The organism is Mycobacterium sp. E3339, from assembly GCF_001666915.1.
Lineage (GTDB): Bacteria > Actinomycetota > Actinomycetes > Mycobacteriales > Mycobacteriaceae > Mycobacterium.
The window spans coordinates 1-56017 of record NZ_LZIZ01000120.1 but is presented as its reverse complement, the minus strand read 5'-3'; the positions used below and the strand labels follow the sequence as shown (position 1 = coordinate 56017).

General features: G+C 67.4%; 57 protein-coding genes (1 of these 57 cut by a window edge). 35 read left to right on the top strand and 22 right to left on the bottom strand.

The features are described from left to right. Positions 1 to 153 carry the 5' portion of a MaoC/PaaZ C-terminal domain-containing protein gene (locus A5702_RS11010; protein WP_055403219.1) on the bottom strand. 708 nt of this gene lie to the left of the window's left edge, so the window shows 153 of its 861 coding nt (coding positions 1–153); its start codon is at positions 151 to 153; its stop codon lies beyond the left edge, outside the window. Position 154: 1 nt separating this feature from the next. Beyond that, positions 155 to 1837 carry a 3-oxosteroid 1-dehydrogenase gene (kstD, locus tag A5702_RS11005; RefSeq protein WP_068220622.1) on the bottom strand — a complete coding sequence of 561 codons (1683 nt, stop codon included), beginning with the start codon at positions 1835 to 1837 and terminating at the stop codon, positions 155 to 157. Positions 1838 to 1909: 72 nt separating this feature from the next. Here kstD and A5702_RS11000 point away from each other — a divergent pair, with 72 nt between their 5' ends. The 7 genes from A5702_RS11000 (at position 1910) to A5702_RS10970 (ending at position 8209) form a co-directional block, all read left to right on the top strand. Then, a complete protein-coding gene (locus tag A5702_RS11000) occupies positions 1910 to 2695 on the top strand; it encodes a 2-keto-4-pentenoate hydratase (RefSeq protein ID WP_055403218.1) in 786 nt (261 codons plus the stop codon). 51 nt (positions 2696 to 2746) lie between these two features. Further along, positions 2747 to 3661 carry an acetaldehyde dehydrogenase (acetylating) gene (locus A5702_RS10995; protein WP_067822002.1) on the top strand — a complete coding sequence of 305 codons (915 nt, stop codon included), beginning with the start codon at positions 2747 to 2749 and terminating at the stop codon, positions 3659 to 3661. After that, positions 3658 to 4716, top strand: a complete 1059-nt coding sequence (gene dmpG / locus A5702_RS10990) for a 4-hydroxy-2-oxovalerate aldolase (RefSeq protein WP_055403216.1) — start codon at positions 3658 to 3660, stop codon at positions 4714 to 4716. Before A5702_RS10995 ends, dmpG begins: the two co-directional genes overlap by 4 nt. Before the next feature lie 50 nt (positions 4717 to 4766). Beyond that, complete coding sequence (locus A5702_RS10985; RefSeq protein ID WP_055403215.1) at positions 4767 to 5063, top strand: hypothetical protein; 297 nt, start codon at positions 4767 to 4769, stop codon at positions 5061 to 5063. An 88-nt stretch (positions 5064 to 5151) separates the two neighbouring features. Continuing rightward, positions 5152 to 6279 (top strand): hypothetical protein, encoded by a 1128-nt coding sequence (locus tag A5702_RS10980; protein ID WP_068220598.1) that lies wholly within the window; start codon positions 5152 to 5154, stop codon positions 6277 to 6279. A gap of 2 nt (positions 6280 to 6281) precedes the next feature. Then, a complete protein-coding gene (locus A5702_RS10975) occupies positions 6282 to 7064 on the top strand; it encodes an SDR family oxidoreductase (RefSeq protein WP_055403213.1) in 783 nt (260 codons plus the stop codon). Then, positions 7064 to 8209: a sulfotransferase gene (locus A5702_RS10970; RefSeq protein WP_068220595.1), complete on the top strand. Its 1146-nt coding sequence runs from the start codon at positions 7064 to 7066 to the stop codon at positions 8207 to 8209. The genes A5702_RS10975 and A5702_RS10970 overlap by 1 nt, the downstream gene beginning before the upstream one ends. Position 8210: 1 nt before the next feature. Here A5702_RS10970 and A5702_RS10965 read toward each other — a convergent pair whose 3' ends face one another. Both A5702_RS10965 and A5702_RS10960 read right to left on the bottom strand, forming a co-directional pair. Further along, positions 8211 to 8663 carry a hypothetical protein gene (locus tag A5702_RS10965; protein ID WP_067821993.1) on the bottom strand — a complete coding sequence of 151 codons (453 nt, stop codon included), beginning with the start codon at positions 8661 to 8663 and terminating at the stop codon, positions 8211 to 8213. A gap of 5 nt (positions 8664 to 8668) precedes the next feature. After that, complete coding sequence (locus A5702_RS10960) at positions 8669 to 9826, bottom strand: Rieske 2Fe-2S domain-containing protein (RefSeq protein ID WP_055403210.1); 1158 nt, start codon at positions 9824 to 9826, stop codon at positions 8669 to 8671. Positions 9827 to 9952: 126 nt separating this feature from the next. Here A5702_RS10960 and A5702_RS10955 point away from each other — a divergent pair, with 126 nt between their 5' ends. Continuing rightward, on the top strand, positions 9953 to 10477 hold the full coding sequence (locus A5702_RS10955) for a gamma carbonic anhydrase family protein (protein ID WP_067821991.1): 525 nt from the start codon (positions 9953 to 9955) through the stop codon (positions 10475 to 10477). Here the strand turns inward: A5702_RS10955 and A5702_RS10950 are convergent. From A5702_RS10950 to A5702_RS10935, 4 genes are read right to left on the bottom strand one after another with little or no spacing between them, the layout of a single operon-like run. Beyond that, positions 10474 to 10881, bottom strand: a complete 408-nt coding sequence (locus tag A5702_RS10950; RefSeq protein ID WP_067821987.1) for a nuclear transport factor 2 family protein — start codon at positions 10879 to 10881, stop codon at positions 10474 to 10476. The genes A5702_RS10955 and A5702_RS10950 overlap by 4 nt on opposite strands. Continuing rightward, complete coding sequence (locus A5702_RS10945) at positions 10874 to 12079, bottom strand: thiolase domain-containing protein (protein WP_055403207.1); 1206 nt, start codon at positions 12077 to 12079, stop codon at positions 10874 to 10876. Before A5702_RS10945 ends, A5702_RS10950 begins: the two co-directional genes overlap by 8 nt. Continuing rightward, entirely contained in the window at positions 12079 to 13143 is a 1065-nt protein-coding gene (locus A5702_RS10940; RefSeq protein WP_055403206.1) for a thiolase domain-containing protein, read from the bottom strand. Before A5702_RS10940 ends, A5702_RS10945 begins: the two co-directional genes overlap by 1 nt. Positions 13144 to 13158: 15 nt before the next feature. After that, entirely contained in the window at positions 13159 to 14154 is a 996-nt protein-coding gene (locus A5702_RS10935) for a Zn-ribbon domain-containing OB-fold protein (RefSeq protein ID WP_055403205.1), read from the bottom strand. Positions 14155 to 14219: 65 nt separating this feature from the next. On the opposite strand from A5702_RS10935, the gene A5702_RS10930 reads away from it, so the two are divergent. The 3 genes from A5702_RS10930 to A5702_RS10920 are packed head-to-tail and all read left to right on the top strand — an operon-like array spanning position 14220 to position 17201. After that, the gene (locus A5702_RS10930; protein WP_068220592.1) at positions 14220 to 15251 is read left to right on the top strand and encodes an LLM class F420-dependent oxidoreductase; all 1032 of its coding nucleotides are present in this window, start codon (positions 14220 to 14222) and stop codon (positions 15249 to 15251) included. A 43-nt stretch (positions 15252 to 15294) separates the two neighbouring features. Beyond that, a complete protein-coding gene (locus A5702_RS10925; protein WP_055403203.1) occupies positions 15295 to 16011 on the top strand; it encodes an acetoacetate decarboxylase family protein in 717 nt (238 codons plus the stop codon). Between the two features lie 2 nt (positions 16012 to 16013). After that, complete coding sequence (locus A5702_RS10920) at positions 16014 to 17201, top strand: cytochrome P450 (protein ID WP_156669567.1); 1188 nt, start codon at positions 16014 to 16016, stop codon at positions 17199 to 17201. 38 nt (positions 17202 to 17239) lie between these two features. Here the strand turns inward: A5702_RS10920 and A5702_RS10915 are convergent, their stop codons facing one another. Both A5702_RS10915 and A5702_RS10910 read right to left on the bottom strand, forming a co-directional pair. Beyond that, the gene (locus A5702_RS10915) at positions 17240 to 18103 is read right to left on the bottom strand and encodes a hypothetical protein (protein ID WP_068220584.1); all 864 of its coding nucleotides are present in this window, start codon (positions 18101 to 18103) and stop codon (positions 17240 to 17242) included. A 115-nt stretch (positions 18104 to 18218) separates the two neighbouring features. Continuing rightward, positions 18219 to 19031, bottom strand: a complete 813-nt coding sequence (locus A5702_RS10910) for a crotonase/enoyl-CoA hydratase family protein (RefSeq protein WP_068220580.1) — start codon at positions 19029 to 19031, stop codon at positions 18219 to 18221. 64 nt (positions 19032 to 19095) lie between these two features. Here A5702_RS10910 and A5702_RS10905 point away from each other — a divergent pair, with 64 nt between their 5' ends. From A5702_RS10905 to A5702_RS10890, 4 genes are read left to right on the top strand one after another with little or no spacing between them, the layout of a single operon-like run. Beyond that, the gene (locus A5702_RS10905) at positions 19096 to 20748 is read left to right on the top strand and encodes an acyl-CoA synthetase (RefSeq protein ID WP_068220621.1); all 1653 of its coding nucleotides are present in this window, start codon (positions 19096 to 19098) and stop codon (positions 20746 to 20748) included. Continuing rightward, positions 20745 to 21512: a fructosamine kinase family protein gene (locus A5702_RS10900; RefSeq protein WP_068220577.1), complete on the top strand. Its 768-nt coding sequence runs from the start codon at positions 20745 to 20747 to the stop codon at positions 21510 to 21512. The genes A5702_RS10905 and A5702_RS10900 overlap by 4 nt, the downstream gene beginning before the upstream one ends. Positions 21513 to 21535: 23 nt before the next feature. Then, positions 21536 to 22360: an amidohydrolase family protein gene (locus tag A5702_RS10895; RefSeq protein ID WP_068220573.1), complete on the top strand. Its 825-nt coding sequence runs from the start codon at positions 21536 to 21538 to the stop codon at positions 22358 to 22360. Next, positions 22357 to 23907, top strand: a complete 1551-nt coding sequence (locus tag A5702_RS10890) for an acetolactate synthase large subunit (protein WP_068220570.1) — start codon at positions 22357 to 22359, stop codon at positions 23905 to 23907. The genes A5702_RS10895 and A5702_RS10890 overlap by 4 nt, the downstream gene beginning before the upstream one ends. Here the strand turns inward: A5702_RS10890 and A5702_RS10885 are convergent. From A5702_RS10885 to A5702_RS10870, 4 genes are read right to left on the bottom strand one after another with little or no spacing between them, the layout of a single operon-like run. After that, on the bottom strand, positions 23893 to 24606 hold the full coding sequence (locus tag A5702_RS10885) for a serine hydrolase (RefSeq protein WP_068220567.1): 714 nt from the start codon (positions 24604 to 24606) through the stop codon (positions 23893 to 23895). The genes A5702_RS10890 and A5702_RS10885 overlap by 15 nt on opposite strands. 4 nt (positions 24607 to 24610) lie before the next feature. Beyond that, positions 24611 to 26119 carry a long-chain-fatty-acid--CoA ligase FadD17 gene (gene fadD17 / locus A5702_RS10880; RefSeq protein ID WP_068220619.1) on the bottom strand — a complete coding sequence of 503 codons (1509 nt, stop codon included), beginning with the start codon at positions 26117 to 26119 and terminating at the stop codon, positions 24611 to 24613. Positions 26120 to 26123: 4 nt separating this feature from the next. Continuing rightward, a complete protein-coding gene (locus tag A5702_RS10875) occupies positions 26124 to 27221 on the bottom strand; it encodes an acyl-CoA dehydrogenase family protein (RefSeq protein WP_068220564.1) in 1098 nt (365 codons plus the stop codon). Positions 27222 to 27249: 28 nt separating this feature from the next. Further along, the gene (locus A5702_RS10870) at positions 27250 to 28431 is read right to left on the bottom strand and encodes an acyl-CoA dehydrogenase (protein ID WP_055403194.1); all 1182 of its coding nucleotides are present in this window, start codon (positions 28429 to 28431) and stop codon (positions 27250 to 27252) included. 201 nt (positions 28432 to 28632) lie between these two features. Here A5702_RS10870 and A5702_RS10865 point away from each other — a divergent pair, with 201 nt between their 5' ends. The 12 genes from A5702_RS10865 (at position 28633) to A5702_RS10810 (ending at position 40474) form a co-directional block, all read left to right on the top strand. Further along, positions 28633 to 28824 carry a ferredoxin gene (locus tag A5702_RS10865; RefSeq protein ID WP_055403193.1) on the top strand — a complete coding sequence of 64 codons (192 nt, stop codon included), beginning with the start codon at positions 28633 to 28635 and terminating at the stop codon, positions 28822 to 28824. 44 nt (positions 28825 to 28868) lie between these two features. Next, positions 28869 to 29783: a 3-oxoacyl-ACP reductase gene (locus A5702_RS10860; protein WP_068220562.1), complete on the top strand. Its 915-nt coding sequence runs from the start codon at positions 28869 to 28871 to the stop codon at positions 29781 to 29783. A 237-nt stretch (positions 29784 to 30020) separates the two neighbouring features. Then, positions 30021 to 30785 (top strand): ABC transporter permease, encoded by a 765-nt coding sequence (locus tag A5702_RS10855; protein ID WP_055403191.1) that lies wholly within the window; start codon positions 30021 to 30023, stop codon positions 30783 to 30785. Between the two features lie 7 nt (positions 30786 to 30792). After that, the gene (locus A5702_RS10850) at positions 30793 to 31635 is read left to right on the top strand and encodes an ABC transporter permease (protein WP_055403190.1); all 843 of its coding nucleotides are present in this window, start codon (positions 30793 to 30795) and stop codon (positions 31633 to 31635) included. An 18-nt stretch (positions 31636 to 31653) separates the two neighbouring features. Further along, entirely contained in the window at positions 31654 to 32856 is a 1203-nt protein-coding gene (locus tag A5702_RS10845; protein WP_055403189.1) for an MCE family protein, read from the top strand. Continuing rightward, positions 32856 to 33908 (top strand): virulence factor Mce family protein, encoded by a 1053-nt coding sequence (locus A5702_RS10840; protein WP_068220559.1) that lies wholly within the window; start codon positions 32856 to 32858, stop codon positions 33906 to 33908. Before A5702_RS10845 ends, A5702_RS10840 begins: the two co-directional genes overlap by 1 nt. Beyond that, entirely contained in the window at positions 33898 to 34962 is a 1065-nt protein-coding gene (locus A5702_RS10835; protein ID WP_067821957.1) for a virulence factor Mce family protein, read from the top strand. The genes A5702_RS10840 and A5702_RS10835 overlap by 11 nt, the downstream gene beginning before the upstream one ends. After that, positions 34959 to 36398, top strand: coding sequence for a virulence factor Mce family protein (locus tag A5702_RS10830; RefSeq protein WP_055403294.1), 1440 nt, complete (start codon positions 34959 to 34961; stop codon positions 36396 to 36398). Before A5702_RS10835 ends, A5702_RS10830 begins: the two co-directional genes overlap by 4 nt. Beyond that, the gene (locus A5702_RS10825; protein ID WP_068220556.1) at positions 36399 to 37556 is read left to right on the top strand and encodes an MCE family protein; all 1158 of its coding nucleotides are present in this window, start codon (positions 36399 to 36401) and stop codon (positions 37554 to 37556) included. 13 nt (positions 37557 to 37569) lie between these two features. After that, a complete protein-coding gene (locus A5702_RS10820) occupies positions 37570 to 39294 on the top strand; it encodes a virulence factor Mce family protein (RefSeq protein WP_055403292.1) in 1725 nt (574 codons plus the stop codon). Beyond that, positions 39294 to 39983, top strand: coding sequence for a mammalian cell entry protein (locus A5702_RS10815; protein ID WP_156669566.1), 690 nt, complete (start codon positions 39294 to 39296; stop codon positions 39981 to 39983). Before A5702_RS10820 ends, A5702_RS10815 begins: the two co-directional genes overlap by 1 nt. Then, complete coding sequence (locus A5702_RS10810) at positions 39983 to 40474, top strand: mammalian cell entry protein (protein ID WP_067821955.1); 492 nt, start codon at positions 39983 to 39985, stop codon at positions 40472 to 40474. Before A5702_RS10815 ends, A5702_RS10810 begins: the two co-directional genes overlap by 1 nt. A 12-nt stretch (positions 40475 to 40486) precedes the next feature. Here the strand turns inward: A5702_RS10810 and A5702_RS10805 are convergent, their stop codons facing one another. The 3 genes from A5702_RS10805 to A5702_RS26285 form a co-directional block, all read right to left on the bottom strand. Next, complete coding sequence (locus A5702_RS10805; RefSeq protein ID WP_055403290.1) at positions 40487 to 41065, bottom strand: hypothetical protein; 579 nt, start codon at positions 41063 to 41065, stop codon at positions 40487 to 40489. A gap of 83 nt (positions 41066 to 41148) precedes the next feature. Then, positions 41149 to 42630 (bottom strand): trehalose-6-phosphate synthase, encoded by a 1482-nt coding sequence (locus tag A5702_RS10800; protein WP_055403289.1) that lies wholly within the window; start codon positions 42628 to 42630, stop codon positions 41149 to 41151. After that, on the bottom strand, positions 42631 to 42795 hold the full coding sequence (locus tag A5702_RS26285; protein ID WP_156349547.1) for a hypothetical protein: 165 nt from the start codon (positions 42793 to 42795) through the stop codon (positions 42631 to 42633). Between the two features lie 149 nt (positions 42796 to 42944). On the opposite strand from A5702_RS26285, the gene A5702_RS10795 reads away from it, so the two are divergent. After that, positions 42945 to 43868 carry an enoyl-CoA hydratase gene (locus A5702_RS10795; RefSeq protein ID WP_068220552.1) on the top strand — a complete coding sequence of 308 codons (924 nt, stop codon included), beginning with the start codon at positions 42945 to 42947 and terminating at the stop codon, positions 43866 to 43868. Between the two features lie 89 nt (positions 43869 to 43957). Continuing rightward, positions 43958 to 44788 (top strand): SDR family oxidoreductase, encoded by an 831-nt coding sequence (locus tag A5702_RS10790; protein WP_068220550.1) that lies wholly within the window; start codon positions 43958 to 43960, stop codon positions 44786 to 44788. On the opposite strand, the gene A5702_RS10785 is transcribed toward A5702_RS10790, so the two are convergent. Further along, entirely contained in the window at positions 44771 to 45664 is an 894-nt protein-coding gene (locus A5702_RS10785) for an NAD(P)-dependent oxidoreductase (protein WP_068220546.1), read from the bottom strand. The two genes, A5702_RS10790 and A5702_RS10785, sit on opposite strands and share 18 nt — an antisense overlap. Positions 45665 to 45721: 57 nt before the next feature. On the opposite strand from A5702_RS10785, the gene A5702_RS10780 reads away from it, so the two are divergent. After that, positions 45722 to 46513 carry an SDR family NAD(P)-dependent oxidoreductase gene (locus tag A5702_RS10780; RefSeq protein ID WP_068220543.1) on the top strand — a complete coding sequence of 264 codons (792 nt, stop codon included), beginning with the start codon at positions 45722 to 45724 and terminating at the stop codon, positions 46511 to 46513. 167 nt (positions 46514 to 46680) lie between these two features. On the opposite strand, the gene A5702_RS10775 is transcribed toward A5702_RS10780, so the two are convergent. Beyond that, the gene (locus A5702_RS10775; RefSeq protein WP_156669565.1) at positions 46681 to 48237 is read right to left on the bottom strand and encodes an LCP family protein; all 1557 of its coding nucleotides are present in this window, start codon (positions 48235 to 48237) and stop codon (positions 46681 to 46683) included. A gap of 279 nt (positions 48238 to 48516) precedes the next feature. Continuing rightward, complete coding sequence (locus A5702_RS10770) at positions 48517 to 48789, bottom strand: hypothetical protein (protein ID WP_068220538.1); 273 nt, start codon at positions 48787 to 48789, stop codon at positions 48517 to 48519. A 64-nt stretch (positions 48790 to 48853) separates the two neighbouring features. Between A5702_RS10770 and A5702_RS10765 the strand changes: the two genes are divergently transcribed. Then, complete coding sequence (locus tag A5702_RS10765) at positions 48854 to 50002, top strand: TDT family transporter (RefSeq protein WP_068220536.1); 1149 nt, start codon at positions 48854 to 48856, stop codon at positions 50000 to 50002. A gap of 11 nt (positions 50003 to 50013) precedes the next feature. On the opposite strand, the gene A5702_RS10760 is transcribed toward A5702_RS10765, so the two are convergent. Then, positions 50014 to 51504 carry an FAD-dependent oxidoreductase gene (locus tag A5702_RS10760; RefSeq protein WP_068220533.1) on the bottom strand — a complete coding sequence of 497 codons (1491 nt, stop codon included), beginning with the start codon at positions 51502 to 51504 and terminating at the stop codon, positions 50014 to 50016. A 234-nt stretch (positions 51505 to 51738) separates the two neighbouring features. On the opposite strand from A5702_RS10760, the gene A5702_RS26700 reads away from it, so the two are divergent. Continuing rightward, the gene (locus A5702_RS26700) at positions 51739 to 51909 is read left to right on the top strand and encodes a hypothetical protein (RefSeq protein WP_197506542.1); all 171 of its coding nucleotides are present in this window, start codon (positions 51739 to 51741) and stop codon (positions 51907 to 51909) included. 1 nt (position 51910) lies between these two features. On the opposite strand, the gene A5702_RS10755 is transcribed toward A5702_RS26700, so the two are convergent. Then, positions 51911 to 53395, bottom strand: coding sequence for an amidase (locus A5702_RS10755; protein WP_068220530.1), 1485 nt, complete (start codon positions 53393 to 53395; stop codon positions 51911 to 51913). 62 nt (positions 53396 to 53457) lie between these two features. Here A5702_RS10755 and A5702_RS10750 point away from each other — a divergent pair, with 62 nt between their 5' ends. From A5702_RS10750 to A5702_RS10740, 3 genes are all read left to right on the top strand, one after another. Then, positions 53458 to 54324: an alpha/beta fold hydrolase gene (locus tag A5702_RS10750; protein ID WP_197499812.1), complete on the top strand. Its 867-nt coding sequence runs from the start codon at positions 53458 to 53460 to the stop codon at positions 54322 to 54324. Between the two features lie 173 nt (positions 54325 to 54497). After that, positions 54498 to 55139 (top strand): S1 family peptidase, encoded by a 642-nt coding sequence (locus A5702_RS10745; RefSeq protein WP_369817889.1) that lies wholly within the window; start codon positions 54498 to 54500, stop codon positions 55137 to 55139. Positions 55140 to 55280: 141 nt separating this feature from the next. Beyond that, complete coding sequence (locus tag A5702_RS10740; protein ID WP_067821927.1) at positions 55281 to 55745, top strand: lipoprotein LpqH; 465 nt, start codon at positions 55281 to 55283, stop codon at positions 55743 to 55745. The last annotated feature ends 272 nt before the right edge of the window (positions 55746 to 56017 follow it).

Sequence of the window (56017 nt, the reverse complement as noted above, 5' to 3'; positions counted from 1 at the left end):
AGTGTCGTCGACGAGATACCGCAGTTCCCGCCGGTCCATCGGGTCCTTGCCGGCCCCCAGCGCCAGGTGATAAAGCTGGACATCGCTACTGGTCCAAGAGAATTCGATGGGCTCCAGCTCGGCGGCCAGCGCCACAGCTACGTCAATGGGCATCTCAGCGTTCCCCCGCAATGTGCAGCGCGGCCAGATAACCGAACGTCATCGCCGGGCCGATGGTGCCGCCAGGGCCCGGGTAGGTGTGGCCCATCACCGGTGCGCTGACATTGCCCGCGGCGTACAGGCCTTCGATGATCGTGCCGTCGTCGCGCAGCGCGCGGCCGTGGACGTCGGTGCGCACGCCGCCCTTGGTGCCCAGGTCCCCGGGCACCATCTTGGCCGCGTAGTACGGCGCGTGCCTGAGCTCGCCGAGGTTGGGGTTGGGTTTGTTGGTCGGGTCGCCGTAATAGCGGTCGTAAGCGCTCTCGCCGCGGTGAAAGTCCTCGTCGACGCCGGAGCGGGCGAAGCCGTTGAACCGCTGCACCGTGGCCAGCAGTTCGGCGGCCGGCAGGCCGGCCTTGACGGCCAGCTCCTCCAGCGTGTCGGCCTGGATGATGACCCCGGAATCCAGCCACTTGCGCGGAATCCGTTGGCCCGGCTGCAATCCGGCAAAGATGTAGCGGTCGCGGTACTGCTGGTCGAAGACCAGCCACGCCGGGATGTTCTCGCCCGGACCGGGCCCCTGGCCGAATTCCCCGCCGTACATGTGATGGCAGGCCTCGACGTACGGCATCGACTCGTTCATGAACCGCTTGCCCGACATGTTGACGATGATCGATCCCGGCGAATTGCGTTCCGACAACGCGAACCAGGGCGCGCCTACCAGCGGCACCGTCGGACCCCACCAGGCGTCTTCCATCAATTCCAGTGCGGCGCCTAGCTTTTCGGCGGCGACGATGCCGTCGCCGGTGTTGGCCTTGGCGCCGACGGTCCACTCGGTGGTGATGGGCGCACGCTGGTACTTCACCCGCATCTGCTCGTTGTGCTCGAAACCACCGGAGGCGAGGATCACGCCGCGCCGCGCCCGGATCAGCCGCGGCTCGGACGACTCCGAAGCCCCCGTGTCGCGGACGTAGACGCCGCGCACCACGCCGTCCTCGACGTACAGGTCGGTCAGCGCGGTGTTGAGCAACACCGGAACACCGGCCTGCTGCAACCCGATTCGCAGCGGGCCGATCAACGCCCGGCCCATGCCGACCAGGTTCTTTCCGGCCGCCTTCGCCCACATCGTGCGCGCGCCGACCTTCAGGCTGCGCAGCACGCCCCGCGGGTGTCGCTTCAGCTGGTTCAGCCGCACGTAGTCCTGTTGCATGACAACGACGTTCAACGGCACCTTGCCGTACGCGGGCTCCAGGCCGGCCATGTCCGGCCCGAGCTTGCGGGCGTCGAAGGGCTTCGGTTCGATCGAGCGGCCCTCGGCGCGGCCGCCCGGCGCCTCGGGGTAGTAGTCGGAGTAGCGCGGAACCCAGCACATCTTGAGCGGTGTGTGCTTGAGCACGAACGACAGCATCTCGGGTCCGTGTTCGAGGTAGGCGTCGATGCGCTCCGGCTCGACGATCTCGCCGATGATGCCGTGCAGGTAGGTGCGGGCGGCCTCGGGGTTGTCCCGGACGCCGTCACGCTTGAGCACCTCGTTGTTGGGAATCCAGACGCCCCCACCCGAGCGGGCGGTCGAGCCGCCGAAATGCGCAGCCTTCTCGATGACTACTGTGGAAAGGCCCCGGTGAGCGGCGGTAAGGGCAGCCACCATGCCGGCGCCGCCGCTGCCGACCACGACGACGTCGAGCTCCTGTGCTGTCATGTAGAACACGTTATAGAATTGCCCGGGCCGGGCGCTACTGGGCCGGTCACACGAACGAGGGGACTTCTGCAGATGCTCAGTGTTGCGACGCGAGACGAGCTAGCTGCCGACCTGGCGCAGGCCGAGCGGAGCCGCTCGCCGATTGCTCCGCTCACGGCCGTCCACCCGGACATCGACGTCGTCGACGCGTACGAGATCCAGCTGATCAACATCCGCCAGCGGGTCGCCGAGGGGGCCCGCGTGCTGGGCCACAAGGTGGGCCTGTCGTCGAAGGCGATCCAGCAGATGATGGGGGTCGACGAGCCGGACTACGGGCATTTGCTCGACGAGATGCAATTGTTCGAAGACACCCCCGTCAAGGCCAGCCGCTACCTGTGGCCCAGGGTCGAGGTCGAGGTCGGTTTCATCCTCAACAGCGACCTGCCGGGCGCCGACTGCACCGAGGAGGACGTGCTGGCGGCCACCGAGGCGCTGGTCCCGTCGATCGAGCTGATCGACACCAGGATCACCGATTGGAAGATCGAGTTGTGCGACACCATCGCCGACAACGCCTCGTCGGCGGGTTTCGTGCTGGGTAGGGCGCGGGTGTCCCCGCGCGACGTCGACATCAAGGGGATCGACGCCGTGCTGCGCCGCAACGGCGATGTCGTCGCGGAGGGCCGGACGGACGCGGTGCTGGGCAACCCGGTCACCGCGGTGGCCTGGCTGGCCCGCAAGGTGGAGGGCTTCGGCGTCCGGTTGCGCAAAGGCGACCTGGTTCTCCCCGGGTCGTGCACGCGCGCGATCGACGCGCATGCCGGCGACGAGTTTGTGGCCGACTTCACAGGCCTGGGCTCTGTCCATCTGTCGTTCGAGTAGCTCGAATTAAATCGTCGGACTTAAATATCAACAGCTTCGCAAAGGAGCGTCATGCCGGCTAAGGCGAGTGTGGCCATTGTCGGGTCGGGAAACATCAGCACTGACCTGCTCTACAAGTTGCTGCGGTCCGATTGGCTGGAGCCGCGCTGGATGGTGGGCATCGACCCGGAAAGCGAAGGCTTGGCCCGGGCCCGCAAGCTCGGTCTGGAGACCACGCACGAGGGGGTCGACTGGTTGCTGGCCCAGTCCGAGAAGCCCGACCTGGTCTTCGAGGCGACCAGCGCCTACGTGCACCGCGACGCCGCCCCCAAATACGAGGCCGCCGGCATCCGCGCCATCGACCTGACGCCGGCCGCGGTGGGTCCGGCGGTGATTCCGCCGGCCAACCTGCGCCAGCACCTCGACGCGCCGAACGTCAACATGATCACCTGCGGGGGACAGGCGACCATCCCGATCGTCTACGCCGTCAGCCGGGTCGTGGACGTTCCCTACGCGGAGATCGTGGCGTCGGTGGCGTCGGTCTCGGCGGGCCCGGGCACCAGGGCCAACATCGACGAGTTCACCAAGACCACCAGCAAGGGCGTTCAGACCATCGGTGGCGCCGAGCGCGGCAAGGCCATCATCATCCTCAACCCCGCCGACCCGCCGATGATCATGCGCGACACCATCTTCTGCGCTATCCCCGAGGACGCCGACCGCGACGCGATCGCGAAATCCATCCACGACGTGGTGGCCGAGGTGCAGACGTATGTGCCGGGATACCGGCTGCTGAACGAGCCGCAGTTCGACGAGCCGTCGCTCAACTCCGGCGGCCAGGCGGTGGTCACCACGTTCGTCGAGGTGGAGGGCGCCGGCGATTACCTGCCCCCGTATGCGGGCAACCTCGACATCATGACCGCCGCGGCCACCAAGGTCGGCGAGGAGATCGCCAAGGAGACGCTTTCGGTGGCAGGAGGCACGCGATGAGTAGTGACATTTTCTTCAATCCGATCTGGGACGTGCGGCTGACCGACACGTCGCTGCGGGACGGCTCGCACCACAAACGCCACCAATTCACCAAAGAAGAAGTGGGCGCCATCGTCGCTGCCCTGGACACCGCGGGCGTGCCGGTCATCGAGGTCACCCACGGCGACGGGCTGGGCGGCTCCAGCTTCAACTACGGGTTCTCGAAGACACCCGAGCAGGAGCTGATCAAGCTGGCCGCCGAGACGGCCAAGGAGGCCAAGATCGCCTTCCTGATGCTGCCCGGGGTGGGCACCAAGGAGGACATCAAGGAGGCCCAGAACAACGGCGGGTCGATCTGCCGGATCGCCACCCATTGCACCGAGGCCGACGTGTCCATCCAGCACTTCGGCCTGGCGCGCGAGCTGGGGCTGGAAACCGTCGGGTTCCTGATGATGTCGCACACGATTCCGCCGGAGAAGCTGGCCGCCCAGGCCCGCATCATGGCCGACGCGGGCTGCCAGTGCGTGTACGTGGTCGACTCGGCCGGCGCGCTGGTCCTCGAAGGCGTGCGCGACCGGGTGGCGGCGCTGGTCGCCGAGCTCGGCGACGACGCCCAGGTGGGCTTCCACGGGCACGAGAACCTGGGGCTGGGCGTGGCCAACTCGGTGGAGGCCGTCCGGGCGGGCGCCAAGCAGATCGACGGGTCGTGCCGCCGGTTCGGCGCCGGCGCGGGCAACGCGCCCGTGGAGGCGCTCATCGGGGTGTTCGACAAGATCGGCGTCAAGACCGGCATCGACTTCTTCGACATCGCCGACGCCGCCGAGGAGGTGGTCGCCCCGGCCATGCCCGCCGAGTGCCTGCTGGACCGCAACGCCCTGATCATGGGCTATTCCGGGGTGTACTCCAGCTTCCTCAAGCACGCCATCCGCCAGTCCGAGCGCTACGGCGTGCCGGCCCACCAGCTGCTGCACCGGGCCGGTCAGCGCAAGCTCATCGGTGGCCAGGAAGACCAACTCATCGACATCGCGCTCGAAATCAAGCGCGAGCAAGAGAGCGGCGCCGCGGCCGCCAAATAGCGGCCCGTTCCCATAGGCGGCGCAAAGCTATCCGGAGTAGCCTGGCGCGCATGACCGTGACATCCAGGAATACCCGTGGCCGCGGACTGTCCGGCGCGCTCGCCGGGAGTTTGCTGGCTGTTACCGCCGCGACGATGATCGCGCTGCCGGTGGCCGGCGCGGCCCCACAGTGCCAGACCGTCGGTAACTCCATCGATCAGTACCTACAGCGGCATCCCGACCTGCATGCGCAGCTGCAGGCCCAGTCGGAGGCGGAAGGCGGCGGACCCAACGTCATCGACTACCTGAACCGGCATCCCGACGTGCGGCAGCACCTGATCGACCTGTCGCAGCAGTGCGCGCCCTAGTGAGCCGGCCTCGTCGCTGAACGCCACGGCGGACGCGCGCGAACGTTCGCCATTGACGAAAAAGTAGAACACGTTCTAGCGTCTATGCGTGTTCTCTGATCCTCTCACCTCAGCGATCGCCGAAGCCGAGAAATTAGTCGCCGACGCGCCCTTCATCGAGACCGAAGCCGACCTGCTCGAAGGGCTGCAGTATTTGGCGGGCTGCGTTTCGGCCTGCATCCACCTGGCCTTCGACTACGACCGCGATCACCCCTTCCTGCAGTCGGGCACCGGGCCGTTCACCAAGATGGGCCTGGACAACCCCGACACCCTCTACTTCGGTACCCGGGTGCACGCCAACCACGACTACGTGGTGACCGGACGGCGTGGCACCACGACCGACCTGAGCTTCCAGCTGCTCGGCGGTGAATACACCGACGACAACGTGCCGGCCAGCCAGGCCGCGTTCGATGACCGTGAACTCGAGATCGCGGCCGACGGCAGCTTCGAGTGGCGGGTGCGGCCCACCAGCAATGGCCAGCTGGTCATCCGCGAGGTGTACGGCGACTGGTCGGCACAGCGTGGCACGCTGGCGATCTCCCGGCTGGACACCGCCGGCACCGCCCCGCCGCCCCTGACCCGGGAGACCATTGAAAAGCGTTACGCCACAGCCGGAAAGCAGCTCGTGAACCGGGTGAAAACGTGGCTGCAGTTCCCGCAGTGGTTCTACCTCGATCTTCCGGTCAACACCATGGTCGCGCCCCGGTTGACGCCGGGCGGCCTGGCGACCCAGTACTCGTCGGTGGGCCACTACGACCTGCGCCCCGATCAGGCGCTGGTGATCACCATCCCGGTCTCCGACGCGCCCTATCTCGGCTTCCAGCTGGGCAGCCTGTGGTACATCTCGCTGGACTACATCAATCACCAGACATCGCTGAACAACACTCAGGCACAGGCGGATCCGGACGGCAAGGTGCGCATCGTCGTCGCCGACCAGAATCCGGGAGTGACCAACTGGGTGGAGACACTCGGCCATCGGCGGGGCTTCCTGCAGTTCCGCTGGCAGCGGGTGTCCCGACCGCTCATCGAGGCGGACGGACCCACCGTGGAGTTGGCCGACTTCGACGCCGTCCCGGCCGCGCTGCCGTACTTCGAACATAATAAGATCTCCGACGACGAATGGCGTGCGCGAATAACGCTGCGCCAACAACAAATTGCGGCCAGGATGCTGGGGTGACGATGTCAGGATTGCTCAACGAGAAGGTCGTCGTCATCAGCGGCGTAGGACCGGGACTCGGCACCACCCTGGCGCACCGGTTCTCGAAGGACGGTGCCGACCTGGTGCTGGCGGCGCGCACGGTGGAACGGCTGGAAAGCGTCGCCAAGGAGGTCAACGACGCCGGGCACAAGGCGTTGGCCGTGCGCTGTGACATCACCGACGACGACGAGGTCAGCTACCTCGTCGAGACGACCATGGCCACCTACGGCAAGGTCGACGTGCTGATCAACAACGCCTTCCGCGTGCCGTCCATGAAGCCGTTGGCCGGCACCAGTTTTCAGCACATCCGCGACGCCATCGAGCTCAGCGCGCTCGGCGCGTTGCGGCTCATCCAGGCCTTCACGCCCGCACTGGAAAAGTCGCACGGGTCGATCGTCAACGTCAACTCCATGGTGCTGCGGCACTCCCAGGCCAAATACGGCGCCTACAAGATGGCCAAGTCGGCGCTGCTGTCCATGTCGCAGTCGCTGGCCACCGAGCTCGGCGAGAAGGGCATTCGCGTCAATTCGGTTGCCCCCGGCTATATCTGGGGCGACACCCTGCAGGCTTACTTCGAACACCAGGCGGGCAAGTACGGCACCACGGTGGACCAGATCTACGCGGCCACGGCGGCGAACTCCGACCTCAAGCGCCTACCCACCGAAGACGAGGTCGCCTCGGCCATCCTGTTCCTGGCCAGCGACCTGTCCAGCGGCATCACCGGGCAGACGCTCGACGTCAACTGCGGGGAGTATCACACGTAATGTCCGATCGCACCGATATCGGCACCGTCGACGAACTGCACGCGTCCGCCACCAAGCTCACCGGACTGGACGACTTCGGCGCCAACGACGACAACTATCTCGAGGCGCTGGAGGTGCTGCTCGACTCCTACCGGCGCGAGGCGGGCCTAACGGTGTTGGGCAGCAAGATGAATCGGTTCTTCCTACGCGGCGCGCTGGTCGCCAGGCTCCTGTCGGAGGCTTCGTGGAAGCAGTACCCGCAGCACGCCGACGTCGTCATCGAACGCCCGATTTTCGTCACCGGCCTGGTACGCACCGGCACCACCGCGCTGCACCGGCTGTTGGGGGCCGACCCCGCGCACCAGGGCTTGCACATGTGGCTGGCCGAATTCCCCCAGCCCCGCCCGCCACGCGAAACCTGGGACTCGCACCCCCTCTACCAACAGCTCGACGCGCAGTTCACCAGGCACCATCAGGAGAACCCCGGCTACACCGGTCTGCACTTCATGGCGGCGTACGAGCTGGAGGAGTGCTGGCAGCTGCTCCGGCAGTCGCTGCATTCGGTGTCCTACGAGACGCTCGCCCACGTCCCCACCTACGCGCAGTGGCTGGCGGGGCAGGATTGGACGCCGTCGTACCAACGGCACCGCAAGAACCTCCAGCTGATCGGCCTCAACGACGCCGAAAAGCGTTGGGTGCTCAAGAATCCCAGCCACCTGTTTGCACTGGACGCGCTGATGGCGACCTATCCCGACGCGCTGGTGATTCAGACGCATCGGCCGGTCGAGACGATCATGGCTTCGATGTGCTCGCTGGCCCAGCACACCGCCGAGGGCTGGTCGACGTCGTTCGACGGGGCGCAAATCGGTGCCGACGCGATGGACACCTGGTCGCGCGGGTTGGAACGCTTCAACGTCGCCCGCGCCAAGTATTCGCCCGCGCAGTTTTATGACGTCGACTACAAGGAGCTCATCGCCGATCCGATCGGCACCGTCGCAGACATTTACCGGCATTTCGGGTTGACGCTGACCGACGAGGCGCGGGCGGCCATGGAGAAGACGCACGCCGACAGCCAATCCGGCGAGCGCGCGCCGAAGCATCGGTACTCGCTGGCCGACTACGGGCTGACCGTCGAAACCGTCAAGGAGCGCTTCGCCGGGCTGTGATTCAGTCGTCCTCGGGCGTCGGCTCGCCGAGGTAGCCCTCCGCGACCGCGTGTTCGATGCTGTCGCTCAACTTGGGACAGGACCGAGTGCGGGCGGTGTCGCCGCCGGAGTTGCGCACCTCGGTGAAATGCGCGCAGCGTTGCCACGCCTCGGTGTTCCATTGCACCGCGGTGTGGCCCGGGCCCAGCCTCCGGACGGTGACGGTGACGTGGCAGAACCGGCAGTCCACCGGCAGTAGCCCCGAGCTGAGGTAGCGCTCGCGGTCGGCGCGACTGGCCTCGGCTACGGCGGCCGCGCGTTGCGGATCGTTGGCGAAATCCCTCGACTTCGACCAGGATCCGGAGCCGCCATTGCGGGCGGGCGCGTCGTCGTGGTCGTGATGATCGCCGTGCAGCAGCAGCATCGACCGAGCGAGCCGATCGACGTCGGGAACCGCCGGCTGATCGTCGGACATGTCGGTCAGTGTTGCTCCGCCGGAACGTCTTCGGAGTCCCTGGCCTTCAGGTTCTCCTCGACCTCGGCGTTCCAGTACTCGTTGGCGCGGGTGGTGTCCACCTCGATCTCGAAGCGCTCCACCATTTCCGGCTGGATGTCGGCCACGTCTACGTAGAACTGCTGATACCAGCGGCGCAGCTGATAGACGGCGCCGTCCTCCTCGACCAGCAGCGGGTTGTCGATGCGGGTCTTGTGCTTCCAGATCTCGACATCCTGCAGGAAGCCCTTGCTGACGCCTTCGGTGAACACCCGCGAGAGCTTGTCGGTCATGGCTTCGTCCATGCCCTTGGGCTTTTCGACGATGACGCCCCACTGCAGCACGAACGAGTTCTGGGTCACGGGGTAGTGACAGTTGATCAGGATCGACTCGGCCTTGTAGCCGCCGTAGCTGTTGTGCAGCCAGTTGATCATGAACGACGGCCCGAAGTACGAAGCCTCCGAATCGAGGTGCGCCTCGCCGTAGGAGGTGCCCAGGTCATTGACGTCCTGCCGGCCCACGTTGTGCAGGTACTGCGAGGCGATGTGGCCCTCGAAGACGTTCTTGAAGTAGGTCGGCAACCCGAAATGGATGTAAAAGAAGTGCGCCATGTCGGTGACGTTGTCGATGATGTCGCGGCAGTTCGACCCCTCGATCAGGATGCGGTTCCACCGCCATTCGGTCCACTCGTCGCTGGCCGCTTCCGGGATGTCGGGAATCCGGACCGCGGGGTCCGGCGGATTCTGTTCGTGGTCGTGCCAGACGAACAGCAGGCCGCCCCGCACATCGGTCGTCCACGAGCGGGTGCGCGCCGTCTTGGGCGTGCGCTTGGCGTAGGGCACCAGCTTGCAGCGACCGTCGCCGCCCCACCGCCAGTCGTGGAACGGGCAGGCCACCTCGTCGCCCTTGATGGTGCCTTCCGACAGGTCCCCGCCCATGTGGCGGCAGTAGCCGTCCAGAACCTTGAGGTCGCCCTGCGAGTCGGCGAAAACCACCAGCTTGGTGCCGAACGCCTCGACGGAGTGCGGCTTACCGTCCTGGAAGTCCTTTGCCACACCGAGGCAATGCCAGCCCCGGGCGTACCTGGTCGGCAATGCGCCGGGATCGATCTCCCGGATGCCGACCGCCTTGGTGTCGGTACTCACCTGTCACCTCCAACTCACTGCCCCTCTAACTAGAACACGTTACAGTTTTGCGGTGTCGCCGCGCAACGACGGCGAGTCTGGCTGGGCTTTCCCGCGACGCCTCGGCGCTCGGGGTATATCTAGACGATGCCGCTGTTTGCTTTCGAAGGCCGGGCGCCGCGGGTCGACCCCACCGCGTTCGTGGCCCCGACCGCCACCCTGATCGGCGACGTCGTCGTCGAGGCCGGTGCGTCGGTGTGGTTCAACACCGTGCTGCGCGGCGATTACGGGCCCATCGTGGTGCGCGAGGGCGCGAACGTCCAGGACGGGTCGGTGCTGCACGCGCCGCCGGGCATACCGGTCGACATCGGCCCGGGCGCCACCGTGGCGCACATGTGCTGCATTCACGGGGTGCACGTCGGTTCCGAGGCGATGATCGCCAACCACGCCACCGTCCTCGACGGCGCCGTGATCGGCGCGCGCAGCCTGGTCGCCGCCCACTCGTTGGTGACGGCCGGCACCCAGATTCCCGCCGGCATGCTGGCGGTCGGCTCGCCGGCACAGATCAAGGGCCCGGTCGCCGGAACGGGCGCCGAGATGTGGATCAAGGTGAATCCGCAGGCCTATCGCGAGCTGGCGCAGCGGCACCTGGCCGGGCTCGAGCCGCTTTAGACCTTGCGGGCCGACGCGGCCGCGCGGTCCATCTCCCAGTACGCGCGCAGGGCGGTCAGCTTGCCCTCGCCGTTGGCCTTGTACGTGAAGACGCCCTCGGCGGTCACCTGATAGTCGCCGTGGGTGATCAGGATGTGGCCGACGTTGGCTTCCTCATTGCCGCACTGGTACGTGTCGCGAAAGACGAACTCGATCCGCTTGGTCGGGGCGATGGCCTTGTCCCAGAAGGCCGCGATCGCGTCGCGGCCCCGGTGGCCCTTGCCCTCCGGATCGAAGGCCGACGGGCCGATCGGGTCCTCCACGATGGCGTCGTCGGCGAAAACCGCCAGCCACGCCTCCTTGTCCCTGGCGATTACGGCCTCGCGCGAGCGCCGGCCGGCGTCGTGCGCGGGGTGCTCAGCCATCGGCGCCGACCTTTTCCGGCCTCGGCTTGTCCGCACCGACCACCCACATGGAGTAGTACTGCGAACCGCCGCCGTAGGCGTGTCCCAACGCCTTGCGCGCGTTCGGAACCTGGTGATCGCCACCCTTGCCCATCACCTGAATCGCCGCCTCCGCGAACCGGATCAGGCCCGAGGCGCCGATCGGATTCGACGACAACACTCCGCCCGACGGGTTGACGGGCAACCGTCCACCGATCGCCGTCTCGCCGGCCTCGGTGAGCTTCCAGCCCTCGCCCTCGGGCGCAAAGCCGAGGTTTTCCAACCACATCGGCTCGAACCAGGAGAACGGTACGTAGATCTCGGCCGCGTCGATCTCGTCGATCGGGCTGGTGATGCCGGCCGCCTTCCACAGCGCGGCGGCCGCGTCGCGCCCCGCCTGCGGGCTGACCTGGTCGCGCCCGGAGAACTGCAGCGGCTCGGTGCGCAACGCGGTGGCGTGGATCCACGCCACCGGATTTCCTTGCGCCAGGCGGGCTTCGGCGGCCTCCTCGTTGCCGATCACGACGGCGGCGGCGCCGTCGGACGACGGGCAGGTCTCGTCGTAACGGATCGGGTCCCACAGCATGGGCGACTCCATCACCTTCTCGACGGTGATGTCGGGTTGGTGCAGGTGCGCCAGCGGATTGCGGGCCCCGTTGAGCCGGTCCTTGACCGCGACGATGGCGCCGATGTTCAGCGGCGCGCCGGACCTGCGGATGTAGGAGCGCACGTGCGGGGCGAAGTACCCACCCGCGCCGGCGCCCACCGGCTTGATGAAGGGGATCGGAATCGACAACGCCCACATGGCGTTTGACTCCGACTGCTTCTCCCACGCCATCGCCAGCACGCGCCGGTATTTCCCGGACTGCACCAGGCTGGCGGCCACCACACCGGTTGATCCGCCGACCGAGCCCGCGGTGTGCACCCGGATCAGCGGCTTGCCCGTCGCGCCCACGGCGTCGGCCATGAACAGCTCCGGCATCATGACGCCCTCGAAGAAGTCGGGCGCCTTGCCGACCACGACGGCGTCGATGTCGTCGAAGGTGGAACCGGAGTCGGCCAGCGCCCGGTCGATGGCCTCGCGCACCAGGCCGTTCATCGAAACGTCTTGGCGCTTGGCCACATATTTCGTCTGCCCGGTACCGAGTACCGCGGCTAGGTGCGCACCTGCACCGGCCATCAGTTCTTTCCTTCCATGACCGCAACCAGGTTCTGTTGCAACGCGGGCCCGCTGGTGGCGTGCGCCAGCACCCGCTGCGCCGACCCGTTCCAGATGTGTTGCGCCGCAAACCCGATCCGCTCCAGGCCGGCGACGAACATGGGGTTGGCGGCCAGCGCGCCGCCGGACGGATTCACCTTGGTCGGCCCCGGTATCCGGATGGCCTCCTCGATGATCAGGTGCTGGTGGGTGAAGGGCGCGCAAATCTCGGCCACGTCGAGGTTGTCGGTCTTGCCACCCGTGGCCACTTTGGCCGCCGCCCTGGTCGACGGGGACTCGGTGAGGTCGCGCGCACCCAGCGCGGGGGTTTCGATGCGGTGCTCGATCCCCGTGATCCAGGCGGGGTTCTCCCGCAGCTCGCGTGCGCGGTCATCGGCCGCGAGCACGATCGCGGCGGCGCCGTCGGTGATCGGGGCGATGTCATGGCGTCGCAGCGGCTCGGCGAAGAACGGCCTCTCGAGCAGGTCGGCGACGTTGATCGTCGGCTCGAGGTTGTCCACCCGGCGTGCGTTGGCAAAGGAATCGAACGCGACACGCGCCATCTGCTCTTCGGTCCACTTGCCGGTGTCGAGCCCGATGCGGGCCTGCAGGCCCGCCATGGAGATCGAATCCGGCCACAGCGGGGCGACGGTGTAGGGGTCGGTCTGCCGCGAAAGGATCTGCCGCAGAATGCCCGCCGACGACTTACCGAATCCGTACACCAGCGCGGTGTCGACCTCGCCGGTCAGGATCTTGATGTAGGCCTCGTACAGTGCCCAGGCCGCGTCCATCTCCACGTGTGACTCGTTGATCGGCGGTACCGCGCCGATCGAGTCGATCGCCGAGATGAACGAGAATGCCCGCCCGGCGAGGTAATCCGAGGACCCCGAGCACCAAAAGCCGATGTCGCCCTTGGTGATTCCGAGGTCCTCGTAGAGCTGGGCGAAGCACGGCATCAGCATCTCGACGCCGTTGGTGGTGCCGTCGGTGCGGCGGACGTGTGGGGCGTGGGCGAAGCCGACGACCGCAACGTTGCGAGCGCTCATTGGTAGGTGTGCCCTTTACAGGTGGTGCTTGTAGGTGTCGTATTCGGCGTCGGGCTCACCCGTCGGCCGGAAGTACTCGATGTTGTCGATGCCAAAACCCCACTCCTCGCGGGGTTTCCACACCGCCTCGACGCGCATGCCCATCCGCACCTCGTGCGCGTCGACGTCGGCGACCAGATGCAGGAACGGGATGTCCGCCCCGTCGAGCAGCACGTAGGCCGCCACGTAGGGCGGTTTGATGCGCTGGCCCTGGAACGGGATGTTGATGATCGCGAACGTCGTGACGGTGCCCTTGTCGGGCAGCTCGACGAACTCCGTCGTGGGCTGGCCGGTGGCCGGGTCCGCGCCGTGCGGCGGGAAGTAGACCTTTCCCTCTTTTCCGGTGCGGGCGCCCAACAGCTTGCCCTGGGCGATCGCGCGCAGGTAGGCGCTCTCCTCGTGCGAGGCGGTGTGCTGAATCGTCAGCGAGATGGGTGTGACGATCATGGTCACCGGATCCTGTTCGCCCGCAGCCGCTTCCGACACGGGCTCGGCTTCCTCCCCGAGCGCGAAGTAGGCGATGTCGGTGATCGCGCCCACCGGTTCGTCGGCCCAGTGCACATGCACCCGGGCGCCGGTCCGAATGGCGTCGGGGCTGCCGGCGTCGACGGCATGCATCAGCGGGGTGTCCGCGCCGTCGAGCTTGATCAACGCCCAGGCGAACGGACGGTCCAGCGGCTGGCCCTCTATCGGGTCGGGCTGCCAGGTCCAGGACACGACGGTGCCGACGCTGGACACCGGCACCATCTCGCCCAGCGGCTCGTATGTGACCGGGTCGTACTCCGCGGGCGGTACGTGCACCCGGCCATCCGATCCGCGCACGCCCAGGACGTGGCGCTCACGCAGCGCGGTGAAGAACTTGCTTAGCGTGGGGCCGACCGAACGGGTGTAGTCGAAAGACAACGTCAGTGGCGCGGAGAGTGGCGGTTCCGTGGGATCCGTCAAGGTCGGGCTGCTCGAGCTGGCTGTCACGCCATCGAGTAGAACAGGTTCTAAGAACGGTTTCAACATCGGGTCCCTTCGGAAGGTCAGTGACTATGAAGCTTGGGTTGCAGCTCGGGTATTGGGGCGCTCAGCCGCCGGAGAACCACGCGGAACTCGTCGCCGCGGCCGAGGAGACCGCGTTCGACGCCGTGTTCACCGCCGAGGCGTGGGGATCGGACGCCTACACGCCGCTGGCCTGGTTGGGCTCGTCGACGCACCGGCTGCGGCTGGGCACCTCGGTGATCCAGCTGTCCGCGCGCACACCGACCGCGACCGCGATGGCCGCGCTGACGCTCGACCACCTGTCCGGCGGCCGGCACATCCTCGGGCTCGGCGTGTCCGGCCCGCAGGTGGTCGAGGGCTGGTACGGCCGGCCGTTCCCCAAGCCGCTGGCCCGCACCCGCGAGTACATCGACATCATGCGGCAGGTGTGGGCGCGGGAGAAGCCGGTGACCAGCGACGGCCCGCACTATCCGCTGCCGCTGACCGGGGAGCAGACGACCGGCCTCGGCAAGCCGCTCAAGCCAATCACGCACCCGCTGCGCGCCGACATCCCGATCATGCTGGGCGCCGAGGGGCCGAAGAACGTGGCGCTGGCCGCCGAGATCTGCGACGGCTGGCTGCCCATCTTCTACACGCCGCGGATGGCCGACACCTACAACGAATGGCTCGACGAGGGGTTCGCCCGGCCCGGGGCGCGCCGCGGCCGCGAGGACTTCGAGATCTGCGCGACCGCGAACATCGTCATCACCGACGACCGCGCCGCCGCCTTCGCGGCCATGAAGCCCTATCTGGCCCTTTACATGGGTGGCATGGGCGCCGAGGACACCAACTTCCACGCCGATGTGTACCGGCGGATGGGTTATGCCGAGGTGGTCGACGACGTGACGAAGCTGTTCCGCAGCAACCAGAAGGACAAGGCCGCGGAGATCATCCCCGACGAGGTGGTCGACGACGCCGCGATCGTCGGCGATATCAACTACGTCCGTGAGCAGGTCAAGGTCTGGGAGGCCGCCGGCGTCACCATGATGGTGGTCAACGGACGCAACGAGGCGCAGATCAGGGAGCTCGCCACGCTGATCTAGCCGATCCTTGCCAGGGGATTAGAACGCGTTCTAGTGTGGCCCGATGACAGCCTCGCAGCACACTATCGCGGGCACGGTACTGACCATGCCGGTGCGGATCCGCAGGGCAAATCAGCACATGGCGATGTTCTCGGTCGACGCCGACGCCGCGCAACAGATGATCGACTACAGCGGCCTGCAGGTGTGCCGCTACCTGCCCGGCCGCGCGATCGTCGTCCTGATGTTGATGCACTACATCGACGGCGATCTGGGCCAGTACCACGAGTTCGGCACGAGCGTCATGGTCAACCCGCCCGGTTCGAAGGCCTCCGGGCCGCGCGCGTTGCAGTCGGCCGGCGCCTTCATCCACCACCTGCCCGTCGACCAGGCATTCACCTTGGAGGCGGGCACCAAGATCTGGGGCTACCCGAAGGTTATGGGCGAGTTCACCGTCACCGAAGGTGAGCATTTCAGTTTCGATCTCAGCATCGACGGCCAACCGGTGATCGGGATGGATTTTCGCCGCGGCCTGCCATTCCGGCTGACCCCGCGCCAGCAAGAGCAGCGCAGCTACTCACACCGCGACGGCGTCACCCGCGAGACCGCCTTCGAGCACACGCTGGACGGCGTGCGCACCCGCTTCGGCGGAGTGCGGGTCCGGCTGGGCGATCATCCGTACTCGAAAGAGCTTGCGGCGCTGGGTCTTCCAAAACGCGCTCTAGTGTCCAGTTCGGCTCAAAACGTCCAAATGACCTTCGGTGATGCTCAGGAGATCTCATGACCATGACGAGGCCCGACGTCGACCTCACCGACGGCGCTTTCTACGCGGGCGATTCCCGGTCCGTTTACCGCTGGATGCGCGAGAACGAGCCGGTCTTCCGGGATCGCAACGGATTAGCGGCCGCCTCCACCTATCAGGCCGTGATCGAGGCCGAGCGCAACCCCGAGTTGTTCTCCAACGCGGGCGGCATTCGGCCCGACCAAGACGGCGTCGAGATGATGATCGAGATGGACGACCCGCAACACCTGTTGCGCCGCAAGCTCGTCAACTCCGGTTTCACCCGCAAGCGCGTGAAAGACCTTGAAGCCAAGATTGTTTCGCTGTGTGACACGCTCATCGACGCGGTCTGCGAGCGCGGTGAGTGTGACTTCGTCTGGGACCTCGCGGCGCCGCTGCCCATGGCCGTCATCGGTGACATGCTCGGCGTGCGGCCCGAAGAGCGCAAGATGTTCCTCAAGTGGTCCGACGACCTGGTGAGCTTCTTGAGCAGCACCGCGGCGGAATCCGATTTCCAGGTCACCATGGACGCCTTCGCGGCCTACAGCCAATACATGATGGGGATGATCGAGGCCCGCAAGAAGGAGCCGACCGACGACCTGGTCAGCGTCCTCGTGCACGCCGAAGTCGAGGGCTCGCGCCTCGAAGACCACCAGATCGTCACCGAGGTGCTGCTGCTGCTGATCGGCGGCGACGAGACCACGCGCCACACGCTGTCCGGCGGGACGCGGCAGCTGCTGCTGCATCCGGATCAGCACCGGCGCCTGGCGGCCGATCTGAGCCTGCTGCCCAACGCGATCGAGGAGATGCTCCGCTGGACCGCGCCGGTGAAGAACATGGCGCGCACGATCACCGCCGACACCGAATTCCACGGCACCCAGCTGCACCAGGGCGAGAAGATGATCCTGCTGTTCGAGTCGGCGAACTTCGACGAGAAGGTCTTCGACGACCCGGAGAGCTTCAACATCGAGCGCTACCCGAACAACCACCTCGCCTTCGGTTTCGGGACGCACTTCTGCCTCGGCAACCAGCTCGCCCGGCTCGAGCTGTCCATCATGCAGAGCCGGCTGCTGCAGCGCCTGCCGGACATGCGTCTGGCGTCGGACGCCGATCTGCCCTTGCGGCCGGCCAACTTCGTGTCCGGCCTGGAGAAGATGCCGGTGGCGTTCACGCCGGGCGCCCCGCTGGGGTAAGCATCGCTGATTCGCCGAGCGTGTAATCATCGCGATATTCAGGCGAGTTTTTCGCGCTGAGTGCACGTTCGGCGCGCCCAGGTAGCGGCCACTCGGTGCAGAATTCCGCCCTGTGTGTCGTCGGCGGTAACTCGGATGACGATCCAGCCGAGATCGGACAGCGCTTCGTAACGCGCGATGTCCCGATTGAATTGCCTGCGGTCCGTCCGGTGGTGATCGCCTTCGTACTCGAGCGCGATTTTGGCGTCCTCCCAACCCAAATCGAGGACGGCGATCAGCTCCCCGTACTCCCCGAAGACCGGGATCTGGGTCTGAGGCCGCGGATAGCCGGCCTTGATGACCAGCAGCCGCAGCCACGTCTCGCGCGGGGACTCGGCGCCGGGATCCACGAGCGATAGGGCAACGCGTGCTCGCCGGATGCGGCGGCGGCCTCGATACCGATCCGCGAGTGTCTCGACGTCGCACACCTTCAGCTCCGCCACGCGTGCCAGCGCGTCGATCGCTGCGACGGCGGCACCGACGGGATAGCGGCACGCCAGGTCGAGCGCCGTACGCGCCGGCGTCGTCGCCGGGATCCCGGAGACTACTTGTATCTCGTCTTCCGCTACGCGGTCCGACCAGGTGCGAATACCTCTCGGCGGCCGGCGGTAGTCGTAGAGCAACTCGGCCGGGGCGCGCCCATCAACCCACTTCGCCCCGTGCAGCACGGCCGCCGAGCGGCCCGCGACGATGGCCCGCCGCCTCGACCACAACCACGCCGCGTGGGCGCGCCCGCGCGCGGTGAGCTCGACGTCGCGCGCGACGTACACGTCGGGATGAAGGGCGAGAAACCGGCTGCGTAGCGCGTACGGCGTCACTCGGCCGGACGCGACGGCCTCACTACCGATGAACGGGACCTCCATGGCAGGAGTGTGCCGTCAAGGCCCGACAGCCCCGTCGAACGTGCACTGAGCGCGAAAAATCGGCCGGAAATTCGCAAGGGGTGCACGTTCGGCGCGAAAGGGGCGATATCGCGGGTTACTTGTTCTGGAAGTTGGGCTTGCGTTTCTCGGCGAACGCCCTGGGGCCTTCCTTGGCATCGTCGGACAGGAAGACCTTGATGCCGATCTGGGTGTCGATCTTGAAGGCCTCGTTCTCGTGCATGCCCTCGGTCTCGCGGATCGCCCGCAGGATCGCCTGCACCGCGAGGGGTCCGTTGGCCGATATGACGTCTGCGAGCTCTAGCGCCTTGGAGAGCGCCTGACCGTCCGGCACCACGTGCCCGATCAGGCCCATCTCCTTCGCCTCGGCGGCGGTGATGTGCCGTCCGGTCAGCAGCAGATCGCAGGCGACCGTATAGGGGATTTGCCGCACCAGCCGCACGGCCGATCCGCCCATCGGGTACAGGCTCCACTTGGCCTCGGAGATGCCGAACTTGGCGCTCTCGCCGGCGATGCGGATGTCGGTGCCCTGCAGGATCTCGGTGCCGCCGGCGATCGCGGGTCCCTCGACGGCCGCGATGAGGGGTTTTGTGAGCCGGCGTCCCTTGAGCAACGCGTCGATTCGCGACGGGTCGTAGCTGCCGTCCTTGAAAGATTCACCCGGCGGCTTCTTCGTTGCCGCCTTGAGGTCCATGCCCGCGCAGAAGTAGCCACCGGCCCCGGTCAGGATGCAGCAGCGGATGTCCGGATCGTTGTCGACGCGGTCCCAGGCCTGGACCATGATTTCCATCATTTCGGTGCTCAGGGCGTTGCGGGCGTGCGGCCGGTTCAACGTGACGATCAGGGTGTGACCGCGCTGTTCCACCAGGGCGTCTTGGCCCGATTCCTCGTTTGCTGGAGCCTCAGCCACGGCTACCGCCTCTCCCTCGACATTGAGCACGAACTTGTCAGGAAATGTAACACGTTCTAATTTGGTGGCCGTGGCCCTGAATATTGCCGATCTCGCAGAGCACGCCATCGACGCCGTGCCGGACCGTGTCGCCCTGATCTGCGGTGACGAGAAGCTCACCTACGCCCAGCTGGAGGAGAAGGCCAACCGCCTCGCCCACTACCTGATCGATCAGGGGGTGAAGAAGGACGACAAGGTGGGGCTGTACTGCCGCAACCGCATCGAGATCGTCATCGCGATGCTCGGCATCGTCAAGGCGGGCGCCATCCTGGTGAACGTCAACTACCGCTACGTCGAGGGCGAGTTGCGCTACCTGTTCGACAACTCCGACATGGTCGCCCTGGTCCACGAGCGCCAGTACTCCGACCGGGTGGCCAACGTGCTGCCGGACACCCCGAACGTCAAGACGATCCTGGTCATCGAGGACGGCAGCGACGCCGACTTCCAGCGCTACGGCGGCGTCGAGTTCTACTCCGCGATCGCGCAGGGCTCACCCGAGCGCGACTTCGGCGAGCGCAGCGCCGACGACATCTACCTGCTGTATACGGGTGGCACGACGGGCTTCCCGAAGGGCGTGATGTGGCGCCACGAGGACATCTACCGGGTGCTCTTCGGTGGAACCGACTTCGCCACAGGCGAATTCGTCAAGGACGAGTACGACCTGGCCAAGGCCGCCGCCGCCAACCCGCCGATGGTCCGCTACCCGATCCCGCCGATGATCCACGGCGCCACCCAGTCGGCCACCTGGATGTCGATCTTCTCGGGCCAAACCACCGTGCTCGCACCGGAGTTCAACGCCGACGAGGTGTGGCGCACCATCCACGAGCACAAGGTGAACCTGCTGTTCTTCACCGGTGACGCGATGGCGCGGCCGCTGCTCGATGCGCTGCTGGCCCATCAGGACGAGGGGAACGAGTACGACCTGTCCTCGCTGTTCCTGCTCGCCAGCACCGCCGCGCTGTTCTCGCCGAGCATCAAGGAGAAGCTGCTCGAACTGCTGCCGAACCGGGTGATCACCGACTCCATCGGCTCCTCGGAGACCGGCTTCGGCGGCACCAGCATCGTCGCCAAGGACGCGCCGCACGCCGGCGGCCCCCGGGTGACCATCGACCACCGCACCGTGGTGCTCGACGAGGAGGGCAACGAGGTCAAGCCCGGCTCCGGGGTGCGCGGCTTCATCGCCAAGAAGGGCAACATCCCGGTCGGCTATTACAAGGACGAGAAGAAGACCGCCGAGACGTTCAAGACCATCAACGGCGTCCGGTATGCGATCCCCGGCGACTGGGCGCTGGTCGAGGACGACGGCACCGTCACGATGCTGGGCCGCGGCTCGGTGTCGATCAACAGCGGCGGCGAGAAGATCTACCCCGAGGAGGTCGAGGCGGCGCTCAAGGGCCATCCCGACGTCTTCGACGCGCTGGTGGTCGGCGTGCCCGATCCCCGATACGGGCAGCACGTCGCCGCCGTCGTGCAGGCGCGGCCGGGGTCCAAGCCCTCGCTGGCCGAACTGGACCGCTTCGTGCGCTCCGAGATCGCCGGATACAAAGTGCCGCGCAGCCTTTGGCTGGTCGACGAGGTGAAGCGCTCCCCGGCCGGCAAACCGGACTACCGCTGGGCCAAAGAGCAGACCGAGGCGCGCCCCGCCGACGACGTGCACGCCGCTCACGTGAGCGCTTGACCGAATTCGTCAAGCACCACCCGAACGCCCCGGCCGGGTACTTCGCGTGGGAGGCCGCGGGCCTGCGCTGGCTCTCCGGCGTCGACGGCGGAGTGCCGTGCGCGCGGGTGCTCTCCGTCGACGCGACGAGCCTGATCCTGGGCCGGCTTGATTCCGTGCCACCGACCGCGGAGGCGGCGCGGGCGTTCGGTGGCCGGCTCGCGGTGACGCACGACGCCGGCGCGCCGGCCTTCGGGGCCGGCCCCGACGGCTGGGATGGGCCCGGGTTCTTCGGCCCGCTGTCCCAGCCGCTGCCGATGTCGTTGCGGCGGCACCCGCGCTGGGCGGACTTTTACGCCGAGGAGCGGCTGACCCCGATGGCGGAGCTGGCGGCGCCGCGGCTGGACGCGTCGACTCGCGACGCGATCGACTCCGTCGTGGCGCGTTGCCGCGCGGGTGACTTCGACGACGACGATTCGCCCGCCCGGCTGCATGGTGACTTGTGGAGCGGCAACGTGATGTGGACGCCCGACGGGGTGGTGCTGATCGACCCGGCCGCGCACGCCGGCCACCGCGAGACCGACCTGGCGATGCTTGCCCTGTTCGGCTGCCCGCACCACGACGCGGTCCTCGACGGCTACCAGCGGGTGCGGCCGCTGAAACCGGGTTGGCGCGACCGGGTCGGGCTGCATCAACTCTTTCCGTTGCTGGCGCACGTCGTGCTGTTCGGCGGCGGGTACGCGCGTCAGACGCAGGCTGCCGCCCGCGCGGCACTGGCCGCGTAACGTCCGTCTACTGTTGGACCTCGATGACGGTCGATGTGTGGATGCAGCACCCCACTGCGCGGTTCCTGCGCAGCGACATGCTGGCATCCCTGCGGCGCTGGACCGGGGACTGGATACCGGACGCCGACGTCCCGATCGGGGCGAGCATCGAGGCGATGGACGCGGCGGGCGTCCGGTTCGGCCTGCTCAGCGCGTGGCGCGGCCCGGGTGGGCAGGATCTGATCTCCAATGACGAGGTTGCCGAGTGGATCCGCCTGCACCCGAACCGGTTTGGCGGGCTGGCCACCGTCGACCTGGATCGGCCGATGGAAGCGGTTCGCGAGCTGCGGCGCCGCGTGGCAGAAGGATTCCTCGGCCTTCGGGTGGTGCCGTGGTTGTGGAACGCCCCGCCCACCGACCGCCGCTACTATCCGTTGTTCGCCGAATGCGTGGAGCAAGGCGTGCCGTTTTGCACCCAGGTGGGCCACACCGGGCCGCTGCGGCCGTCGGAGACCGGCCGCCCGATTCCCTACATCGATCAGGTCGCCCTCGATTTTCCCGAGCTGGTGATCGTCGGCGGGCACGTCGGCTATCCGTGGACCGAGGAGATGGTCGCCGTCGCGCGCAAGCACGAAAACGTCTACATCGACACGTCCGCCTACACGCTGCGCCGGCTGCCGCCAGAGCTGGTCCGGTTCATGAAAACCGGTACGGGACAACGCAAAGTGCTGTTCGGGACCAACTACCCGATGATGAGCCACACGCACGCCCTGGCGGGACTCGACGAACTCGGCCTGTCCGACGAGGGCCGCCGAGACTTCTTGCACGGCAACGCCGAGCGCGTTTTCAAACTGGAGGCAAACACGTGAACGGTGCCCAGGCTTTGATCAACACGCTGGTCGACGGCGGTGTCGACGTGTGCTTCGCGAACCCGGGCACCTCGGAGATGCACTTCGTCGCCGCCCTGGATACCGTCCCGCGAATGCGTGGGGTGCTGGCCCTGTTCGAGGGCGTGGCCACCGGCGCGGCCGACGGCTACGCCCGCATCGCCGGCCGGCCCGCGGCGGTGCTGCTGCACCTGGGCCCCGGCCTGGGCAACGGCCTGGCGAACCTGCACAACGCCCGGCGGGCCCAGGTGCCGATGGTGGTGGTCGTCGGCGATCACGCCACGTACCACAAAAAGTACGACGCCCCACTGGAATCCGACATCGACGCACTCGCCGGTACGGTCTCGGGGTGGGTGCGCCGCACCGAGCAGACGGCGGACGTCGCGTCCGACACCGCGGAGGCGATCGCCGCCAGCCGCGCGGGCTCGCAGATCTCGACCCTGATCCTGCCCGCCGATGTGTCGTGGTCGGACGGGGCGCAACCCGCCGGGACGGTGCCCACGGAGCCGGCGGGGGCCGAGCCGCGGCTGGCGTTCGAGGTGATCGAGGTGCTGCGCTCCGGGGAACCCACGGTGATCATGGTCGGCGGCGACGCCACCCGCGGTCCCGGACTCGCCGCGGCCACCCGCATCGCGGAGGCGACCGGGGCCCGCGTGTTGTGTGAGACGTTCCCGACCCGGCTCGAGCGCGGCGCCGGCGTCCCCGCCGTCGAGCGGCTCGCCTATTTCGCCGAGGCCGCGACGGCCCAGCTGGACGGCGCCAAGCATCTGGTGCTGGCGGGCGCCAAGTCGCCGGTGTCCTTCTTCGCCTACCCGGGCATGCCCAGCGACCTCGTCCCGGCCGGCTGCGAGGTGCATCTGCTCGCCGGGCACAGCGGCGCCGCCGAGGCGCTGGCCGCGGTGGCCGACGAGGTGGCGCCCGGAACCGTTGCGCCCGTGGCGGTTGCGGCGCGCCCCCAACTGCCGAGTGGTCCCCTGACGTCGGCGTCGGCGGCCGACGTCATCGGGGGGCTGCTGCCGGAAGGGGCGATCGTCGTCGACGAGTCGAACACCTCCGGTGTGCTGCTGGTCCAGGCCACGGCGGGGGCGCCGGCCCATGACTGGCTGACGCTGACCGGCGGGGCGATCGGTTACGGCATCCCGACCGCGGTCGGCGCCGCGGTCGCCGCCCCCGATCGGCCGGTGCTGTGCCTGGAATCCGACGGGTCGGCGATGTACACGATTTCGGGGTTGTGGACTCAGGCGCGCGAACAACTGAACGTGACGACCGTCATCTACGACAACAGCGCCTACGACATCCTGCGCATCGAGTTGGCCCGGGTCGGGGCCGGATCGGCGCCCGGGCCGAAGGCCCTCGACCTGCTCGACTTGTCGCGCCCCACAATGAATTTCGTCAAGATCAGCGAGGGGATGGGGGTCCCGGCGCGCCGCGTCACCACCGGCGAGGAACTCGCCGACGCGCTGCGGCGGGCGTTGAACGAACCGGGGCCGCACCTGATCGACGCGGTAGTGCCGTCAATAACGGGCTAGCCCCGGAAGCCGGCCGAGGACCCACTCCGACATGGAGTTGAGGACGTCGACGCCCGTCTCCATCACGCCGTCGTGGACCCTGGCCGCCAGGGCCACGCCCCATTGCCCCGAGGGCGTGGGCACGATGCCGAACTGGCGCACCAGGTAGTCGCCCTGCGTGCCGGGCCCCCAACCGCCCTTGGCCGCAAAGCCTTTCGCGGCCAGGCCCCAGCGGTGGCCGCTGGTGAGGCGCTGCATCAAGTCGATCACGTCGGCCGAATCGGGGATGGAGGGCAGTTCGGCCGCGAACCGGGCCTGCCGCTGCAGGGTCCACTGCGTCTGGCCGAACGCCGTGTACCCGCGCCGGAGCCGGCGGGATTCGACCACGGTGGCGGTGTCACCGCCCTCGGCGATCACACCCTGCACCCGCCGTGCGGCCTCCTGCGGATCACCCAAGTGCGACCACAGTTGCTCCGATGCGCGGTTGTCGGATTCGGTGATGGCCGCTACGGCCAGGTCCTTGGCCCGCAACCAATCGCTGCGCAGCGCCGCAATCACCAACGGCACCTTGATCGTCGACCATGCGACACCGGACCACCACCGGCCCAGCGAATAAGTGCGGTCGGGCCGGGCGATCGCGACCCCGACCTCCGCCGGCACCGCGGCGCACAGCTGATCAAAGCTCGCTTCGAGCGCGGTCTCCAAGGGCCGGGAAGTCATGTCGCTACCGGCGAACCTGCCACACCGGATCCCCGCAGTCGACGCCCTGGGCCGCCAGCCGGCGCTTGAGCACCTTGAACGTCACCGTGCGCGGAAGTTCGGCGCTGACCCGCACGTACGACGGCCACTGCTTGGGCCCCAGGTCGGGCTGCTCGGCCAGGAAGGCGCGAAACTTCTCGGCATCGAACTCGGTCCCCGGGGCCATCACGACCGCCGCCATCACTTGGTCACCCACCACCGGATCCGGCACCGCGTACACGGCCACCTCCGTCACGTCGGGGTAGCGTAGCAGCACTCGCTCGATCGGCGCGGCGCCCAGGTTTTCCCCGTCGACGCGCATCCAATCACCCAGGCGCCCCGCGAAGTACGCGTAGCCGGCGTCGTCGCGGTAGGCCAGGTCGCCGGTGTGGTAGACCCCGCCCGCCATCCGCTCGGCCTCGGCTGCCTCGTCGTTGTAGTAACCCTCGAAGCGGCCGGGGCCCGCGGTGTTCACCAGCTCGCCGACCACGCCCGGCGGGCAGGATTCACCGGTGTCGGGGTCGACGATGTCGACGCCCTGCGGGAGCGGACCCAGTGCGCCGTCCGGGGTGTCCGGGGTGCGCGCGATCGCCACCCCGCCCTCGGTGGAACCGAACCCGTCCTGGACCACGCAGCCGAACCGGCGACCGAAGCGCTCGATGTCGCCGGGCACGCCCTCGTTGCCGTACACCGCCCGCAGCGGGTTGTTTGCGTCGTCGGGCCGCTCCGGGGTGGCCAGCACATAGGACAGGGGCTTGCCGACATAGTTGGCGTAGGTGGCACCGAAGCGGCGGACGTCGGCCAGGAAATTGGAGGCGGAGAACTTGCGCCGCAACGCCAGTGAGCCCTGGCACGCCGCCGCCACCGCCCAGCCGACCAGCACCGCGTTGGAGTGGAACAGCGGCATCGACACATAGCAGACGTCGTCGCGGCCGAGGTCGAATCGCTGGGTCATGGTCACGCCCGCGATCGCGACCTTGCCATGGCTGCACTTCACCGCCTTCGGCTCGCCGCTGGTGCCCGAGGTGAAGATCAGCATGAAAAGGTCGTCCGCCGTTGCGGATTGGAAACGCGGCTCGGCGCCGCCGTGCGCGGCCACTTCGTCGGCCCACTCCGTCGAGTCGACGTTTACGTGGTCGATGTCGCCCAACGCGGCGGCCGAACCCGAATCGGCCAGCACCACTTGACAGTCGGCGTGGGCTATGTCTCGGGCCAGCGCTTCGCCGCGGCGCACCGGGTTCAGTCCCACCGGCACGATGCCGGACATGCCGGCCGCGGCCAGCATCGCCGAGAAGAACGGCGTGTTCTCCAACAGCACACCGATGTGGGGTGGCTTCGCCGGGTCCAGGCGGTCGCGCAACGCCGACGCGATCGCGGCGGCGTTGCGCAGGTGATCCCGCCAGTTGGTGTACGAGTCTTCGAAGTAGACGCCCCGGTCGTCGATCTCGGCCAGCGGCACCAGCAGTTTGGTGACCGTCGGGTCGGGCGGAAGCACGAAGTCAGGCAGGGGTTTCCGCCAGCTCACGGCCGATCCGGCGCAGCTGACCGGTGGCCCCGCCCAGCGCGAATTCGGTCTCCTTGGCGGCCAGGAAGTAGCGGTGCACCGGGTGATCGGTGTCGACGCCGACACCGCCGTGCACGTGCACGATGGTGTGCGCCACCCGGTGCCCGGCGTCGGCGGCCCAGAACGCCGCGCTGGCCACGTCGATGTCGGCGGGCACATCTTCGGAGACGCGCCAGGCCGCCTGGGTGAGCGTGAGCCGCAAGCCCTTGACGTCGATGTAGCCGTCGGCGAGGCGCTGGGACACCGCCTGGAAGCTGCCGATCGGGCGATCGAATTGCTCTCTCTCGCGGGCGTATTCGGCGGTGAGCTGGAGGCCGCGTTCGAGCACCCCCAGCTGGAACGCGCTGCGGCCCAAGGCCGACAGCGTGTCGAGCCAGACGACCACCTCGGCGCCGCCGACCATGCGGGTGCCATCGACCTGGGTCCCGTCCAGGGTCAGGTGTCCGACGCTGCCCAGGCCGGTGGTCTCCAGCGGGGTCACCGAAACGCCGGGGTCGTCGGCGGCGACGACGAAAACGGCGGTGCCGGAGTCGGTCTGGGCCGGAACCAGGAAGGCATCGGCGGCCGGCCCGAAGCCGACCTGGGTGCGGGTGCCGGTGAGACGGTAGCCCTCACCGGCGCGGGCGGCCTGCACCGGACCCTCACCCATCTCGCCCAGCAGCGCGACGGCGAGGATCTTCTCGCCGCTGACCGCCGGGGCGGCCCACTGCTGTTGCAGCTCCTCGGTGCCGAAGCGGGCCAGCGCGCCGGCGCCGAGCATCACCGACTCGAGGTAGGGCACGGCCGCCAGCTGGTGGCCCAACGCCACCAAGATGGCGACCTGCTCGAGCACACCGAAACCGTCGCCGCCCACCGAGGTGGCCGAGGCGCTGGTCAGGATGCCGGCGTCGACGAGCTTGCCCCACAGCTCGCGGTCGAACCGTTGGTTGAGCTTGTCGAGCTCGCGCTGGTGCTCCGGTGTGCACACAGAACTGACGATCGTGTCCACCAGGCCGCCGAGATCGTTCGCCGCTTCGGTTGTCGAGAAGTCCATCGATGTTCGTCCTTTCCGACGAGGAGGCTCAGCGGTTGCGGGGCAGGCCGAGGGCGACCATGCCGATGATGTCGCGCTGCACTTCGTTGGTGCCGCCGCCGAAGGTCAGGATCAGGCACGCCCGGTGCATCCGCTCGACCCGGCCGCGCAGCAGGGCGCCCGGCGAATCCTGGCGCAGCGTCGCCGCCGTGCCGAGCACCTCCATCAGCAGCCGGTACGCCTCGGTCGCCAGCTCGGTGCCGTACACCTTGGCCGCCGAAGCATCGGCCGGCGACAGCGACTCGCTGTTCGACGACGCCAGCTCCCAGTTGATCAGCTTGAGCACCTCGGCCTTGGCGTGCACGCGCGCGAGGTTGAGCTGCACCCACTCCGAGTCGATCAGCCGGGCGCCGCCGTCGTCCTTGGTGTTCTGCGCCCACTCGCGAACCTCGCGCAGGGCCAAGAAGATCGGTTGCGGCGATACCAGGGCGACGCGTTCGTGGTTGAGCTGGTTCGTGACCAGCTTCCAGCCGCCGTTCTCCTCGCCGATCAAGTTGGTCACCGGGACCCGCACGTCGGAGTAATAGGTGGCGCTGGTGTCCACGCCGGCCATGGTGTGCACGGGCGTCCACGAGAAACCCTCGGCGGTCGTCGGCACGGTCAGCATCGAAATGCCGCGGTGCTTCTTGGCGTCGGGGTTGGTGCGCACGGCCAGCCAGACCCAGTCGGCGTAGGCGATCAGGCTGGTCCACATCTTCTGGCCGTTGATGACGTACTCGTCGCCGTCACGGACGGCGGTGGTGCGCAGGTTCGCCAGGTCGGTCCCGGCGCCGGGTTCGGAGTAGCCGATGGAGAAGTGCAGCTCGCCGGCGGCGATCTTGGGGAGGAAGAACTTCTTCTGCTCCTCGGTGCCGAACGCCATGATGGTCGGCGCCACGCTGTTGATCGTCAGGAATGGCACCGGGACGCCGGCGATCGCCGCCTCGTCGGTGAAGATCAGCGAGTCCATCGGCGAGCGGTCCTGGCCGCCGTACTCCTTGGGCCAGTTCAGGGTGAGCCAGCCGTCCTTGCCCATCTGGGCGACGGTGTCGCGATACGCGGTGCCGGTGCCGACCTCGCCGTCGCCCGAGGAGGTCAGTGCCTCGCGACGCTCGGGCGTCATGAGTTTGGTGAAGTACGACCGCAGCTCGCGACGCAGCTCCTCCTGTTCAGGGGTGTAACTGATGCGCATTCCAGCCGTCCTTTGCTAACCTGACTCGCCTCGATTAGCCGACGTTACTCGGCCGACGACTACCCATTCGTCTTCCCGGTTGTAACACGTTCTAGTCTGAGATTCCAGCGACCGTTTCCCCAGCGGTATCCGGGCCCTATGGTGGTCCTACATACTGATGGGGCTCGTGCTCAAGTGAGGGCCAGCTGCAAGGAGGGTGCTGTGCGGGTGATCGTCGACCACGACCGGTGCGAAGGCAATGCTGTGTGCTTGGGAATCGCGCCGGATATCTTCGACCTGGACGACGAGGATTACGCCGTCGTCAAGCTCGATCCGATCCCCGCCGACCAGGAGCAGCTGGCCGAGCAGGCGATCGCCGAATGCCCGCGAGCCGCGCTGTTGCGCGAAGACTGACCCGAGCGCTAGAGCGTCTTGACGAAACTAGAGGTATTCATAAATTGACTAGCAGCACGAACGCGACCGATCTCTCCGGAAAGGTCGCGGTGGTGTCCGGTGCCGCCGCGGGGCTGGGGCGGGCCGAAGCACTTGGCCTGGCTCGAGCCGGCGCCACCGTCGTCGTCAACGACATCGCCGCCGCGCTGGACGCCTCCGACGTCATCGATGAGATCAACTCGGCGGGTTCCAAGGCCGTCGCGGTCACCGGCGACATCAGCGAGCGCGCGACCGCCGACGAATTGGTCGCCACCGCCGACGGCCTGGGCGGGCTGGACGTCGTCGTCAACAACGCCGGCATCACCCGCGACCGGATGCTGTTCAACATGTCCGACGAGGAGTGGGACCTCGTCATTGCGGTGCACCTGCGTGGCCACTTCCTACTGACCCGCAACGCGGCGACCTACTGGCGCTCGAAGGCCAAGGAGGCGGGTGGAACCGTCTTCGGCCGCCTGGTCAACACCGCGTCCGAGGCGGGGCTGGTGGGCCCGGTGGGGCAGGCCAACTACGGTGCGGCCAAGGCCGGCATCATCTCGCTCACCCTGACGGCCGCGCGGGCGCTGGGCCGCTACGGGGTGTGCGCCAACGCGATCTGTCCGCGCGCCCGCACCGCCATGACCGCCGACGTCTTCGGTGCCGCACCGGAAGTGGAGGCGGGCGGGGTCGACCCGCTGTCGCCCGAGCACGTGGTCAGCCTGGTGAAGTTCTTGTCATCGCCGGCGGCCGCGGAAGTCAACGGCCAGGTGTTCATCGTGTACGGCCCGCAAGTGACGTTGGTGGCGGCGCCGACCGCGGAGCACAGGTTCAGCGCCGAGGGGGCCGCGTGGGAGCCCGCGCAACTGAGCGAGACGCTGCAACAGTACTTTGCTGGGCGCGATCCGGAACGGAACTTTTCCGCGGTCGGGCTAATGGAGCAATAACCGTGTGAGGTTACTTTACGGGGGGGGAATCGGCAGGTAGAACCTGTGTCAGTTTGAGACATTGCGATGGTGTCTGACCTGGGAAATTAACGTTTTAGACAAAGAAATACTGTTCGTTGACACCATTAACTTGTTCTGGGTTAATATGATCCGGCTCACACCGAGCCGCATGCGACGGAAGACACCGCTAAGGCGACGCACAGACTTCGCCGCGAGCAGCTGAGGGGGGTAGCCGAGTTGAAGGAACAACTTGCGGTTCCCGCCCGCGCCGTCGGCGGGTTTTTCGAAATGATGATCGCCACCGGTCGTGAAACTTTCCGCCGACCCTTCCAACTGGGCGAGTTCCTGGAACAGACCTGGATGATCGCGCGCGTGTCGCTGGTTCCGACCCTGCTGGTGTCCATCCCCTTCACCGTGCTGGTGGCGTTCACCCTCAACATCCTGCTGCGCGAGATCGGCGCCGCCGACTTGTCCGGGGCGGGAACGGCATTCGGCACCATCACCCAGTTGGGTCCGGTGGTGACCGTGCTCGTCGTGGCGGGCGCCGGTGCCACCGCGATCTGTGCCGACCTCGGTGCGCGGACCATCCGCGAAGAGATCGACGCGATGCGCGTGCTCGGCATCGACCCGATTCAGCGCCTGGTGGTCCCGCGGGTATTGGCCTCCACGGTCGTCGCGCTCTTGCTCAACGGTTTGGTGTGCGCCATCGGCTTGTCCGGTGGCTACGTGTTCTCCGTCTTCCTGCAGGGCGTAAACCCGGGTGCGTTCATCAACGGGCTGACCGTCCTCACCGGGCTGCGCGAGCTGGTTCTTGCCGAAGTCAAGGCGCTGCTGTTCGGCGTGATGGCCGGGCTGGTCGGCTGTTACCGCGGCCTGACCGTCAAGGGCGGACCCAAGGGCGTCGGCAACGCGGTCAACGAAACCGTCGTCTACGCGTTCATCTGTCTATTCGTCATCAACGTGGTGATGACGGCCATCGGCGTACGGATCTCGGCGAAGTGAGTACACGATGAGCTACGACGTCACCTACCGGCTGCGCAACCTCGCCTCCCGGTTGCAGGGGCCCGTCGATGACTTCGGTGAGCAGGCCTTGTTCTATGGCCACACCGTGCGCCACGTCCCCCACGCGATCACCAAGTACCGCAAGGAGACGGTCCGGCTGATCGCCGAAATGACCATGGGCGCTGGGGCGCTGGTCATGATCGGCGGCACCGTGGGCGTCGCCGCCTTCCTGACCCTGGCCTCAGGCGGGGTCATCGCGGTGCAGGGCTACTCGTCGCTGGGCAACATCGGCATCGAGGCGCTGACCGGGTTCCTGTCGGCGTTCCTCAACGTCCGCGTCGTCGCGCCGGTGATCGCCGGAATCGCGTTGGCCGCCACCATCGGTGCCGGTGCCACCGCCCAGCTGGGCGCCATGCGGGTGTCCGAAGAGATCGACGCCGTCGAATGCATGGCGGTGGAATCGGTGTCCTACCTGGTGTCCACCCGCCTGATCGCCGGACTGATCGCGATCATTCCGCTGTACTCGCTGTCGGTGCTCGCCGCGTTCTTCGCCGCCCGCTTCACCACCGTGTACATCAACGGGCAGTCAAAAGGTCTCTACGACCACTACTTCAATACCTTCCTCATCCCGTCGGACCTGCTGTGGTCGTTCCTGCAGGCGATCGTGATGTCCATCGCGGTGATGCTCGTCCATACCTACTACGGCTACAACGCAAGCGGTGGCCCGGTCGGCGTCGGCATCGCGGTCGGCCAGGCCGTGCGCACCTCGCTGATCGTCGTCGTCGTCATCACATTGTTCATCTCACTCGCCGTGTACGGCGCGTCCGGTAACTTCAACCTCTCCGGATAACAGGACCGCTTAAAGGACATGGCAGAAACCGACACGCGACGCACCCACGTCCGGCTGGCAGCCGCGGTGCTGGCCGGCCTGATACTGGCGTTCGCCGTCATCACTTACCTTTCCTACACGGCGGCTTTCGCCTCGATCGACAAGGTCACCGTCTCGGCTCCGCGCGCCGGGCTGGTGATGGAGAAGGGCGCCAAGGTCAAGTACCGGGGCATCCAGATCGGCAAGGTCGAGACCATCGACTACGCCGATGACCAGGCCCGGCTGACGCTGGGCATCAACAGCAACGACATGCATTTCATCCCCTCGAACGCCACGGTGCACATCGCGGGAAACACCATCTTCGGCGCCAAGGCGGTGGAATTCATTCCGCCGCAAAACCCTTCGCCGACGTCACTGCGCCCGGACGCCCACGTCGCCGCCTCCTCGGTGCAGCTGGAGGTGAACACGCTCTTCCAGTCGCTGATCGACCTGTTGCACAAGATCGACCCGGTCGAACTCAACGGAACACTGAGCGCGCTGTCCGAAGGCCTGCGCGGTCACGGTGACGACTTCGGCGGCATCCTGACGGGCCTGGATACCCTGACGCGCCAGACGAATCCGAAGCTGCCCGCGCTGCAGGAGGACTTCCGCAAGACGGCGATCGTCGCCAACAACTATGCCGACGCCGCCCCGGACCTCAACACGGTCTTCGACAACCTGCCGACGATCAACAAGACCGTCGTCGACCAGCAGAACAACCTCAACGACACCTTGCTGGCGACGATCGGTCTATCCAACAACGCCTACGAGACGTTGGCCCCGGCCGAACAGAACTTCATCGACGCCATCAACCGGTTGCGGGCACCGCTGAAGGTGGCCGCCGACTATTCGCCGGAATTCGGCTGCCTGTTCGCCGGCATCGAGCGCGGTATCAAGGAATTCGCCCCGCTGATCGGTGTCCGCAAGGCGGGCCTGTTCACGTCGTCGAGCTTCGTGCTCGGCGCGCCGTCGTACACCTACCCGGAGTCGCTGCCCATCGTCAACGCCTCGGGTGGTCCCAACTGCCGCGGGCTGCCGGATATCCCGACCAAGCAGACCGGTGGATCCTTCTACCGCGCCCCGTTCCTGGTCACCGACAACGCCAACATCCCGTACGAGCCGTTCACGGAGTTGCAGTTTGACGCGCCGTCGACACTGCAGTTCTTGTTCCACGGCGCCTTCGCGGAACGGGACGACTTCTGATGGCGGCCGGAACCATGCCCTCGCACCGCTCGATGATGATCAAGGTCAGCATCTTCGCGGCCGCCATGCTGCTGGTGTCCGCGGCGCTGGTGGTGGTCTTCGGCGACTTCCGGTTCGGTCCCGAAAGCACGTACCACGCAACGTTTACCGACGTGTCGCGGCTGAAGTCGGGTCAGAAGGTCCGCATCGCCGGCGTCCCGGTCGGTGCGGTATCCGGCGTCAAGCTCAACCCGGACAACACCATCGATGTGGCGTTCGGGATCGACAGGCGCTACACGCTGTATTCGTCGACGCGGGCGGTGATCCGCTACGAAAACCTGGTCGGCGACCGATATTTGGAGATCACCTCGGGGCCGGGGGAGCTGCGCAAGCTGCCGCCGGGCGCGACCATCAACTCCCAACACACCCAGCCCGCACTGGATCTCGACGCGCTGCTGGGTGGCCTGCGGCCGGTGCTCAAGGGTCTGGATGCGGACAAGGTCAACACGATCAGCAGCGCCGTCATCGAGCTGCTGCAGGGCCAAGGCGGCGCGTTGTCCAACGTGTTGGCCGACACCAGCGCGTTCTCGTCGGCGCTGGGCCAGCGCGACCAGCTCATCGGTGACGTGATCAACAACCTCAACACCGTGCTCAAGACCGTCGATCAGCGCAGCGCCCAGTTTTCGGCCAGCGTCGACCAGTTGCAGCAATTGATCAGCGGGCTGGCCAAGAACAAGGACGACATCGCGGGCGCCATCCCGCCGCTGGCCTCGACGACGACGGATTTGACCGAGCTGCTGCAGAATTCGCGCCGGCCGCTGCAGGGCATCTTAGAAAACACCAGGCCGCTGGCCACCGAGCTGGACAACCGCAAGGCGGAGGTCAACAACGACATCGAACAGCTCGGTGAGGACTACCTTCGGCTGGCCGCACTCGGTGCGTACGGGTCGTTCTTCAACATTTACTTCTGCTCCGTGACGATCAAGATCAACGGCCCGGCCGGCAGCGACATCCTGCTGCCGCTCGGCGGCCAGGTGGATCCCAGCAAGGGGAGGTGCGCTTTTGCCAAGTGACGCAAAGCGCGAGCGCGATCCGCTGCGCACCGGCATCTTCGGGGTGGTGCTGGTGGTGTGCGTCGTGCTCATCGCATTCGGTTACGCGGGGCTGCCGTTCTGGCCGCAGGGCAAGGTTTACGACGCCTACTTCTCGGACGCCGGTGGCATCAATCCCGGAAACGCGGTGTACGTCTCGGGTCTGAAGGTCGGAAAGGTGACGTCGGTCGGGCTGGCCGGCGACAGCGCCAAGATCAGCTTCAGCGTGGATCGCCATGTCGCCGTGGGTGATCAGTCGCTTGCCGCGATCCGCACCGACACCATCCTCGGTGAGCGCTCGATCTCGGTGACCCCGGCGGGCAGCGGCAGGGGGACCACGATCCCGCTCAGCCGAACCACCACGCCGTACACGCTCGCCGGCGCGCTCGAGGATCTGGGCCAGAACGCCGACAACCTGAACAAGCCGCAGTTCGAGCAGGCCCTCAACGTGTTGACCGACACGCTGCACGACGCCACCCCCGAACTGCGCGGTGCGCTCGACGGCGTGACGACGCTGTCGCGCACCCTCAACCACCGTGACGAGGCGCTGCAAAGCCTGCTGGCGCATGCGAAGTCGGTGACCGGTGTGCTTGCGCAACGCGCCGACCAGGTCAACAAGCTCGTCGACGACGGCAACGCGTTGTTCGCCGCGCTCGACGAGCGGCGTGCGGCCCTCGGGCGACTGATCGGGGGGATCCAAGGTCTCTCCGCGCAGATCTCCGGGTTCGTCAACGACAACCGCAAGGAGTTCGGTCCGGCACTGAACAAGCTCAACGACGTGCTGAGCAATCTCAACGAGCGCCGCGACTACATCGCGGAGGCCCTCAAACGGCTGCCCACCTACGCCACCGAGCTGGGCGAGGTCGTCGGGTCCGGACCGGGCTTCAACGTCAACGTCTACGGTGTGTTGCCGGCGCCGCTGATCGCGACGATGTTCGACTTCTTCTACCAGCCGGGCAAGATGCCGGCCAGCCTCGCCGATTATCTGCGCGGCCTCATCCAAGAGCGCTGGATCATTAGGCCGAAGTCGCCATGATGAAGCGGATCGCCGGCAGCCGGGGGCTGCGCTACACCACCGCCATCGCGCTCATCGCGGTGTTGGTGGGTGGCGTGTATGTGCTGTCCTCGACCGGCAATTCGCGCCCCATCGTGGGTTACTTCACGTCGGCCGTCGGCCTGTATCCCGGTGACCAGGTCCGCGTGCTCGGAGTGCCGGTCGGCACCATCAGCACGATCGAACCGCGTCCCTCCGACGTCAAGATCACCATGGCGGTGAACAAGGACGTCAAGATCCCGAAGGACGCCAAGGCGATCATCATGTCGCCGAACCTGGTGGCCGCCCGGTTCATTCAGCTGACACCGGCGTACACCGGCGGGGCGGTGCTGCCCGACGGCGGCAGCATCGGCCTGGGCCACACCGGGGTCCCGGTGGAGTGGGACGAGGTCAAGGAGTCGCTGACCAAACTGGCCGTACAGCTCGGCCCCACCACGGGATCGATGCAGGGGCCCCTGGGTCGCGCGATCAACCAGGCCGCGGACACCCTCAACGGCAACGGCGAATCTTTCCACAACGCATTGCGTGAGCTCTCGCAAGCCGCTGGGCGGCTGGGGGATTCGCGCAGCGACATCTTCGGCACGGTCAAGAACCTTCAGGTTTTGGTGAACGCACTGTCCGCCAGCAACGAACAGATCGTGCAGTTCGCCGGAAACGTCGCCTCGGTCTCCCAGGTGCTCGCCGACAGCTCCCGGCACCTCGACACGACCCTGGGCACGCTCAACCAGGCGCTGTCCGACATCCGCGGGTTCTTGCACGAGAACAACTCGACCATCATCGAAACGGTCAACAACCTCAACGACTTTGCGAAGACCCTGAGCGACCAGAGCGACAACATCGAGCAGGTGCTGCACGTGGCGGGCCCCGGCATCGCGAACTTCTACAACATCTATGACCCCGCGCAGGGCACGCTCAACGGCCTGTTGTCCATCCCGGAATTCTCCAACCCGGTGCAGTTCATCTGCGGTGGTTCCTTCGAAACGGCGGCCGGGCCGCGCGCGCCCGACTACTTCCGGCGCGCCGAATTGTGCCGTGAGCGGCTGGGTCCGGTGCTGCGCCGGCTCACCGTGAACTACCCGCCGATCATGTTCCACCCGCTCAACACGATCACGGCCTACAAGGGTCAGATCGTCTACGACACCCCGGAAACCCAGGCGAAGTCGGCGACCCCGGTCCCCGAGCTGACCTGGATCCCCGCCAACGGTGGCAAGGCGCCGCCCGCCGCCCAGAACCCGGCGGACCTGCAGGCCTTGCTGGTTCCGACGGCCCCGCAGACGGGTGCCGCCCCGGCCCCCGGGCCGGCCCTGGGCAACGCCGGTCCCGCGCCCGGGCCGACGCCGGGGAGCGCCTTCGGACCCCTACCGGGCCCACCGCCGGGCCAGGCGACGCCGCCGGCTGCGGACCAGGGGGGCGGCTAAATGAACCGAATGTGGTTGCGGGGCGGCGCTTTAGCGGCGGGCAGCGCGTTGCTGGCCGGGTGCCAATTCAGCGGGTTGAATTCGCTGTCGATGCCGGGCACCGCCGGTCATGGCGCCGGCGCCTTCTCCATCACGGTCGACCTGCCCGACGTGGCGACGCTGCCGCAGAACTCGCCGGTCATGGTCGACGACGTCACCGTCGGCAGCGTCGCCGGCATTCAGGCGATGCAGCGTGCCGACGGGTCCTTCTATGCCGCAGTGAAATTGGCGTTGGACAAGAACGTCGTGCTGCCGACCAATTCGACGGCGACGGTCGCGCAGACGTCGCTGTTGGGTTCGATGCACATCGACCTGGTCCGCCCGAAGGACAAGCCGGCGGTCGGCCGACTGACCGACGGGTCGAAGATCTCCGAATCCCACACCGGCCGCTATCCCACCACCGAGGAAGTGCTGTCGGCCCTCGGCGTCGTGGTGAACAAGGGCAATGTGGGTGCGCTGGAAGAGATCACCGACGAGACCTACCAGGCTTTCGCGGGCCACCAGGACCAGTTCGTCGACCTGGTCCCGCGGCTGGCGGAACTGACCGCGGGACTCAACCGGCAGGTCAACGACATCATCGACGCGGTCGACGGGCTCAACCGATTCTCGGCGAGCCTGGCGCGCGACAAGGACAACCTCGGCCGGGCGCTGGACACGCTGCCCGACGCGATCCGGGTGCTCAACAAGAACCGCGACCACATCGTCGAGGCGTTCAGCGCGCTGCACAAGCTGGCGAATGTCACCTCGCACATCCTGGCCAAGACCAAGGTCGACTTTGCCGCCGACCTCAAGGATCTGTACGCGGCGGCCAAGGCGCTCAACGACAACCGGAAGAACTTCGTCACCTCGCTGCAGCTGCTGCTGACGTTCCCGTTCCCCAACTTCGGCATCAAGAACGCGGTTCGCGGCGACTACCTGAACGTGTTCACCACCTTCGACCTGACCCTGCGCCGCATCGGCGAGACGTTCTTCACCACGTCGTACGCACTCGATCCGAACATGATGCACATGAGCGAGGTCCTCAACCCGCCGGACTTTTTGGTCGGCGAGATGGCCAACCTGTCCGGACAGGCGGCCGATCCGTTCAAGATTCCGCCCGGCACGGCTTCAGGACAGTAGGGGGCGGAAGCGGATGCATGACAAACTGACCAGGATCCAACTCTGGATCTTCGCGGTGATCACCGCGATCACCCTGACGATCATGGCAATCTTCTATCTGCGGCTGCCCGCCACGTTCGGCATCGGCACCTACGGCGTCAGCGCGGATTTCGTCGCGGGCGGCGGACTGTACAAGAACGCCAACGTCACCTATCGCGGCGTCGCCGTCGGTCGCGTGGAGTCGGTGGACCTCAACCCCACCGGCGTCACCGCCGCGATGCGGCTGAACAGCGGGACACCCATCCCGTCGAACGTCACCGCCACGGTCAAGAGCGTGTCGGCCGTAGGTGAGCAGTACATCGACCTGGTGCCGCCGAGCACACCGGCAACGACCAAGCTGCGCAACGGGTCTCGTATCGACCGGCAGAACACCAGGATCGGCCAGGACGTCGCCGACCTGTTGAAGCGGGCGGAGGCGCTGACCAACAGCCTGGGCGACACCCGGCTGCGCGAGCTGTTGCACGAGACGTTCATGGCGACCAATGGGTCGGGCCCCGAGTTGGCGCGGCTGTTCGAGTCCGCCCGATTGCTGGTGGACGAGGCCAACGCGAATTATCCGCAAGCCTCCCAGTTGATCGACCAGGCCGGGCCGTTCCTGGAGGCGCAGATCCGGGCCGGCGCGGACATCAAGACGCTGTCGGACGGGTTGGCGCGGTTCACCTCGGAGGTGCGCCAGGCCGACCCGCAGCTGCGCTCGACGCTGGCCACCGCCCCGGGGGCGACCGACGAGGCCAGCACCGCGTTCTCCGGCATCCGGCCGTCCTTCCCGGCGCTGGCGGCCAGCCTGGCCAACCTGGGCCGGGTCGGCGTGATCTACCACAAATCGATCGAGCAGCTGCTGGTGGTGCTGCCGGCGCTGTTCGCCGCGATCACCACCGCGGCCGGCGGCACGCCCCAGGACGAGGGCGCCAAGCTCGACTTCAAGCTCGACCTCAACGACCCGCCGCCGTGCGCCGTCGGCTTCCTCCCTCCGCCGCTGATGCGCACCCCGGCCGACGAGACCGTGCGCGAACTGCCGAGGGACATGTACTGCAAGGTGGCCCAGAACGATCCGAGCACGGTGCGCGGCGCCCGCAACTATCCGTGTCAGGAGTTCCCGGGCAAACGGGCGCCGACGGTTCAGCTTTGCCGCGACCCGAAAGGCTATGTGCCCGTTGGCCGTAACCCGTGGCGAGGCCCGCCGGTGCCCTACGACACCCCGGTCACCAACGGGCTGAACACCCTGCCGCCCAACAAGTTCCCGTACATCCCCCCGGGTGCCGATCCCGATCCGGGTATTCCGATCGTCGGGCCGCCGCCCCCAGGTGTCGTCCCCGGGCCGGGACCGGCGCCGCACCAGCCGGCGTACGACCCGCCGCCGCCGAACGACAGGCCGCCGCCGCCCGGCAACCCGGCGTGGATGCCGCCGGGCGTGCCTCCGGTGCCGCCCCAGCTTCCGTACCCGAAGTGGCTGCCGCCCCCGGCGCCGCCGGAGGGGATCAACCCACCGCCGGCGGGCCCGGGACCGGAGAAGCCGTGGGGACCGCCGCCGGGGGCGTCGCAGCCGCAGGCCAGCGGGCCGGCGTACGCCACCTATGACGAGCGGACCGGCGCGTTCAAGGACCCAGCCGGGGGCACTGGTATTTTCGCGGCCGGTGCTAGCGGCGCGTCCAGCGCCGAGAATTGGGTGGACCTGATGCTTGATCCGAGGCCGATGTAGTGGCAGACGAGCCAACGGCCGGTGTGCGCGCTCGTCGTCGCGCCTCGCGCGCGGCGGGCCCCGCCAAAGGCGACTCGAGTCAGGCCCCCACCGTGCAGGTGGAGGCCGCGCCGACGACGGCGGCCAAGCCCGTCAAGACCCTCAAGTCGGTCAAGCCGCCACCGCGGCGGCGCTCGCACCGAACGCTGGTGGCGGCGATCTCGTTCGCGGCGGCGCTGTTGGCGATCGGCGCCCTGGCCGCTTGCGTGGCCGTGCTCGTCGTCCAGCAACGGCATGCCACTGCGCAACAGGCGCGCGAGCAACGGTTCGTCGACACCGCCACCCAGACGGTGGTCAACATGTTCAGCTACAAACAGGACAACATCGACGAGAGCGTGAACCGCTTCTACAACGGCACCAGCGGGCCGCTGCGCGGAATGCTGGGCGCCAACAACAACATCGAGAACCTCAAGGGCATCTTCCGCTCCACCAACGCGACGTCGGAGGCCGTCATCAACGGCGCCGCCCTGGAGGGCATCGACACCGTCACCGACAACGCGTCCGTGCTCGTTTCGGTTCGCGTCACGGTCGCCGACATCGACGGGGTGAACAAGCCGTCCATGCCGTATCGCCTGCGGGTGATCGTGCACGAGGACGAGCAGGGCCGGATGACGGGTTACGACCTGAAGTATCCCAACGGGGGTAATTGATGCGCTGGCGGCGCTGGCTGCTCGTCGTCGCGGGCTACCTCCTGATTGCGGTGTTCGTCGGGTTGTCCGCGGCGGCCGGCTGGTTCTACTGGGGCCGGGTGCAGACGCGCGGCGAACAGGCGGCGCGAGCGGTGCTACCGGGCTTGGCCACCAAGGAGATTCCCGAGGTCTTCGCCTACGACTACCAGACGGTGGAACGCAGCCTCAGCGACGCGTATCCATTGTTGACCCCCGACTATCGCCAGGAATTCCGGAAAAGCGCCAACGCGCAGATCATTCCGGAGGCCAAGAAGCGTGAGGTGGTGGTCCAGGCCAGCGTGGTGGGCGTGGGTGTGATGACCGCCAAACGTGATTCGGCATCACTGATGGTCTACATGAACCGCACGGTGACGGACAAAACGCGCCAGCCGCTCTACGACGGCAGCCGGTTGCGGGTGGACTTCAAGAAGATCGGCAAGCAGTGGCTGATCAACTACATCACACCGATCTAGCCGAAGCGGGTATCAGAAGCAGATCGCGATCTCGTTGCATCGCAACGGGTAACGCTGCACCGGGCTGGGCGGGGGTCCGTTGAGCGTCAGCGAGAACGGCTGCTTCTTCATGTCGGGCTGCAGCCCGCAGACGGCGCCGTGCAGGATCGTGTGGGTGCCGGTGAGTGTTTCATCGCTGAATGCGTAGGTCTCGGTGGTCGGCGCGGTGCCGCCGCCGGGACATGACACGCCGTTCGCCTTATCCACCTTGAAGGTCCACAGCATGCTGGACATCCGGGCCCGGCCGCTGAAGTTCTGCAACTTGTCCGCGGCGCTGATCTGTTCGTTCGTAGAGCTCACGATGTTCAGGGCGCAGTTCATCGCCCACACGATCGGGTCTGAGTAGTCGTTCAGGTTCCGGGTTCCGTTCGGCTGGTCGCACAGCGCCGAGATCGTCCAAGTCACGCCAGACGCACCAGCCTCGTTCAAGGTGTAGGTGCCGTCCGGCGGCGGACCGACCGCGTGGGCCGGGTCACCGGAGTCCAAAGCAATTCCGATGGCGACGGCCGAGAATATGCCGGCGCCAGCGGCCAGCCCACGACGGAGCTTCACGGTGCCCTCCCTTCCGGGCCTTCCCCTTCACCGATGCATCGAGTATCACAGCGTTTGCGCGCCAACACCATGGGTTTGCGGGCTCAGGTGGCATCCGGCGGGCGCGGCTCCGCCAGCGCGTCCAGGAATGACCGCGCCCAACGGTCGACGTCATGGGCGAGCACCTGGCGCCGCATCGCCCGCATCCGGCGCCTGCCCTCCTCGGCGGGCTGGTTGAGCGCGGCTTCGATCGCGTCCTTGACCCCGTCCAGGTCGTGCGGGTTGACCAGATAGGCCTGCCGGAGTTCCGATGCGGCGCCGGTGAATTCGGACAGCACCAGCGCGCCGCCGAGATCGCTTCGGCAGGCGACGTACTCCTTGGCCACCAGGTTCATGCCGTCCCGCAGCGGGGTGACCAGCATGACGTCGGCGGCCACGAAGAAGGCGATCAATTCGTTGCGGGGGACCGGGCGGTGTAGGTAATGCACCACCGGATGGCCCACCTCCGCGTACTCGCCGTTGATGTGGCCCACTTGGCGTTCGATGTCGTTGCGCAGAATCTGGTAGCTCTCGACGCGTTCGCGGCTGGGCGTCGCGAGCTGAACCAGCACGGTGTCGTCGCGCTTGGCGCGGCCCTCCGCCAGCAGCTCCGAGAAGGCCTTGAGCCGGACGTCGATGCCCTTGGTGTAGTCGAGCCGGTCGACGCCGAGCAGCACCTTGCGGGGGTTGCCCAGCTCCGCCCGGATCTCCCGGGCGCGGCGCCTGACGTCGCGGTCGCGGGCCGCCTGGTCGAGCGAGCCCGAATCGATGGAAATGGGAAACGCACCCACGCGGACGATGCGCGAGCCGAGGTCGACCTCGCCGTATCGCGAGCGCACCCCGACCGATCCGCGGGAGGTGTTGGCGCCGATCAACCGGCGGGACAGGATCAGGAAGTTCTGGGCGCCGCCGGCCAGGTGGAAACCGACCAGGTCGGCGCCGAGCAACCCCTCGACGATCTCGGTGCGCCACGGCAGCTGCATGAACAGTTCCACCGGCGGGAAGGGGATGTGCAGGAAGAAGCCGATGGTCAGGTCGGGCCGCAGCTCCCGCAGCATCTTGGGGACCAGCTGCAGCTGGTAATCCTGCACCCACACGGTCGCGCCGCGGGCGGCGGCGCGGGAGGTGGCTTCGGCGAAGCGCCGGTTCACCTCGACGTAGCGTTCCCACCACTCGCGGTGGTAGATCGGCTTGACGATGACGTCGTGGTAGAGCGGCCACAGCGTAGCGTTCGAGAATCCCTCGTAGTACTGCGCGATGTCGTCGGTGCTCAGCCGCACCGGGCGAAGCTCGAGGTCCTCCTGGACGATGGGCTCGTCGTCGAAATCGGGCTCCTCCTCGGCGATGCCCGCCCAGCCCACCCACGCGCCACGCCTGCGGCGCAGCAGCGGCTCCAGTGCCGTCACCAGGCCGCCCGGGCTGCGCTTCCACGCCTTGGTGCCGTCGGGGAGCCGTTCCTGGTCCACCGGCAGCCGGTTGGCGACCACCACGAAGTCGGAATTCCCGAAGGTCGGCGTCTTCGAGTCGTGCCGGTCCCCGGGAGTCATTTACGCGTCGAGTTTTGCGGGCCCAATGCCGAGCATGGACAGGAAAACGCGGCACTCGTCGGCATCGGTGGCGTACGCCGCGACGACTCGCCTGGCCTGGCTGGCCGTGCTGTCGGCAACCGGTTCGACGTCGCCGATCTCGGCAGGGTCAGATTTCGTAGCCATGACTTAACTGTAGGTGATGCGGGGATGCGCGGGTGGCTGAGGACTTGATCTTCGAGTTCCTCCCGGCTCGGCCACCCACCGGTGACCCGCTTACACACTGGCCGTAATGTGTAAAGACGTCGGACCTGACAACGAGTGAGGTGGGCCGCATGACACTCTCAGAGCAAGCCGGTGCCCAGGCGGGCAGCGCCGATGCCGAAGAGTTGGTGAGCTACGAAACCCTCGACGAGGGCCGCATCGCGCGGATCTGGCTCAACCGGCCCGACGCCCACAACGCGCAAAGCCGCGGCCTGCTGATCCAGCTGGACGAGGCGTTTCTGCGTGCCGAGGCCGACGACACCGTGCGCGTGGTGATTCTGGCCGCGCGTGGCCGCAACTTCTCCGCCGGCCATGACTTGGGCTCCGAGCTGGCGATCGCCGAGCGCAGCCAGCTGCCCAGCTTCCGCATCAACGGCGGGACCCGCGATCCCATCGCGGAGAAGATCTACCTGCAGGAGTGGCACTACTTCTTCCAGAACACCTGCCGTTGGCGGGACTTACGCAAGATCACCATCGCCCAGGTGCAGGGCAATGCGATCTCCGCGGGCCTGATGCTGATCTGGGCGTGCGATCTGATCGTGGCGGCCGACAACGCCAAGTTCAGCGATGTGGTCGCGGTGCGCTTGGGCATGCCGGGCGTCGAATATTACGCGCACCCTTGGGAATTCGGCCCGCGCAAGGCCAAGGAGCTGCTGCTGACCGGCGATTCGCTCGACGCCGATGAGGCCTACCGGCTCGGCATGGTGTCCAAGGTGTTCCCGGTCGACGAGCTGGCCGAAAAGACACTGGAATTCGCGCGACGCATCGCCGACCGGCCCACGATGGCGGCCCTGCTGGTGAAGGACTCGGTCAACGCCGCCTCCGACGCAATGGGATTCACCGAGGCGCTGCGTCACGCCTTCCACATCCACGAGCTGGGGCACGCACATTGGGCCGCCCACAACGAGAACCGGTACGCGGTCGGCCTGCCGCCCGACGTCGAAGACTGGCGCACCGCGAAGCCGACGCAGGTGGCCCGCCGCGATACGCCGTAGCCTCGCCGGCGGTGTGCGGTACCCGTTGCCGCGGGCAGTCCTCCGCGTGGTTCGATATCTAGAACCTGTTTCAGTTGAGAGGGCGTCGCGTGCAGCTTTCTTTCGAAAACCGGACATATCTGGTCACCGGCGGCGGTAGCGGAATCGGCAAGGGAGTGGCGGCCGGACTGGTCGCGGCCGGCGCCTCGGTCATGATCGTGGGCCGCAACCCCGACCGGCTGGCGGGCGCCGTCAGCGAGATCGAAGCGCTGTCGGGTGCCGGCTCCATCCGCTACGAGCCGGCCGACATCACCAACGAGGAGGAGGCCGCCCGCGCGGTCGACGCCGCGACGGCATGGCATGGTCGCCTGCACGGCGCGGTGCACTGTGCGGGCGGGTCCGAAACGATCGGCCCGATCACGCAGGTCGACTCCGAGGCCTGGCGGCGGACGGTCGACCTCAACGTCAACGGCACCATGTACGTGCTCAAGCACACGGCCCGCGAGTTGGTGAGCGGCGGGGGCGGCTCCTTCGTGGGCATCTCGTCGATCGCGGCGAGCAACACCCATCGCTGGTTCGGCGCGTACGGGGTCACCAAGTCGGCGGTCGACCACCTGATGATGCTGGCGGCCGATGAGCTGGGCCCGTCCTGGGTCCGGGTCAACAGCGTCCGCCCAGGCCTGATCCGCACGGATCTGGTGACGGCCATTACGGATTCACCGGAGCTGAGCGCCGACTACAGCGCCTGCACGCCGCTGCCGCGCGTCGGTGAGGTCGAAGACGTCGCCAACCTGGCCATGTTCCTGCTCAGCGACGCCGCCTCCTGGATCACCGGCCAGTGCATCAACGTCGATGGCGGCCACATCCTGCGCCGCGGCCCGGACTTCTCCGCGATGCTGGAACCCGCGTTCGGCGCCGACGCGCTACGCGGGGTCGTCTGACGTCAGGCCGGCGTCGCGCTCGGCGAGCGTGGCCAGCGCCGACCAGTCCAGCTGCCCGCCGCCCGTCGCCACCAGCGTCAGGAAGCGGTCGCGGAGCAGGCTGGCTACCGGCAGCGGCACTTCGAGCTGTTCCGCGGCGGCGAGGGCCAGGCGAACGTCCTTGAGGCCCAGCCGCGCGGCGAAGCCGGCCGGCTCGAATTGCCGTCGCGCGATCAACCCGCCGTAGGTCTGGTAGGCGGGCGCGGAGAACAACGTCGAGGTGAGGATGTCCACGTACTGCTGCCTGTCGACCCCGGCCTTGGCGACCAGCGCGACGGCTTCGCTGAGGCTTTCGATCACCGAAGCGATCAGGAAGTTGCCGCTCAGCTTCACCAGGTTGGCGGTGTGCGGTTGCTCGGACACCACGAAGGTGCGCTGCCCGATCGCGTCGAACAGCGGGCTCAACGGCTGCAGCACCTGCGGCTCACCCGCCGCGACCACGAAAAGCTTTGCGGCCGCGGCCGCCTCGGGCCTGCCGAACACCGGCGCCGCGACGAACCGCTGGCCGGCATCGGCGTGCGCGGCCGCCAGGCGCTCCGAGAGGGCGACGCTGATGGTGCTCGACGAGACGTGCGTCGCGCCGGGCGCCAGCGAAGCGACGATGCCGCCCTCGCCAAAGGCCACGCCCTCGACGGCCCGGTCGTCGGCCAGCATGGTGAACACGACCTCGGCGTTGCACGCGTCGGCGACGGTGCCCGCCGCGGACGCGCCGGCCCGGACGAGCGCCTCCGCCTTTTCGGGGGAGCGGTTGTAGACGGTGACGCGGTGGCCCGCCTTCAGCAGGTTGGCGGCCATGCCCCCGCCCATGTTGCCCAGGCCAATGAATCCGATGTCCATGCCTCCACTGTGCCCGCTCCCTACGATGATGGGCACGCCTAGTGACGGGAGCGGCAGATGAAGCGACTCGAGGGCCAGCGGGTCTTGGTGACCGGCGCGGCGTCGGGGATCGGGCAGGCGACCGCCCTGCGGCTCCTCGACGAGGGCGCCATCGTGGTGGCCTCCGACGTCGCGGAGGGCGGCCTGGACGCCACGCGCGGCCGCGCGCAGGAGGTCGGCACCGCCGACCGCCTCACCACCATGCCGATGGACGTGGGCAACGAGGACTCGGTGATCGACGGCGTGTGCCTCGCCGTCGAAAAGCTCGACGGCTTGGACGCATTGGTCAACGCCGCCGGCATCCTGCGCGCCGCCCACACCCACGAGACCACCCTGGAACTGTGGAACCAAATCGTCGGCGTCAACCTGACCGGCACGTTTCTCGTTGTGCGGGAAGCGCTTCCGACGCTACTGGCGAATCGGCGCAGCTCGATCGTCAACTTCAGTTCGACCTCGGCCTCGTTCGCCCACCCCTACATGGCGGCGTACGCCGCGAGCAAGGGCGGAATCCAGGCGTTCACTCATTCGCTGGCGCTCGAATACGCCCGCGATGGGCTGCGCGCGGTGTGCGTGGCGCCGGGCAGCATCAAGTCCGGGATCACCGACGCAACGGGCGGATACATCCCGAAAGACGCTGACTGGGCGCTCTTTTCGAGGCTGATGCCGATACTGCCGACCACGGTGGAATCCAGCGGCACCGGGATGGCCGACCCGTCCGTGGTGGCCGGGGTGATCGCGATGCTGGTGTCCGAGGACGGCGCGTTCATCACCGGCACCGAGATCCGCATCGACGGCGGGACGCACGCGTAGCCCCGATGGCGGCGACCCGCTTCGCCCGGCTTCGCCGCGCTCGCGATCGCCGCTGGTCCCGATGGCGGCGACCCGCTTCGCCCGGCTTCGCCGCGCTCGCGATCGCCGCTGGTTCCGATGGCGGCGACCCGCTTCGCCCGGCTTCGCCGCGCTCGCGATCGCCGCTGCTAGTTAACGCACGGCACGCCGCCGCCGTCGATCGGCTTCCCCTGATCGGGCGTCGGATAGGTCGTGGTGGTGCCGTTGTAGTAGTAGGTCTTGGCCTTGCTTGACGTTGTGGTGCTGGCGCTTTCGTCCGTCGTGCCGTCGTCGACCATCGACACCGAGAAGTTGGTATCGACGGTCACCCTGATGTGGCCGGGCTGGACAGTGGGATCCGGATGGCTAGGCGCGTCGAGGCCGAGCAGTTTGGCCACGTTGCCCGCGTCGGTCTCCGCCCCGGCGCCGTACGCGACCGTGCTGGCGGTGGGTTCGCCCGAATTGCGGTCGCGGGTCTGGCCCGTTGTGTAGCCGTGGTTCTTCAGCGCGCGGGCAACCTCGCTCGCGAGTCCGCTCATGCTGCCGGCGTTGACCACGTCGACGACGGTCGACGGGCTCGGCTTGGCGGCCGTGGTGGCGGGCGCCGTGGTCGTCGGTGAGGCGCCGATCGCGGCGGCCACCTCGGCTTTGATCGCGGCCGGGTCGATGATGTTGACGTCCTGGCCGTCGATGTTGTCGTAGCGCACCACCGGCAGCGTCCGGAACTCGACGTTGCCGCTGGAGGCCAGCGAACCCAGGCGCTGGATCATCTCCTCGTCCCACCCGCCCGACAGCACCACGTCCTTGCGCGCCACCGCCATGAGGCTCTTGAGCTTGTCCAGGTTGGTGAAGGTGCCCGCGGCCTGCAGCTCCTGCATGACCGACGAGATGAACGCCTGCTGCCGGTGGGTGCGGTCCAGGTCCCCGTTTTCCAGGCCGTGGCGCTGCCGGACGAAGGACAGCGCCTGGGACGCGTCCAGCGTCTGTCGCCCGGCCGGGAAGTCCGCGCCGGAGTACGAGTCGTAGACGGGATGGTTGAGGCAGACTTCCACCCCGCCGAGGGTTTGCGCCAGGTCGTAGAACCCGGCCAGGTTGACCTCGGCGAAATAGTCGATCGGGACGCCGGTCAGGTTGCGCACCGCGCGCAGGGTGGCGGCGCGGCCGGCCTCACGGCCCTTGGTCTCGAGTTCCTTCTGGCTGACGCCGCCCTGATTGGCGAGCTTGTTCGCGACGTACTGCTTGGTGAGCCCGTACGCCTCCTTGATCTTGATGTGGTTGTATCCGGGCACCCCGGTGAAGGGCACCCAGTCGTCGCGGGGGATGGAGAAAGCCACCACTTTGTTGTCTGCGCTGACGTGGACCAGGATCAGCGTGTTGGTGTTGTACCCGCCGTCGTCGGAATCGCCGGCGTGCAGATGCTTGAGGATCGACCAGGGCAGGTCGTTGCCGTCCTGGTCCTTGCGGGAGTCCAGCCCGATCAGCAGGATGTTCATGTCGTCGCCGCTGGACCGCGGGTCGTCGGGGCGCAGGGCGTCGGAAACGGTGATGCCGCCCAGCGCACCGTGGGCCACGTAGTACCCCGCCCCGGTCAGACCGATCGCCGCAACCGAGACCAGCGCGCCCAAGGTGCGCGTCAGCCCCTTGCGGAAACGTGAGGGTTGACGGACGGCTCGATGACGGCGATGGGCACCGCCCGAGCGGGCCATCACAAAACTCTGCCCGGACCCAGCGCATCGCCGGGCACCGCAACGGCGGTTTGCGGCGATGTCGCTTCCAGCATGGTGTCAAGTATGCGTTAGCTTGCTGTGAAGCCCCCAATCGAAAAAGCGCCGCGGGCCGGGCGCATGCCGCGGGCCAACCGCGGATTCACGGCGGGAATTCGCGCCTGACCAGCGCATTCTCGTATGGGCGTCGCGCGGCGGTTTCGACTAGGTCACATCGCCGGGCCAGACCGACTCGAACTCGTTATCGAGCCGATACGACGGCTAGCGGGCTTTGACCAGGTCCTCGCCGGAATCGTAGAAAATGGTGATGTTCGATCCCGTCAGGATCTCGGCGAAGTACACACCGAGTGGCTCGACCTCGTAGTAGTAGTGCACGTTGCCCTGGCGGTCGACCGCCGTCGCGCACGACAGGCCCGGCGCTCCGCATCGTTGCTTGATGGGTACGGCGAGAACGGCGAGCGCCACCACCACCGCAATCCCGATCATCAGCGGAAGCCTGTTGAATGCCCGCCTCGTCGTTGGTGCCGGATGCATCACCGTTGGAGTGTATGCGGCGTACCGGCCGGATTCGGTGCGGCGCCAGTAGGGTTTCTCAGCGATGGCCACTGCAAATCCGGACGGCGCGGCGTCGCCCCAGACCCGGGTCGAAGTACTGGGCAACATCGGACCCAACTGGTTCGCGTCGGTGATGGGCACCGGGATCGTGGCCGTTGCCGGCGCCACGCTGCCGGTGCACGTGGTGGGATTGCGCGCGTTCGCGCAAACCGTCTGGGTGATCGCCGTCGTGCTGCTCGTGGCGCTGATCGTCCTGGTCGGGGGGCATTGGGTGCGGCACCCCACCGTGGCGCGCAGTCACGCGCGCAATCCGCAGATGGCGCACTTTTACGGCGCCGCGCCGATGGCGCTGATGACGGTCGGGGCGGGGGCGGTGCTCGTCGGCCGGGATCTGTTGGGTGAGCGCGTCGTCGTCGACCTTGACTGGGTGTTGTGGACCGGGGGAACGCTGGGCGGGCTGTTCACCGCGGTGAGCATCCCGTATTTGATGTTCACCCAGCACAACGTCGGGCCCGACGCGGCCTTCGGTGGGTGGCTGATGCCGGTGGTGCCGCCCATGGTGGCCGCGGCCACCGGAGCGCTGCTGCTGCCGCACATGGCGGCGGGCACCGGTCGCGAAACCATGCTTTTCGGCTGCTACGCGATGTTCGGGCTGTCGCTGCTGGCTTCCCTGAATATCATCGCGATGATCTGGGCGCGCCTGACGCTGTACGGCACGTCGGGCTCGGCTCGGGTGCCAACGCTGTGGATCGTGCTGGGACCGCTCGGCCAATCCATCACCGCCGCAGGGCTTTTGGGTGCCAGCGCCGGGCCCGCCGTCGACCCCGCGGTGGCGGAGGACCTGAACACCTTCGCGATCCTCTACGGGGTTCCGGTGTGGGGCTTCGCGGTGTTGTGGATCGCGCTGGCCACCGCGCTGACCGTGCGCACGCTCCGGCGCGGCATGCCCTTCGCCCTGACGTGGTGGAGCCTGACCTTCCCGGTCGGAACCTTCGTCACCGGAACCTCGCAGCTCGCCGGCCACACTCATCTGCCGGCGTTTCGGGTGGCCGCGGCCATCGCGTATGCGGGGCTGTTGTTCACCTGGCTGTTGGTGGCCGTCCGCACCGCGCGGGGCAGCCTGCGCGGCAACCTGCTCAGGGTGCCGCCCAGCACCGCGCCGGTGAAGGTCGGCAAGGAACCGGTGTCCTGAAGGCGGCGGGCTCAATCCGCCGCAAGCACCTCGTTGGCCGCGCGCTCGCCCGATTGCGCTGCGCCGCTTACGCAATGGTACGGATAGGTGGCCGTGTCCACGCCCGCCCAATGGACGCGCCCCACCGGCTCGCGTACTGCCGGCCCGAATCCGGCACCCGTCCAGACCCCCGGGCCCATGCAGCCCGCGAAATCCCCGCGCGTCCACTCGTCCATCGACCAGTTGAACTCGAAATAGGAATCCGGCTCGGGGTTCTGCGGCATGACCGCCGGGAACGTGATCGTTTCGGACAGATGCTCACCGTCCGAGCCGAAGCGGTGCGACATCTCCTTCAATATCTGTGCCCTGCGCTCGGCGCGGGTCAGACGATTGAAGTCGCGGGCTTTGTCGCCGGCGACGAAAACGCCCATCAGGCCGGGCTTGTCACTGCTCTCGTCAAACCCGCATTCCCGCGCGTTGGGACTGTAGTCGCCCGGATAGATGGAGATGGATTCGCCCACCAAACCTTGCTTGCGCCAGAACGCTTCGTCATAACAGAGCCAGATCTTCCAGAACGAACCCGTCGGCACGCGGTGCTGCAGCTGCGCGCGGTCGGGCGGCAGGATCGGATCGAAGCGAATGAAGTTGGTCATCGAGATGTTCGTCGCGACGACGACGCGCCGCGCTCGCACTCTTACGCTGTCCGCGCTGACCGTGACACCGTCGGCGTCCTGGGCGATGTGGTGGACCGGCGCATCCACATGCACGGCGCCCGGGCCCAGCTTGGCCACGATTCGATCCGCCATCTGCTGCATCCCACCGCGGACGCGGTATTGCTGCGCCTGCCCCGGAGCCTGGCCGCTCATGTTGAAAAGCTTGCTCCGGTAGGTCTTGAGCACGAAAAGCCAATGCAGCAAGGAACATGCGCCGAGTTCGACGCCGGTGTATCCGACTATCGCCGCTCCCAGCAGCGCCCTGGCATCCCTGGTGAGCACGTTCAAGTCGAACCAGGACTGGACGGTCATCTGATCCGCTTCGCGGGTCGTGCTCGCCCCAAGAGTCACGGTGAACGGGAATTTGACGTCGTCCCACGGCGCCTCGGGATTAACGACCTCCGACATCTTCTCCATGCTGAGGATGGCCTTGCCCAAATCCAATTTGGCGGCCATGGAAATCGGCGGCAGCGCCTTCAGGGGGTTGGAATCGTGGGCGTCATACGTGTGGACCTTGTGCGAGGAGTCCACGAACACGGTCTTGCCGCGGTCGTACTGCGCATACACTTCGACGGCGAGTTCGTCCATGAGCCGTCGGACGTCGGGCTGCGCCTTCTCGTCCCCCACCCACTGGCCGCCGATCTCGAACAGCGTGCCGTCCGAGAGGTGTGCGCTCCAGGTGCGACCACCGATGCGCGGCGCGGCTTCGAGCACCGCGACCGAGTGCCCTGCTTGATGAAGGCGGTAGGCCGCGGTCAGTCCGGCGTATCCCGCGCCCACGACACAGAAATCGGCTTCGTGCTGGGACATCGTTGTCCTCCTCGCCGCCAGACGTTCGACCGGGGAACTGTACGCGCTCTTCAAGGTGGCCGGGTGAAGTTTGCGACTTCTCCCGTTGAACGAAGGCGAAGTCAGGCCGCCGCGGCCCTAGGCGTTTTGATCCCCGGGGGTGACGGGTAGGCAACCGTGAGCCGATCGGGAGGGCTGAACGACCAACGAGACGCGCGAGCGGCCCAGCCGCTTGATTAGTACCGGAGGTTAAGGATGCGTGCCGAGGAAGGCGACGAAACCGTCAAGGACTACGCCGCGGAGGGGAAGCAGACTCTGGGCAGGATCAAGGCTTCTCAACGAGCGGGGACCAGGCTTGGCGACGTCGCCAAGCGGTTCGCCCGGTTGTGGCGAGGCGATCACCCGGCGGACGGGCCCGGGACATAAGTCACGCGGGCGCCGGATACCGGTGCGCCCACGGGCTGGCTTCCTCCAGCTGGGCCGCCAGCTGCAGGAGGTCGCCGTCGGCGCCCAATCGCCCCACCAACTGCACGCCGAGGGGAAGCCCGGCGTCCGTCCAATGCAGCGGCACGCTGATCGCGGGGCGCCCGGTGATGTTCGCGAGCTGCGTGTAGGGCACCCAGCCCAAGTTCTCGCGGATCAACTGGTCGAGGATTCCACTGCGCGCCAATGCTTTTCCCGCCCGCAGCCTACTGGCCGCCCTCGCCAGCCGTTGGAGCGGGCGCGACGTCGCGGTGGCGCCGATCCGCAGGGGTGGGGCGGCCAGGGTGGGGGTCAGCAAGCAGTCAAAGCTTTCGTGGAAGGTCGCCAGCGACCGGATGTGGTTGTTGCGGTTTTCCAGCGCGAAGATGGGCGGCAAAACACCGGTGGCCCTGGCCAATTCGCTCACGGCCAGCGTGTCCGCCTCGAAATCTCGGTCCCGGGCGCCGGTGCGCTGTTTGGCGTCGGCGACGTGTTGATACAGCTGAGCGAACCAGATCGTCAGGAAGTCGCGTGCCAGGGCGTCGTCGTCGTACGGGGGCGCGACCTGCTCGACGTGGTGCCCCAGTTCGGCAAGGAGTGTCGCCGCGCGTTCCACCGCCGCGACGGCCTCCCGGTCCGGGTTGGGGTTGATGGCCGAGGACCACGAGTACCCGATCCGCAGCGCGGCGGGGCGACGCCGGATGTGCTCGGTGAAAGCCATTGGCGGAAGCGCGACTTCGTACGCGGCGTGCGGATCGCGGCCGACGATCACGTCGCAGAGCGCGGCGCTGTCGCGCACGGTGCGGGACACTACGCCCTGGGTCACCATCCCGAACATCGGCTCGCCGGTCTGCGGCCCGTACGGTGACAGCCCGCGGCTGAACTTCAGGCCGACGAGCCCGTTGCAGGCGGCGGGGATGCGGATCGATCCGCCACCGTCGTTGGCCCCGGCCGCCGGCACGATCCCGGCAGCGACCGCCGCACCGGAGCCGCCCGAGGAGCCGCCGGGTGTGTGCGCGGTGTTCCACGGGTTGCGCGCGGGGCCCCAGTAATCGGATTCCGTGACGCCCTTGGCGCCGAACTCCGGAGTGTTGGTCATCGCGAAGATCACCAACCCCGCGTCGAGGAACCGCTGCGTCACCAGGGCATGCCGGTCGGCCACGTCGTTGGCCAGTGACCGGGAACCGCTCGAGGTGGGAAAGCCGCGGTACTCCTGGGCGAGGTCTTTGATCACGAATGGCACACCGGCGAACGGGCCGCGCAGGTTCGGGTCGGCGGCCCGGGTGTCCGCCACCTCGCCGAGGCGTCTGACGATCGCGTTCAGCCGGGGGTTCACCGCGTCCGCTCGCTGGCGTGCCAACGCGAGAAGTTCGGCCGGCGTGACCTGCTTGCGCTCGACGAGCTCGGCCAACGCGGTCGCGTCCAAGGTCATGTACTCGTCAAGATGCATCGGTTTCTCCTCTGGACGCCCCGCTGCATCGTATTGAAGCGGCTTAGTATCACCTGATGCCCATGGCAGTTGAACCGTTCTCGATCCAGGGGCCCGGCGGCGTGCGCATCGTCGCCGACCGGCTGGGCGATCCGCAGGCGCGGGCGGTGGTGTTCCTGCACGGCGGCGGGCAGACCCGCCGGTCGTGGGGCAAGGCCGCCGCCGCCGTGGCACAGCGGGGTTGGCAAGCCGTCACCGTCGACCTGCGCGGGCACGGCGAGTCCGACTGGTCCGACGAGGGCGACTACCGCGTCGTCAGTTTCGCCCGCGACGTTCAGGAGGTGCTCGGCGCGCTGCCCGCACAACCGGTGTTGGTCGGCGCCTCGTTGGGTGGGTTCACCTCGATGCTGTTGGCGGGGGAGCTTTCGCCGGGCATCGCCAGCGCGGTCGTGTTGGTGGACATCGTGCCGAACATGGACCAGTCCGGGGCGAATCGGATTCATGCCTTCATGTCCGATCGGGTGGAATCGGGGTTTGCCTCGCTTGACGAGGTCGCCGACGCGATCGCCGAGTACAACCCGCACCGGCCCCGGCCAACCGACCTCGACGGCCTGACCACAAATCTGCGCCGCCGTGGCGATCGCTGGTACTGGCACTGGGACCCCCAGTTCATCAGCGGGACGGCGGCGTATCCGCCCTTCGAGGTCACCGACCCCGACCGCATGCACGCGGCCGTCGAGGCGATCTTGCGCGATCGCGTGCCGATGTTGTTGGTTCGGGGCCAGATGAGTGATCTGGTCAGCCAGGAACGCGCCGACGAGTTCCTGGCCCGCTTCCCGCAGGTCGAGTTCACCGACGTGCGCGGGGCGGGGCACATGGTCGCCGGCGATCGCAACGACATTTTCGCCGACGCGGTCCTGAGTTTCCTTGCCCGCCACGTCGCCGGCTGATCCGGCTGGTTTCCGCGCGAAAGCCCTTGTCCGACGGGGCATTCGCTAAACGTTCCGTCGCTCACGTCAATTCGCTTGCGTTCGGCCGGAGGTCGGGACTTACCCTTCGGGCGGCCCAACGCTGCTCGCGCTGTTAGCATGCTGCCCGACACATCAAGAGAGGCGGCGTGGCCATGCGGTGGTTGCCAGGGTTGGGATTGGTCGGTGCCGTGTTCGTCGCCGCGACGATGTTGGCGAATCCGGCGCGAGCGGACGGAAGCGTTACCCCGGGCATCAAGGTGGACGACGAAAACAGCTCGTGCACGGCGGGTTTCGCGGCGCAGGGCAACAACGGCAGCTATTACCTGATGACCAGTGGCCACTGTGACGCCCACGATGGTTCGTTGTGGACGTACGGAAATGACGTTCCGCTAGGGAGAATCACCGCCAGCGAAAAGGAAGGCGACACGAAGGACGCCGCGATCATCCTCCTCGACCCGAGCGTCGGAGCGCCATTCGGACATGTCGGTGGAACGTATGAGGTCCGGGATGTGTTGAGCGCGGGCCAGATTCATCAGGGGATGCCCTTCTGCAAATTGGGTGCCGTCACCGGTGAGACCTGTGGTGTGGTCAAGCATGTCGACGGCGGCGTCGTCGAAGCCAGCGTGTACAGCCTCAACGGCGACAGCGGCAGCCCGGGTTTCGTGAAGAACTCGGACGGCACCGTCAGTGCGGTCGGTCTGTTGATGTCGTCACCCGACGGGGACGACTACACGACCTATTTCACGCTCATCGATCCGCTGCTGGGCAGGTGGGGTTTACACGTCCTGCCCTGACGGCAGGCGGCCGAGCCTAACTCAGCGTTTGCCACACCCGGCGAGCGGGTATCCACGCCCGCGGTATCGATCGGGACTCGCTAGGTTGACGAGGCCAATGAGTTGTGCAGTGCGACACCAGCGACACGAAGGAGAGCATTAGTGAAGCGTGGGATCGTCGTCGGCGTGGCGGGCGTGGCCGTGGTGGCCGCGGCTTGCGCCGGCTGCTCGAGCAACAAGTCCAACACGGGCTCGTCCGGCTCTTCGCCGTCGACGTCCGGCCCGCAGGTCATCGTCGACGGTCAGGCGCAGAACGTCAGCGGCCAGGTCACCTGCGCCCAGGCGGGCGACAACACCAACATCGGCATCGGTGACCCGACGGCCGGAGTCGGCGCCGTGGTCAGCAACGCCACCCCGCCGATCGTGCACTCCGTCGGACTCGGCAGCGTAAACGGGATCACGCTCGGCTTTTCCGACGCGGCTCCCAACCAGGGCGGCAACGCCGGAGCCGCGGTGAACGGAAAGACCTACGCAATCAAGGGCACCGCGACCGGGCTCGACATGAGCAACCCACAGCAGCCGCAGGCGGTGACCAAGTCATTCGAGTTAAACGTGACCTGCCCGTAGTGCGGGCGATCGACAGGCAAGAGGGGACGCAGCTATGTCTATGAAACGTGTCGTCAGTGCGGCGGCGGTCGCGGCCGGGCTGAGCTTCTCCGCGGTCGCATTGAACGCGGGTTCGGCCTTCGCGGCCCCGCTCGACCCCGCGCCGCCGTGCCCCGGCTGCCACGGTGGTGGCGGCGGAGGCGGTGGCGGGGGCAACCCCGGCGGGCGTCGTTGGCGGTCGACTTCAGGCGGCTCGACAAGATGCCCGCGCTGCAGCAGGGCGGCCTACAGGA

Excerpts from the sequence above, each read along its gene's own strand:
- A5702_RS10845 (WP_055403189.1), top strand. The coding sequence starts at position 31,654 with ATGGCAGAAACCGACACGCGACGCACCCACGTCCGGCTGGCAGCCGCG.
- A5702_RS10885 (WP_068220567.1), bottom strand. The coding sequence starts at position 24,606 with ATGACTTCCCGGCCCTTGGAGACCGCGCTCGAAGCGAGCTTTGATCAG.
- A5702_RS11000 (WP_055403218.1), top strand. The coding sequence starts at position 1,910 with ATGCTCAGTGTTGCGACGCGAGACGAGCTAGCTGCCGACCTGGCGCAG.
- A5702_RS10770 (WP_068220538.1), bottom strand. The coding sequence starts at position 48,789 with ATGCATCCGGCACCAACGACGAGGCGGGCATTCAACAGGCTTCCGCTG.
- A5702_RS10925 (WP_055403203.1), top strand. The coding sequence starts at position 15,295 with ATGACAGCCTCGCAGCACACTATCGCGGGCACGGTACTGACCATGCCG.
- A5702_RS10810 (WP_067821955.1), top strand. The coding sequence starts at position 39,983 with ATGCGCTGGCGGCGCTGGCTGCTCGTCGTCGCGGGCTACCTCCTGATT.
- A5702_RS10895 (WP_068220573.1), top strand. The coding sequence starts at position 21,536 with ATGACGGTCGATGTGTGGATGCAGCACCCCACTGCGCGGTTCCTGCGC.
- A5702_RS26700 (WP_197506542.1), top strand. The coding sequence starts at position 51,739 with ATGCGTGCCGAGGAAGGCGACGAAACCGTCAAGGACTACGCCGCGGAG.
- A5702_RS10830 (WP_055403294.1), top strand. The coding sequence starts at position 34,959 with ATGATGAAGCGGATCGCCGGCAGCCGGGGGCTGCGCTACACCACCGCC.
- A5702_RS26285 (WP_156349547.1), bottom strand. The coding sequence starts at position 42,795 with ATGGCTACGAAATCTGACCCTGCCGAGATCGGCGACGTCGAACCGGTT.
- A5702_RS10850 (WP_055403190.1), top strand. The coding sequence starts at position 30,793 with ATGAGCTACGACGTCACCTACCGGCTGCGCAACCTCGCCTCCCGGTTG.
- A5702_RS10930 (WP_068220592.1), top strand. The coding sequence starts at position 14,220 with ATGAAGCTTGGGTTGCAGCTCGGGTATTGGGGCGCTCAGCCGCCGGAG.
- A5702_RS10795 (WP_068220552.1), top strand. The coding sequence starts at position 42,945 with ATGACACTCTCAGAGCAAGCCGGTGCCCAGGCGGGCAGCGCCGATGCC.
- A5702_RS10780 (WP_068220543.1), top strand. The coding sequence starts at position 45,722 with ATGAAGCGACTCGAGGGCCAGCGGGTCTTGGTGACCGGCGCGGCGTCG.
- A5702_RS10970 (WP_068220595.1), top strand. The coding sequence starts at position 7,064 with ATGTCCGATCGCACCGATATCGGCACCGTCGACGAACTGCACGCGTCC.
- A5702_RS10965 (WP_067821993.1), bottom strand. The coding sequence starts at position 8,663 with ATGTCCGACGATCAGCCGGCGGTTCCCGACGTCGATCGGCTCGCTCGG.
- A5702_RS10825 (WP_068220556.1), top strand. The coding sequence starts at position 36,399 with ATGAACCGAATGTGGTTGCGGGGCGGCGCTTTAGCGGCGGGCAGCGCG.
- A5702_RS10820 (WP_055403292.1), top strand. The coding sequence starts at position 37,570 with ATGCATGACAAACTGACCAGGATCCAACTCTGGATCTTCGCGGTGATC.
- A5702_RS10750 (WP_197499812.1), top strand. The coding sequence starts at position 53,458 with ATGGCAGTTGAACCGTTCTCGATCCAGGGGCCCGGCGGCGTGCGCATC.
- A5702_RS10915 (WP_068220584.1), bottom strand. The coding sequence starts at position 18,103 with ATGGAGGTCCCGTTCATCGGTAGTGAGGCCGTCGCGTCCGGCCGAGTG.
- kstD (WP_068220622.1), bottom strand. The coding sequence starts at position 1,837 with ATGACAGCACAGGAGCTCGACGTCGTCGTGGTCGGCAGCGGCGGCGCC.
- A5702_RS10975 (WP_055403213.1), top strand. The coding sequence starts at position 6,282 with ATGTCAGGATTGCTCAACGAGAAGGTCGTCGTCATCAGCGGCGTAGGA.
- A5702_RS10800 (WP_055403289.1), bottom strand. The coding sequence starts at position 42,630 with ATGACTCCCGGGGACCGGCACGACTCGAAGACGCCGACCTTCGGGAAT.
- A5702_RS10755 (WP_068220530.1), bottom strand. The coding sequence starts at position 53,395 with ATGCATCTTGACGAGTACATGACCTTGGACGCGACCGCGTTGGCCGAG.
- A5702_RS10785 (WP_068220546.1), bottom strand. The coding sequence starts at position 45,664 with ATGGACATCGGATTCATTGGCCTGGGCAACATGGGCGGGGGCATGGCC.
- A5702_RS10955 (WP_067821991.1), top strand. The coding sequence starts at position 9,953 with ATGCCGCTGTTTGCTTTCGAAGGCCGGGCGCCGCGGGTCGACCCCACC.
- A5702_RS10940 (WP_055403206.1), bottom strand. The coding sequence starts at position 13,143 with ATGAGCGCTCGCAACGTTGCGGTCGTCGGCTTCGCCCACGCCCCACAC.
- A5702_RS10945 (WP_055403207.1), bottom strand. The coding sequence starts at position 12,079 with ATGGCCGGTGCAGGTGCGCACCTAGCCGCGGTACTCGGTACCGGGCAG.
- A5702_RS10775 (WP_156669565.1), bottom strand. The coding sequence starts at position 48,237 with ATGGCCCGCTCGGGCGGTGCCCATCGCCGTCATCGAGCCGTCCGTCAA.
- A5702_RS10760 (WP_068220533.1), bottom strand. The coding sequence starts at position 51,504 with ATGTCCCAGCACGAAGCCGATTTCTGTGTCGTGGGCGCGGGATACGCC.
- A5702_RS10870 (WP_055403194.1), bottom strand. The coding sequence starts at position 28,431 with ATGCGCATCAGTTACACCCCTGAACAGGAGGAGCTGCGTCGCGAGCTG.
- A5702_RS10875 (WP_068220564.1), bottom strand. The coding sequence starts at position 27,221 with ATGGACTTCTCGACAACCGAAGCGGCGAACGATCTCGGCGGCCTGGTG.
- A5702_RS10840 (WP_068220559.1), top strand. The coding sequence starts at position 32,856 with ATGGCGGCCGGAACCATGCCCTCGCACCGCTCGATGATGATCAAGGTC.
- A5702_RS10985 (WP_055403215.1), top strand. The coding sequence starts at position 4,767 with ATGACCGTGACATCCAGGAATACCCGTGGCCGCGGACTGTCCGGCGCG.
- A5702_RS10995 (WP_067822002.1), top strand. The coding sequence starts at position 2,747 with ATGCCGGCTAAGGCGAGTGTGGCCATTGTCGGGTCGGGAAACATCAGC.
- dmpG (WP_055403216.1), top strand. The coding sequence starts at position 3,658 with ATGAGTAGTGACATTTTCTTCAATCCGATCTGGGACGTGCGGCTGACC.
- A5702_RS10765 (WP_068220536.1), top strand. The coding sequence starts at position 48,854 with ATGGCCACTGCAAATCCGGACGGCGCGGCGTCGCCCCAGACCCGGGTC.
- A5702_RS10950 (WP_067821987.1), bottom strand. The coding sequence starts at position 10,881 with ATGGCTGAGCACCCCGCGCACGACGCCGGCCGGCGCTCGCGCGAGGCC.
- A5702_RS10745 (WP_369817889.1), top strand. The coding sequence starts at position 54,498 with ATGCGGTGGTTGCCAGGGTTGGGATTGGTCGGTGCCGTGTTCGTCGCC.
- A5702_RS10920 (WP_156669567.1), top strand. The coding sequence starts at position 16,014 with ATGACGAGGCCCGACGTCGACCTCACCGACGGCGCTTTCTACGCGGGC.